The organism is Streptomyces sp. NPDC037290 (assembly GCF_055603245.1).
The window spans coordinates 4634-59861 of sequence record NZ_JBVJVZ010000014.1 but is presented as its reverse complement, the minus strand read 5'-3'; the positions used below and the strand labels follow the sequence as shown (position 1 = coordinate 59861).

Below are 55228 nucleotides of genomic sequence, written 5' to 3'. Positions count from 1 at the left end.
ACCAGGGCGCTGGCCTGGCCGAAGACGACCGCGCGGGCGGCCATCAGGGGGTCGACGCCCTTGGCGCCGGGACGGCGCTCGCGCTGAGCCCTCAGGCGCGCGCGCAGTGAGAGTGCCGTGGAGAGCAGGACCACCGCGATCAGGGCGAGGACGATGGGGGCGGCCAGGGGGACGCTGGGAAGGGTCCCGATCGAGTTCCAGAGGCGGGCGCCCGCCCAGGACAGGACACCGGCCACGACGAACACGCCCGCCAGCACCCTGATGCGCAGCTCTCTCACGGTGTCCCTTCAGCTCCCCCGGACCGGTCCGGACGGCGGTCGTCGCGACCTGGTCATCTTGACCTTGTCGTCTTGACCTTAACGACTACTCGGGCAGTCGGAGTTCCAGGTCCTCGCGAGGCTCGACGCCCGCACGGGTGAGTACCGACAGCAGATCGGCCACCGGGCCGCGGCCGGGCAGCTGGGCCTGCGGGTCCACGTCGTGCCAGGGGGCGAGCACGAAGGCACGCTCGTGGGCGCGCGGGTGCGGCAGGGTGAGATGCGGGTCGTCGGAGGTGACGTCGGCGTAGGCGACGATGTCGACGTCCAGGGTGCGCGGGCCCCAGTGCTCGTCGCGGACGCGTTTGTACGCCTCCTCGATGGCGTGCGCGCGCTCCAGGAGGGAGGACGGGGGCAGGGTGGTCTTGAGGGCCACGACCGCGTTGAAGTACGACGGCTGGCTGCCGGGCTCGACACCCCACGGCTCGGTCTCGTACACCGGGGAGACGGCCTTCACGCGGACCCCGGGGGTGTCCTCGAGCGCGTCGACGGCACCCTGGAGCGTCTCCAGGCGGTTGCCGAGGTTGGAGCCGATGGAGATGACGGCCCACTTCGGGTTCTGCAGGGTGGTGTCGGCGGCGTCGACCTTCTCGACGACGGAGGCGGGCACCGGCTGGACGGTCGGGTCGCTGTGACCCTGGAGGAAAGGTCGGGTCATACTCGGCTCCGGGTGATGGTGACGGTCACGTCGTCGAAGGGGACGGTGATCGGGGCGTCCGGCTTGTGGACGCACACCTCGACCTCCTGGACCCCTTCGTGCTTCAGGCAGGTCTGGGCGATCCGCTCGGCGAGGGTCTCGATGAGGTTCACCGGCTCGCCCTCGACCGCGGCCACGACCTCCTCGGCCACGACGCCGTAGTGCACGGTCTTCGCCAGGTCGTCGTCGGCCGCGGCCGGCCGGGTGTCCAGCCCCAGGACGAGGTCGACGATGAAGGTCTGGCCCTCCTCGCGCTCCTTGGGGAACACGCCGTGGTGCCCGCGGGCCTTGAGGCCGCGCAGCGCGACACGATCCACGCGAATCACTCCTGCAATCGTCGGGAAGGACCGGTCCGTACCACGTGCGGGCGGCACACCGGCCTCAGACGAATCTACCTGCGGGCACCGACAAAGCCGGGCTGCAGGACGCGGGCCCGGGCCGGGATCACGAGGGTTCATCTCAAGTTTCCCCGGGGAAACCCGGCCCTGTCATGGGCTGGTAGCGGCTCCTACCCCGGGGTAGGTGATTCCAACCACTTCTTGCTCCTGTGGAGGCGTCCGCCCGCTCAGGCGAGCGGTCCGTCGTCCGGGGTCACGCCGTTGACGCCCGTCTCGCCGTCCTCGTCCTCGCTCTCGGCCAGGACGGGGGAGGCGTGGTGCGACCAGAGCTTCCAGCCGGAGGGCGTGCGCCGGAACACGTTCGTGGCGACGACGAGCTGGCCGACGAGCGGTCCCAGCTCCGCGCCCTCCTCGGGTGCGGGGCCGCCGCTGAGGATGTTCTCGGTGCAGGTCACGAGGGCGGTGTCGCCGGTGACGGAGACGTGCACGTCGGTGAGGAAGAACTGGATGTAGTCGGTGTTGGCCATGATCAGGGCGTACGACCTGAGGACCTCTCCGCGGCCGGTGAGCACCGGCCATCCGGGGTGCACGCAGGAGATCACGCCGCTGTCCGCCGGGTCGTGGTACTCCTCGTCCACGCCCAGGTCGGCGGGGGTGAGCCAGAGGGAGGACAGCTCCTCGAAGTCACCGCGTTCCATCGCCTCGTAGAAGGCGGTGTTGGCGGCTTCCACCTGCTCGACGTCGGTATGGGGGGCGCTCACCGGTTCCCGTCCGCCCCGCGCTCACCCTCGGCGCCCGGTGCCGTCCCCGCCGCACGGGCCTCCTCCACGGCGCGTGCGACCCGTACCGCGTCCGCGGTGGCGCGTACCTCGTGCACGCGCACCGCCCAAGCGCCGGAGTGCGCCGCGAGTGCGGAGACGGCGGCCGTGGCGGCGTCGCGCTCCCGGGCCGGTGGGGGCGCACCCTGCGGGCCGGCGAGGACACGGCCGAGGAACCGCTTGCGGGAGGCGGCCACGAGCAGGGGGTGGCCGAGGGCGCGCAGACGGTCGAGGTGGGCGAGCAGGGTGAGGTCGTGCTCGGCCTCCTTGGAGAAGCCGAGGCCGGGGTCGACGACGATGCGGTCGGGGGTGATGCCGCCGGCGAGAACGGCCTCCACGCGCGCGTGCAGCTCGTCCACGACTTCGGCGACGACGTCTTCATAGACGCCCTTGACGCTGCCGCCCTGCAGGAAGCCACGCCAGTGCATGACGACGAACGGGGCGCCCGCGTCGGCGACGACCGGGATCATCGCGGGATCGGCGAGGCCGCCGCTGACGTCGTTGACGAGCGCGGCGCCGGCCGCGAGGGACTGTTCGGCGACGGAGGCGCGCATGGTGTCGACGGAGACGACGACGCCCTCGGAGGCGAGGCCGCGGACGACCGGGATGACACGCCTGAGTTCCTCGGCCTCGTCCACGCGCGTGGCGCCCGGGCGGGTGGACTCGCCGCCGACGTCGACCAGGTCCGCTCCTTCGGAGACGAGGTCCAGGCCGTGCTTGACGGCGACGGTCGTGTCGAACCAGCGGCCGCCGTCGGAGAAGGAATCGGGGGTCACGTTGACGACACCCATGACCGCGCACCGGTCCCATGCCGGAAGGCCTGTCACCCGGCCGCGCCCGCTGAGGTTGTTCATACGTTCAGCGTAGGCCCAGCGGGGCGGCGCACACGCGCGGCGGTCCGGGCGGGAGCCCCTGTGCTGGAGGGGGCGGGGCGCCCGCCCGGACCCGTTCTGGCCGCGCCGTACGGTCATGCGGTGCTCAGCGCGTCCTACGGCGCATCACGCCGCGCGGACGTCGCGTTCCGCCACGGCGTGCGCGCAGGGGCGCTCGGCGGCGGTCCTGCGCCGGCGCAGGAAGCGCGGGAGCGGCAGGGCGAGGTTGACGAAGCCCTCCGCCTGCATGGTGGCGAAGCCGATGCGGGGCAGGTCGGCCGTGGCGCGGTAGACGATGAACCGGGGTTCCCAGCGCGGCTGGAACTTGGCGTTGAACTTGTACAGCGACTCGATCTGGAACCAGCGCGAGAGGAACACCAGCAGCCCGCGCCAGGCGCGCAGCACCGGACCGGCGCCGATCTTCTCGCCGCGCGCGAGGGCGGAGCGGAACATCGCGAAGTTCAGCGAGACGCGGGCGATGCCGAGCTTCGGCGCCGACTGGAGGGCGGCGACGATCAGCAGTTCGTTCATGCCGGGGTCCGCGCTGCGGTCGCGGCGCATCAGGTCCAGCGAGACGCCGTCCGTGCCCCAGGGCACGAAGTGCAGGATCGCCTTCAGGTCGCCGTACTCGCCGGGCTCGTCGTCGGCCTTGTGGGCGGTGGCGATCAGGCAGTCGCCGTCGGTGGCGTCGCCGATGCGGCCGAGCGCCATGGAGAAACCGCGCTCGGTGTCGGTGCCCCGCCAGTCCTCCGCCGCCCGGCGGATGCGCTCCAGCTCGGTGTCGCCGAGGTCACGGATGCGCCGTACTCGGGTTTCGTAGCCGGCTCGCTCGATGCGCTTGACCATTTGTCGGACGTTGCGCATCGCGCGTCCGGCGAGTGAGAAATCCGCGACGTCCACCACCGCCTCGTCGCCCAGTTCCAGGGCGTCCAGGCCGGTCTCGCGGGTCCACACCTCGCCGCCCGTCTCCGAGCAGCCCACGACGGCGGGGGTCCAGGAGTGCGCCTTGGCCTCGTCCATGAAGCGCTCGATGGCGCCGGGCCACGCCTCGACGTCGCCGATGGGGTCGCCGCTGGCGAGCATCACGCCGGAGATGACGCGGTAGGTGACCGCGGCCTTGCCGCTGGGGGAGAAGACGACCGCCTTGTCGCGGCGCAGCGCGAAGTGGCCGAGGGAGTCGCGGCCGCCGTGCTTCTCCAGCAGGGCCCGCAGACGGGACTCGTCCTCCTGGGTGAGGCGCGCGGCCGGGTGCTCGGGGCGGAATGCCAGGTAGATGGTGGTGGCGGCGGTGATCCAGCCGAGGGCGCCGAGGGAGAAGGCGACGGTCCAGGACGTGTTGCCCTGGTAGTCGACCGGGCCCTCGAAGCCGAACAGGCCGTAGATGACGTGCGTCAGCCGGTCGGCCAGGCTCGGGTCGCCGACCGTCCGGTGCGGGTGGACGCTGACGATGACGAGTCCGAGGACGAGCGAACCGGCGCTCATGAGCACGAAGTTGGCGAGCGCGCGCCACCTGCTGCGTGGGTCGGGCAGCGCCGCGAACTGCTCGCGGTGGAGCAGCAGCGGCACGAGCAGCGCGACCGCGATGAGCACGCCGACGACCGAGTGCCGGTACGCGAACTGTGCCACCGCCCCGGCCGGCAGCAGCGCGACCGCGGCGCGCCACGCCCGGCGTTTGCGCCGCTTGAGCCCGTGCGCGAGCAGCAGCAGAAGCACGCCGGCGCTCAGCGAGAGCGCGGCGGCGAAGGGGCCGAACGAGCCCGGCAGCACCTCGGCGATGGCGTGCATACGGCTGTGCCGGAAGCGCGGGAAGACGCCCGCGGCAATGTCCAGGACGCCCACGATGGCGGCCGCCCTGCCGACCAGGGCGGGGGCGGCCTCGGGGCGCGGGCCGCGCAGTATGCGCCTCACCCGGCTTGATCGGCTCGGAACCCCGCCCGACATTTCCCCATCTATCCTGACAGACATCGCATCCCGTAGTTCTGCGAGAGACCTTGGACCCGGGCCCGATCGGGCATCCGGCGACATTGCGCCCTCTAGGACGGTGTCTTGGGGAAAGAGGTTCACTCCCCACCGGAAAGTCGGGTCAAAGGCCAAGGAAAGCCCCGGGCAAGCCCTCGCAACGAAGCGTGGGCAGATGCCGGGCGGAAAGCGCAGGCAGGAAACAGCCCATGGGTCTCACGAGCAACAAAGTGCTGGTTCTGGCCGTCCTTCTCGCCGCCGTACTGTTCGTCGGCACCGTGTGGCTGTGGCCGCGGCTGGCGCGGCAGAGCTGGCGGGCCGTCAGCGGAAGGGTGGGACTGCTGCTCGGCACGCAGCTGGCGCTCTTCGCCTCGGTCGGCCTCGCCGCCAACCAGGCCTTCGGATTCTACGCCAGCTGGGCCGACCTGTTCGGCCAGGAGACCGATCAGGGCGTCGTCGTCGACCACGCGGCGGGCGGCGGCAGCGGTGGCCCGGTCCAGGTGCTCACCGCGTCCGACGTGCAGGGCGTGAGCGGCCACGGTCCGCAGGCGACCGGGCAGATCCAGAAGGTCGACATCGTCGGCCGCAGGAGCCACATCGCCACGCCGGCCTACGTGTACCTGCCGCCGGAGTACTTCCAGCCGCAGTACCGCACCCGTACGTTCCCGGCGGCGGTCGTGCTGACCGGCTACCCGGGGACGGCGCAGGCGCTGGTGGACAAGCTGCACTATCCGCGCACGGCCCAGCAGCTGGCCAAGGACGGGAAGATGCAGCCGATGATCCTGGTGATGATGCGGCCGACCGTGGCGCCGCCGCGGGACACCGAGTGTGTGGACATTCCTGGCGGGCCGCAGACAGAAACGTTTTTCGCGCAGGATCTCCCGGAGGCCGTCCTCGCGCACTACCGGGTCGGCAAGCGGCCCGGCAGCTGGGGCGTCGTCGGCGACTCCACGGGCGGCTACTGCGCGCTCAAGCTCGCCATGCACCACCCCGGCGTGTACGCGGCCGCCGCGGGCCTGTCGCCCTACTACAAGGCGCCGATCGACCCCACCACCGGCGACCTCTTCCACGGTGACAAGAACCAGCAGAACCGCGCCGACCTGCGCTGGCTGCTCGAGCACGAGCAGGCGCCGGACACCTCGCTGCTCGTCACCAGCAGCAAGGTCGGCGAGCACAACTACAAGGACACGCTGAAGTTCATCACGCGCGTGCAGGCCACGAACCTGACCCGGATCTCGTCGATCATCCTCGACAGCGGCGGCCACAACTTCAACACCTGGCGGCGCGAGATCCCGGCGACGCTGCAGTGGATGAGCGGGCGGCTCGCCGACCGATGAGCCGCCGTGGGCCTGACGCCTTGTGAAGCCGGTGATGTGGCCGGGTTTTTACGGGGCGGGGGTCCGCGATTCGCCTACGCGCGGTAAGTTTCTGGCCATGCCACGTGGACGCCACCGCCATTCACCACCTCTGCACCGGCTGTTGCCCTCCTCGGCGATCGCCGGTGTCTCCGTCGTCTGCGCGCTGGGTCCCTGGGTGTTCTCCGAGGCCATGGTGTTGCGCGCACTGGCCGCGGCCGCCGCCGCGACGGCGGTCGTCGGCGCGGTCGTGATGCGCCGCTGGGACGCGCAGGCGGGCAAGCGGGTCGCCGAGCTCACCCGCGCGCGTGCCGGTGACGAGTGGCGGTACGAGGAACGGGTCGCCGAACTGGAGACCGACCTGGAGGAGTCGCGCGAGCTGCGCGCCAAGCTGGAGCAGCGGCTGCGCGCCAAGCGCGCGGAGCTGGCCGGCCTGCGCAACGAGCACGCCGCCCTGCTGCGCCGGTACGCCACGGCGGAGACCGAGCGCGCGAGCGCCCTGGAGGGACGCCGGCTCCTGGAGATCGAGGCCGCCGTGCCGTCGTCCGCGCCCGCCCTGCCGCCCGCGCGCCGAGCGGAGCCGGACGCGGTGGAGGAGGCGGACGAGGCCGGCGAGATCGCCGAGACCGACGAGGCCGCTGCGATCACCGGTGGCGCCGGCGAGGACCTGGCCGACGAGCCGCCGGTCTTCCAGGTGTTCTCGCCCGAGGGCGCCCGGCTGTACCGCCAGGCCCTGACGGCGCTCGCCCGGTTCGACGGCGGGGCCCCGGCCGACTCCGTGACGGAAGCGGGGGAAGCGGAAGCCGTTGAAGCGGAAGCCGTTGAAGCGGAAGCCGTTGAAGCGGAAGCCGTTGAAGCGGAAGCCGGGGAAGCGGAAGCCGGGGAAGCGGAAGCTGTCGAAGCGCCGGCGGCCGAGGTTGCTGAGACCGAGGATGCCGGGGGCACGGCTGCGGAGCCGGAGGCTCCCGAGTCCGGTGAGGCACACGCCGTTGCGGATCCGTTCCCGGCGGGCAGCGCCGGTGCCCGCAGGCCCGACGCGGGCGGGGTCGAAGACGCGGTGGAAGGCGCCGTGACGGACGGCGCCGACGCCTCTCGGAGCAAGGCCGGCGCACCGGCCGGCCACGAGGACGAGGTCCAGGAGGACGAGGCGCTGGGGCAGCCCGTGGCGGCCGGCGGGCACGCGCGCGCGGCCGCCCCCACGGCACCGGCAGAACCCGCGGGGGCCTCGGCGCAGCCGCCCGCCGGGCACTTCACGGTGCCGACCGCGGTGGCCGTCGTACCGGCCGCGCCCGCGCGTCGACCGGCGGTCGAGGGCGGTTTCGACTTCTTCGGCACCCAGAAGGGCGCCCCCAAGGCGGCGCTGGACGCCGTGCAGAACGAGGATCTCGCCGACGTCGTCGGCGAGGAGGTCCTCGCCGTGCACAAGGCCGAGGCCGAGGCCGGGTTCAAGCAGGCCGACGCACACGCCCACGGCGTCGGCCAGGTGATCGACCTGACCGCGCACGACGAGACCGAGCAGATCGACGTGCAGGGGCTGCGCACCGCGGCTTCCTGAGGCCTGACCGGCCACGCAGGGCTTCCAGGCCCGGCTTCCCGCCCGGGAAGCCGGGCCTCATGCCATCCAGCGGTCCGGGCGGGCGTCCCGACGGCCCGTACGGGACCTCTCCGCCTGGTCGTGCAGGAGCCGTGCGGCCTCCCGGGCGTCCCGCAGACGGGCGGTCACGGTCTTGTCGGCCCCGGTTTCCACATGGACCTCGGCGAGCCGGCACAGGCGCTGCCAGGGCCCCTGGCGCAGTCGTACGCTCTGCACCTTGGCGTGCGGGACCAGCGAGAGCCGGCGGCGCAGCAGGCCGTGCCGGGTGGCGAACACGGTGTCGGTGACCGCGAGGCCGTGGCCGCGCCACCACACCGGCACGCACCAGCGGGCCCGGTCCGGGGGCCGCGACAGCGCCCGGGGCACCGTCACGCCGTGCAGTACGCGCGCGACGACCGACTCGGCGACCGGGCGCGGGGCGACCGGCACCAGCACCGAGTTGGCGGACCCGGCCACGTGCAGTTCCACCCGCACCCAGCCGAGCCGCCGCCACAGGAGCGGCTCCACGATCCGCACGGTCTGCACCCGGCCGGGCGGGACCGTCTCGTGCGCACGGTCGAGCAGCCCGTGGTCGATGCGCAGCCCGTCCGGTGACTCGCTCACCGTCCAGTCGAACTCGCCGGCGAACCGTCCCGCGCTGCTCGCGCCGGCCGCGCCGAGCAGGGGCAGCGCGGTCGCGAGGACCGTCCACAGATTGTGGGTGGTGAGCCACAGCACGGCCGGTACGACGACCGCGGCGCCCATCGAGCCCCAGGTGGCGCCCGTCAGCACCAGGGAGAGCGCCAGCGCGCGCGGGGGCACACGCAGCAGCTCGTGCGCGGGCGCCTCGCCGACTTCGCGAGCCGTCTCGGGCGCGAACCCGGCCGCGCGAGCGAGCAGTTCCGCACGCAGGGCGCGCGCCTCCTGCTCGCCCAGGAAGGCCAGTTCGTCCTTGTCGTCGGCGCCCACGACGTCTATCCGCAGCTTGGCGACGCCCGCCACGCGCGCGAGGAGGGGACGGGAGACGTCCACCGCCTGGATGCGCTCCAGCCGGATGTGCGCCGTGCGCCGGAACAACAGGCCGGTACGGATGCGCAGTTCGGTGTCTGTGACCGCGAAGTGCGTGAACCACCAGGACAGGAAGCCGTACAGGCCGGCCACCGGCACCAGCACGGCGAGCCCCAGCAGCAGCACGGTGGTGGTCAGCCGTTGCAGTTGCGCCTGTGTCCCGTTCGGGTCGTGCACCGCCCATCCGGCGAGTACGGCGATCGGCGCCCACGCCCGCCGGAAGGGCGTGACCGGGTGCAGCCGGCGCTCGGTCACCGGCGCGGGCGCCGGTATCTCCTCGTCCTGGCCCGGGGTCGTCACAGGCCCGCCGATCTCGCCTCGCCCAGCTCGGTGAGCCGGTCGCGCAGCCGTTCCGCCTCGGCCGGGTCCAGGCCGGGGATGGTGGCGTCGGTCGCGGCGGCCGCCGTGTGCAGCTGCACGGTGGCCAGCCCGAAGCGCCGCTCGATGGGCCCCGAGGTCACCTCCACCAGCTGCATCCGCCCGTACGGCACCACCGTTTCCTCGCGCCACAGGACACCGCGGCTGATCAGCAGGTCGTCCGCGCGCTCGGCGTAGCGCCACGAGCGCCAGTTGCGACCCACCATCCGCCAGCACCATGCGGCGCCGGCCACGGGCACCAGGCCGAAAGCCGCCCATCCGGGCCCCACGAGCAGGCCCAGCAGCAGGCCGGTGGCGACGGCGAGCGCCGCCGTCCACACCATCACGAGCAGCCGGCGCACCCGCATCAGAGCGGGCCGCAGCCCCCGCCACACCAGTTCGTCCCCCGGTATCCCGGTCTCCTTCGGGCTCCCCGTTTCCATGGGGCCAGCGTACGTAGGGGAAACTGGGGCCATGACTCCTACGACGGAGACCACGGTCGGGATCGGCGGCGCCGCGGAAAGCACCGACATGGTGCTCAACATCGGACCCCAGCACCCGTCCACGCACGGCGTGCTGCGGCTCAGGCTCGTGCTGGACGGGGAGCGCATCGTGCGCGCGGAGCCGGTGATCGGCTACATGCACCGCGGCGCCGAGAAGCTCTTCGAGGCGCGTGACTACCGCCAGATCATCGTGCTCGCCAACCGCCACGACTGGCTGTCGGCGTTCTCGAACGAGCTGGGCGTGGTCCTCGCCGTGGAGCGGATGCTGGGCATGGAGGTGCCCGAGCGGGCGGTGTGGATGCGCACGCTGCTCGCCGAGCTGAACCGGGTGCTGAACCACCTGATGTTCCTCGGCTCCTACCCGCTGGAGCTGGGCGGTATCACCCCGGTGTTCTACGCGTTCCGGGAGCGCGAGGTGCTGCAGAACGTCATGGAGGAGATCTCCGGCGGGCGCATGCACTACATGTTCAACCGCGTCGGCGGCCTCAAGGAGGACCTGCCGGCCGGCTGGAGCGCACGCGCGCGTGCCGCGGTCGCCGACGTGCGCTCGCGCATGGACGTCTTCGACGACCTGGTGCTCGGCAACGAGATCTTCCGGGGGCGCACGCGCGGCGTGGGCGCGATGACGCCGGAAACGGTGCACGCCTACGGCGTGAGCGGGCCCATCGCGCGCGCGTCGGGCGTCGACTTCGACCTGCGCCGCGACGAGCCGTACCTGGCGTACGGCGACCTCCAGGACACGCTGAAGGTCGTCACCCGGAGCGAGGGCGACTGCCTCGCCCGCTTCGAGATCCTGCTGGAGCAGACGCACAACGCGCTGGACCTCGCCGACGCCTGCCTGGACCGGCTCGCCGAGCTGCCGCCCGGGCCGATCAACCAGCGGCTGCCGAAGGTGCTGAAGGCACCCGAGGGGCACACGTACGCGTGGACCGAGAACCCGCTCGGCATCAACGGCTACTACCTGGTCAGCAAGGGTGAGAAGACGCCGTACCGGCTGAAGCTGCGCTCGGCGTCGTACAACAACATCCAGGCGCTCACCGAGCTGCTGCCGGGGACTCTGGTGGCGGACATGGTGGCGATCCTGGGTTCGATGTTCTTCGTGGTCGGCGACATCGACAAGTAGGCCGGCGCCGGGAAGCGGGCCGGCTCAGGCGAGCGGGTCCACGATTCCCACCGGCTGGACCAGCCAGCCGAAGTCGCCGAGGCCGCCGGGGGCGGTGAGTTCGGCGGCCTCCCCGGCGCTCGCGAGGGCGCGCACGTAAGCCGTGGGGTCCGTGGAGGCCAGCGCGAGCGGGGGGCGCGCGCCGGTGATGTCCAAGGCGCGCAGCGCGGCGCGTTGCGTGAGCAGGCGCGCGGCCGGCAGTACGCGCGCCGTGACAGAGGGCGCCTGCGCCGCGCCCAACCGCGTACGGGAGGGGGTGCTGGTCGCGTTTTCGGATGCGCGCGCGGTTCCCGTGAGTGTGCGCGCTGCGTCACCAGCCGTGTGCGCCGGCTTCTCAGTCGGGTCCAGGGGCGCGTGCGCGCCGGGAGCCGCCGCGCACGCGTCCAGAGCGACGTGCGCCGTGATGTCGCACGACCCGTCCGGCACGGGCGCCGTCTCGCGCCCTTCTCGGAAGCCGGTGAGCGTCCCGAACGGGGGGCGGGCGTCGACGGTGTGCGCGTAGTCCACGGCCACCGCCAGTCCCCGCACCACCCGGCCCACCACCGACGCCCAGGCCAGGTCCCGGGGCAGCCCGAGCTCCGCGCGCAGCCCCTCCTCGGCCGGCAGCGGCCACCAGCGCGCGAGCCAGGCAGCGTCGGCGCCGTTCACGGGCTCCCCGAGCCGCTCGGTGCCGTCGTCGGCGACGAGCACGAGCCGGGGCACTCCCGCGGGGTCGGTCTCGGCGACGTCAACGGGGACGTTGTCCAGCCACTCGTTGGCGAACAGCAACCCCGTGACGGCGGCCGGGGGCGCGTCCAGCCAGGCGATCCGTTCGTCGAGTCCGGCCGGGCGGTCGGCGCGTTCGACGGCGTACCCACGCACGCGTGCGGCCACGTCGGGCGGCAGGGCGGCGAGCACGCCGGTGATCAGCTCGCCGCGCCCGGCCGCCATGTCGACGAAGTCCAGGGCCGGCGGCCGCCCCAGCGCCTCGTCGACCCGGCACAGCAGCCGGGCCACGGCCTGCGCGAACAGCGGGGACGCGTGCACGGACGTACGGAAGTGGCCGGCCGGGCCCTCGGGGCGCCGGTAGAAGCCGCCGGGGCCGTAGAGCGCCGCCTCGGTCGCCGCACGCCACCCGCGCCGGCCGTGTCCCTCGCCGGGACGCCGTTCCGCTTCCCGTGCCGTCTCATCCGTCACCGCAACAGACTAGGCGCACAGATGATCACTTCCTCCACCTTGCGGAGTACACGCACCCGGCATGGATCGGCCCTCCGGTTGACCCCTGCACGCATCCGGTTTCCCTACTCTGGGTTACGTGCAGCGCCTCTACGACTTCCTCCGCCTCCACCCGACCTGGGTCGACACCTTCTGGGCCGTCGTCCTGTTCGGGCTGTCCGGTGTGAGCGTGGTCAATCTCGACGGATCGCCCGGTCACCACGGGACCCTCCCCGCCGGGATGGCCGTGTCCGCCGTCCTGTGCGCCGTCGTCGCGCTGCGCCGCCGTTTCCCGGAGCCGATGCTGCTGCTCGCCCTCGCGACCGGGCTGGCCCAGCTGGTGCTGGACATCGAGACGACCGTCGCCGACTTCGCGATGCTCGTGATCACCTACACGGTGGCGGCGATCGGCGCGCGCTGGGCCTCCCGGCTCGCGCTCGCCGTCAGTCTCGTCGCGGCGGCCCTCGCGCAGATCCGCTGGCCGGCCGAGCACTCCAGTTTCGCCGGGCAGATCGCGATCGCGGTCTTCCAGACGGTGCCGTTCGCGCTCGCCTGGGTGCTCGGTGACTCGATGCGTACCAGGCGCGCCTACTTCGCCCAGCTGGAGGAGCGCGCGGCCCGCCTGGAGAAGGAGCGCGAGGCGCAGTCGAAGGTCGCGGTGGCCGCCGAGCGCGCCCGTATCGCACGTGAGCTGCACGATGTCGTGGCGCACAACGTGTCGGTGATGGTGGTGCAGGCGGACGGTGCCGCCTATGTCCTCGACGCCGCCCCCGACCAGGCCAGGAAGGCCCTGGAGACGATCTCCTCCACCGGCCGCCAGGCCCTCGCCGAGATGCGCCGCCTGCTGGGCGTGCTGCGCACCGGGGAGCACCAGGAGAGCGGGGAGTACGTCCCGCAGCCGGACGTCGGGCAGATCGACGACCTCATCGACCAGTGCCGCAGTTCGGGGCTCCCGGTCGACTTCAAGGTCGAGGGCACCCCGCGCCCGCTGCCCAGCGGCGTGGAGCTGACCGCGTACCGGATCGTGCAGGAGGCGCTCACCAACACGCGCAAGCACGGCGGTCCCAACGCGGGCGCGAGCGTCCGGCTGGTCTACTTCGACGACGGGCTCGGCCTGCTCGTCGAGGACGACGGCAAGGGCGCCCCGCACGAGCTGTACGAGGAGGGCGGGGCCGACGGCCGGGGGCACGGCCTGATCGGCATGCGCGAGCGGGTCGGCATGGTCGGCGGCACCCTGGACGCGGGGCCGCGCCCGGGCGGAGGATTCCGCATCAGTGCCCTGCTTCCGCTCAAGCCAGCGCACTGACGCAGCCGCACGCCCCCCCGTTGACACCTGTAAGACCCCTTCCTGAAGCAACACCCACCGCCCCGAACGGCCCCCCGCCGCGAACGAAAGAGGCCCGATGACGATCCGTGTGATGCTCGTCGACGACCAGGTGCTGCTGCGCACCGGATTCCGGATGGTGCTGGCCGCCCAGCCGGACATGGAGGTCGTCGCGGAGGCGGGCGACGGCGTCGAGGCCCTGCAGGTGCTGCGGTCCACAGCCGTCGACGTCGTCCTGATGGACGTCCGCATGCCGAAGCTGGACGGCGTGGAGGCCACCCGGCGGATCTGCGCCGAGCCCGACCCGCCCAAGGTGCTGATCCTGACCACGTTCGACCTGGACGAGTACGCCTTCTCCGGGCTGAAGGCGGGCGCCTCCGGCTTCATGCTCAAGGACGTGCCGCCCGGTGATCTGCTCGGTGCGATCCGCGCCGTGCACAGCGGCGACGCGGTCGTGGCACCCTCCACCACCCGCCGGCTGCTGGACCGCTTCGCGCCGATGCTGCCCTCCGCGGGCAAGGAGCCGCAGCACAAGGAGCTGGAGCGGCTCACCGACCGGGAGCGCGAGGTGATGGTGCTGGTCGCCCAGGGCCTGTCCAACGGTGAGATCGCGGCCCGGCTCGTGCTGAGCGAGGCGACGGTGAAGACCCATGTCGGCCGCATCCTGACCAAGCTCGGCCTGCGCGACCGGGTGCAGGTCGTGGTGCTGGCCTACGAGACGGGGCTGGTGCGGGCCGGCGGGCACGGCTGACGGGGCGGTTCGGGACCGGTTTCGGCGCGGGGCGCGACGGGGCGGGTTCGGGTCCGGCTTCGGCGCGGGGCCCGGCTTCGGCTCGGAGCACGGCGGTTCGGGTTCGGCGCAGGGCGCACCGGCCCGATCCAATTTCAGCGCAGGGCACACTGGCCGGGTCCGTTTCAGCGCAGGACGCCCTCGATGAAGTCGCTGCCCAGCCTCGCCACCGCCGCCAGGTCCAGCTGGTGCTGGACGTACCGGCCGCGCCGGCAGTCGGTGATCAGGCCTGCCTTCTTCAGCACCGCGAGGTGCCGGGATATCTCGGGTGCCGACATGCCGTGGGCGTCGGCCAGTTCGCCCGTGGTGTGCGCGGACCGTGCGAGGTGCCGGCACAGCCGGATCCGCACCGGGTGGGCCAGCGCCTCCAGCCGGCGCGTGAGCTGTTCGACGGACGGGGCCTGCGGTCGTGTGCCGCTCGCGGGATAAGTGATCGCGGGCTGCCAGCCGTACCGGTGCAGGACCATCACGTGCGGCCAGCCGAGGCTCGTCGGGACGAGGACCAGGCCGCCGTCGCCGGTGGCCGTGTGGCCCACCAGGAGCTTGTCGACGGTGATGAGCGCGGCTTCCTGGTCCAGCGAGACGGCTCCCGAGAGGGACGACAGGGCCGCACCGAGGCCCTTGCGGCGCAGCAGCTGGGTCTTGTGCCGGGCGTCCGCGGCGAGCTGGGGCTGCACGCGGGCCCAGACGTCGGCGAAGAACGCCTCGTCGCAGTCGAGCATCAGCTCCCGGAACCAGGAGCGGACGGCCGGCGGATCCTCCAGCAGCCGACGCGTGAACCGCTCCTGGACGGCACCGCGTGCGGCGGCCAGCTCCAGGGAACGGCGGCGCAGCACGGGGTCCTCGAGCGGGCTGGGCGCCGGGGAGTCGTAGCGCAGCTGGCAGGTGAACTCCAGGGCGGCCGTGACGAACTGGTCGTCCGTCAGCTTGTCCAGCTGGTCCAGTTCCTCGGCGAGCGTGGCACCGGGCAGCGCGTGGCCGCCGGGGATGCCCGCGAAGGGGGCGAAGACGTCCGAGAACGTCGTACGCCACAGGAACTCCGCCTCGCACAAACGGTCGGCCAGGCAGGGGTCCAGCCGTGTCGAGACGGCCGTCGCCCAGCCCTGGAGGCCGGGGTGGTGCCCGGGCTCGCTGAGGGCGTGCAGGGCCATCCCCAGTTCTGCAAGCGGAGAGGGCACGACGGATACCCGCTCCAGTGGCAGTCCGGTGATGTCGATCGTCACGCTCATGCGTTCCATCGTGCACCCGGCCACTGACAGCGCCGTCGTGGATTGACGGCAGTCGTCAATCCACGGGACACCCGCCCTGGCCAGGGGCAGTGTGGAGGCACCGGGGCAGCCGCGGAGCCCGAACGGTCACCGAGCGGTCGGTGACCCGTCCACGTCCCGAGAACTTCCGAGAAGGCGATCCGCCATGAGCATCACCCAGCAGTACCTCCTCGACAGCCACCGTGCCCGCGTGCTCGGCGAGCCGGAGCCGCCCGCGCCCGGCCGGCACGACGTCGACCTGATGCGCGAACTGCGCGACTACCGGCGCTTCCACGCGGTCGTCGCCGAGCGCCCGGCGCGGGGACGCGTGCGGCACGCCCTGCGCCGATGGCTGCGCCCGCGTGCGCTGTGATCACGTGCGCTGTGATCACGGACACTGAGATCACGTGCGCTGCGATCACGAGCCCTGCAATCACGGGGCACCGCGATCACGGGCGCGGGCGTGGCCATCGCCGCGGTCACCCCGCGGGCAGGCGGTGCACGAAGCCGGCCACGGCCGCCCGTACGTCGTCCGCCGTCCACTCCAGGCCCGGGGAGCGTACGCCGACCTCGCTGAAGGAGACCCCGGGACCGCCGCGGTCCCAGGGGCCGGCGAACAGGAACGTCCCCGTCTCCTCGGCCTGGCGCACCGCCGCCTCCGTCAGGACACCGGGCTCGTACGGCAGCCAGACCTGGAAATCCTGGGTGTGCGGTTCCTCGGGGTGCACGCGCGACCACGGGACCCCGGCCTCGGCCAGACCCTCGCGCAGCGCGGCGGCGACCACGCGCGCGTGCCGCACGTAGTCCGGCAGCCGAGGCAGCTCACGCTCCAGGCCGGCGAGCGCCGACAGCGCGGTCGGGAACTGCTGGAAGACCATGCCGCCGTACCGGTGCCGCCATGCCTTCGCCTCCTCGACCAGCGTCTTCGGGCCGGCCAGCGCGGCACCTCCGAAGCCGTCGAGGGACTTGTAGAACGACACGTACACGCTGTCCGCGAGGCCCGCGATCTCCTCGAGGGACCGGCCGAAGTGGACGGTGCACTCCCACAGGCGCGCGCCGTCGAAGTGCACCACCGCGTCGCGCTCCCGCGCGGCCTCGACGACCTCGGCCAGCTCCTCCCAGGCGGGCAGCACGAAACCGGCGTCCCGGAGGGGAAGTTCCAGCATCAGCGTCCCGAAGGGCTCGTCGAGGTCGCGTATCTCGGCGGCCGTGGGCAGCCGGGGCTCGCTGGTCACCCGTACCGGACGCAACCCGCTGACCTCGCTGAACGCGTGGCGTTCGTGCACCTCGGGGTGGGCCAGGGCGTGCAGGGCGACCGCGGGGTTGCCGGTGCGGCCCGCCCAGCAGCGCAGGGCCACCTGCTGGGCCATCGTGCCGGTCGGGAAGAACGCGGCGGACTCCGTGCCGAGCAGGGCCGCGACCCGCTCCTCCAGGTCCGCCACGATCCCGTCGCCGTACATGTCCGCGTGCTGGTCCAGGTCGTACACCTGCGGCGCCGCTTCCTGGAGGGCCGTCAGCCGCTCCCGGACCGTGCGGGCCGTCAGCCGCTCCCGGACCGTGCGCCGGAAGCCCGGGCGCGAGAGCACACGCTCCGCCTTCGCGAAGGCGACCCGGCGCCGCTCCCGCATCCGCTCCTGCTCGGACCACTCCGTGTGCCGCGCGTGGTCCGGTCCCGCCGTATCGGTCATGTACGGATCATGCAGTGCAGCAGCCCGGGCGAGCAGCCGGATTACCGCCGGCGCGGTGGTGCCGCGACGCCGCGCGGGCGGGCACAGGGGCCTCGGGGCGGACGTGGCGAAACCCACAGCCTGTGGACAAGCGGCCGGTGTCGAACCGGATAGCGTTAACATGACGAGAAATCGTTCGGTACATCGTCCGGTACCCAGAGCGGACTGGAACGGGAAGGCCGCCGTCGCGTGAGTACAGTCCACCAGCCAGACCTCAGGGACCGCCCCGCGCGGCTCACCGTCGGCGTCGTCGGCGCCGGCCGCGTGGGCCCCGCGCTCGCCGCATCCCTCCAGCTCGCCGGGCACCGCCCGGTCGCCGTCTCCGGTGTCTCCGACGCCTCCCGGCGGCGCGCCGAGGCCCTGCTCCCGGACGTGCCGCTGGTGCCGCCCGCCGAGGTCCTCGAGCGCGCCGACCTGGTGCTGCTCACCGTTCCCGACGACGTCCTGCCCGGCCTGGTCACCGGCCTCGCCGAGACCGGCGCGGTACGGCCCGGACAGCTGCTCGTGCACACCTCCGGCCGGTACGGCGCGGGTGTCCTCGACCCGGCCCTGCGCGCGGGCGCGCTGCCCTTGGCCCTGCACCCGGCGATGACCTTCACCGGCACCCCGGTGGACGTCCAGCGCCTGGCCGGCTGCTCCTTCGGCGTCACCGCGCCCGAGGAACTGCGGCTCGCCGCCGAGGCCCTCGTCATCGAGATGGGCGGCGAGCCCGAGTGGATCAGCGAGGAGAACCGCCCGCTCTACCACGCGGCCCTCGCGCTCGGCGCCAACCACCTGGTGACCCTGGTCGCCCAGTCGATGGAACTGCTGCGCACGGCGGGCGTCGGGGCGCCGGACCGGATGCTCGGCCCGCTGCTCGGCGCCGCCCTGGACAACGCACTGCGCTCCGGGGACCTCGCGCTCACCGGGCCCGTCGCCCGCGGAGACGCCGGCACGGTCGCCGCGCACATCACCGAGCTGCGCAGGCACGCCCCGCAGACCGTCGCGGGCTACGTCGCGATGGCCCGCGCGACCGCCGACCGGGCGCTCGCGCACGGCCTGCTGAAGCCCGAACTCGCCGAGGACCTGCTCGGGGTACTCGCCGACGAAGGCCACGCAGGTGGCGGAGCCGGCGGCACGAACGGCACCGACGGCACCGACGGCACGACCGGCACCGAGGGGAACGACCGATGACCACCGCCCTGCTGAGCACTGCCGACGAGCTGCACGCGCGTGTGCGCCGCGGCCGCCGCGCCGTCGTGATGACCATGGGCGCGCTGCACGAGGGCCACGCCACCCTGATCCGCACGGCGCGCGAGATCGCGGGACCGGACGGCGAGGTCGTCGTCACCGTCTTCGTCAACCCGCTGCAGTTCGGCGCCGGCGAGGACCTGGACCGCTACCCGCGCACCCTCGACGCCGACCTGAAGCTCGCCGAACAGGCCGGTGCGGACGTGGTGTTCGCGCCGTCCGTGGAAGAGGTCTACCCCGGCGGCGACCCCCAGGTCCGGATCACCGCGGGGCCCATGGGCGAAAGCCTGGAGGGTGCCTCGCGGCCCGGCCACTTCGACGGCATGCTCACCGTCGTCGCCAAGCTGCTGCACCTCACCCGCCCCGACGTCGCGCTGTTCGGCCAGAAGGACGCCCAGCAGCTCGCCCTGATCCGGCGCATGGTGCGGGACCTGAACTTCGGCGTCGAGATCGTCGGCGTACCGACCGTGCGCGAGGAGGACGGGCTCGCCCTGTCCAGCCGCAACCGCTACCTCTCGCCGGAGGAGCGCCGTACCGCGCTCGCGCTGTCCCGGGCTCTGTTCGCGGGCCGCGACCGGCACGCCGCGCAGGAGGCGTTGCGCGCGCGTGCCCGTGAGGTGCCTTCCACGCACGCGCGTGCCGAGGCGCTGAGCGCGCTCGGGGAGTCCCGCGCGGCCGCCGACGCGCACGCGGTCGCCACGGTGTCCCCGGGCGGCCCCGCGGCCGTCCGCGCGGCCGCACGGCAGGTGCTGGACGAGGCCGCGCGCCTGGCCCCGCCGCTCGCGCTGGACTACCTGGCCCTCGTCGACCCGTCCGACTTCACCGAGATCGGTGACGACTTCACCGGCGAGGCCGTCCTCGCCGTCGCCGCCCGGGTCGGTACGACCCGGCTGATCGACAACCTCCCTCTCACCTTCGGAGCCGCCTCGTGACCAGCACAGGCATCAGCACAGGCATACGACTGCACGCGCCCGCCCCCGGGTGGTCCATCTCGGCGGACGTGGTCGTCGTCGGCTCCGGAGTGGCCGGTCTGACCGCCGCTCTGCGCTGCGAGGCCGCGGGCCTGACGACCGTCGTCGTCACCAAGGCCCGCCTGGACGACGGCTCCACGCGCTGGGCGCAGGGCGGCATCGCCGCGGCGCTCGGCGAGGGCGACACGCCCGAACAACACCTCGGGGACACCCTGGTGGCCGGCGCGGGCCTGTGCGACGAGGAGGCCGTACGGATCCTCGTCACCGAGGGCCCCGACGCGGTACGGCGGCTGATCTCCACCGGCGCCCACTTCGACACCGACGACGAGGGCGACATCCACCTCGGCCGCGAGGGCGGCCACCACCGGCGCCGGATCGCGCACGCGGGTGGCGACGCGACCGGCGCGGAGGTCTCCCGGGCGCTCGTCGAGGCGGTACGCGCGCGTGGGCTGCGCACCATCGAGAACGCGCTCGTGCTGGACCTGCTCACCGACGCCGAGGGCCGTACGGCCGGTGTCACGCTGCACGTGATGGGCGAGGGCCAGCACGACGGCGTGGGCGCCGTGCACGCCCCCGCGGTGGTGCTTGCGACCGGCGGCATGGGGCAGGTGTTCACCGCGACCACCAACCCGTCGGTGTCGACCGGTGACGGCGTCGCGCTGGCGCTGCGCGCGGGCGCCGAGGTCAGCGACCTGGAGTTCGTCCAGTTCCACCCGACCGTGCTGTTCCTCGGCCCGGACGCCGAGGGCCAGCAGCCGCTGGTGTCCGAGGCGGTGCGCGGCGAGGGCGCCCATCTGGTCGACGCCGACGGCGTGCGCTTCATGGTGGGCCAGCACGAGCTGGCCGAGCTGGCGCCCCGGGACATCGTCGCCAAGGGCATCCTGCGACGGATGCTGGAGCAGGGCGCCGAGCACATGTACCTCGACGGCCGGCACTTCGGCACCGAGATGTGGGAACGCCGCTTCCCGACCATCCTGGCCGCCTGCCGCGCCAACGGCATCGACCCGGTCACGGAGCCCATCCCGATCGCCCCGGCCGCCCACTTCGCCTCCGGAGGCGTCCGCACCGACGCGCAGGGGCGTACGACCGTGCCCGGCCTGTACGCGTGCGGCGAGGTCGCCTGCACCGGCGTGCACGGCGCGAACCGGCTCGCCTCCAACTCCCTCCTCGAAGGCCTCGTCTACGCCGAGCGGATCGCCGCCGACATCGCCGCCGCGCGGGCGGAGAACGGCCTCCACGCGCGCGTGCCCCAGCCCGTCCCGGACCCCGGGAAGCCGGAGCACCCGCTGCTCGCCCCCGAGGCCCGGTTCGCCATCCAGCGGATCATGACCGAGGGCGCGGGCGTTCTGCGCTCGGAGGACTCCCTGGCGAAGGCCGCCGAGCAGCTCCAGCAGCTGCACAGCGAAGCCCGTGACGCCCTCCACGAGAACGGCAAGACCGCCGAGCCCGGCGTCGACACCTGGGAGGCCACCAACCTCCTGTGTGTCGCCCGCGTCCTGGTCGCCGCCGCGCGGATGCGCGAGGAGACCCGCGGCTGCCACTGGCGCGAGGACAGCCCCGAGCGCGACGACGCGCACTGGCGGCGCCACATCGTCGTACGGCTCAATCCGGACCGGTCGCTGGCCGTACGCACCACGGAAACCGCAGACTTCCCCCCTACCCGGTAAGACCCAGCGCCCAGGAGCAGTGACGAACGTGAGCACCGACGACCTTCCCCTCGCCCCCACCGGCGGCTGCGGCGACGGCTGCGCCTGTGGCGCCGAGGGCGACGAGGAGTACCTGGAGAGCGGGCTCGACCCCGCGCTCGCCGAGCTGCTGGCCGCCGCCGGGCTCGACCCGATCGAGGTCGAGGACATCGCCAACGTGGCCATCCAGGAGGACCTGGACGGCGGCGTGGACGTGACGACCGTCGCAACCATCCCCGAGGAGGCTGTCGCCACCGGCGACTTCACCGCGCGCGAGGCGGGCGTCGTGGCGGGCCTCAGGGTCGCCGAGGCCGTGCTCTCCGTCGTCTGCACCGACGAGTTCGAGGTCGAGCGGCACGTCGAGGACGGCGACCGGGTCGAGGCCGGGCAGAAGCTGCTGTCGGTCACCACGCGCACGCGTGACCTGCTGACCGCCGAGCGCAGCGCCCTGAACATCCTGTGCCGCCTGTCGGGCATCGCGACCGCCACGCGCGCGTGGGCGGACGCCCTGGAAGGCACCAGGACGCGCGTGCGGGACACCCGCAAGACGACCCCCGGCCTGCGCTCGCTGGAGAAGTTCGCGGTCCGCTGCGGCGGGGGCGTCAACCACCGCATGTCGCTGTCCGACGCGGCCCTGGTGAAGGACAACCACGTGGTGGCCGCCGGTGGCGTCGCGCAGGCCTTCAAGGCCGTACGGGAGGCCTTCCCGGAGGTGCCGATCGAGGTCGAGGTCGACACCCTGCACCAGCTGCGCGAGGTCGTCGAGGCGGGCGCGGACCTGATCCTGCTGGACAACTTCACGCCGGACGAGTGCGCGGAGGCCGTCGGCATCGTGCGCGGGCGCGCGCTGCTGGAGGCCTCCGGCCGGCTGACGCTCGACATCGCGCGCGTGTACGCCGACACGGGCGTGGACTTCCTGGCCGTCGGCGCGCTCACCCACTCCTCGCCGATCCTGGACATCGGCCTGGACCTGCGCGAGGCGGAGTAACGGCCATGCTCCTCACGATCGACGTCGGCAACACGCACACCGTCCTCGGGCTGTTCGACGGTGAGGACATCGTCGAGCACTGGCGCATCTCCACGGACGCGCGCCGCACCGCGGACGAGCTGGCGGTGCTGCTGCAGGGCCTGATGGGCATGCACCCGCTGCTCGGCGAGGAGCTGGGCGACGGCATCGACGGCATCGCGATCTGCGCGACCGTCCCCTCGGTGCTGCACGAGCTGCGCGAGGTCACCCGGCGCTACTACGGCGACGTCCCCGCCGTCCTGGTCGAGCCGGGCGTGAAGACCGGTGTGCCGATCCTCACCGACAACCCCAAGGAGGTCGGCGCCGACCGGATCATCAACGCGGTCGCGGCCGTCGAGCTGTACGGCGGCCCGGCGATCGTCGTCGACTTCGGTACGGCGACCACGTTCGACGCGGTCTCCGCGCGCGGGGAGTACGTCGGCGGTGTCATCGCACCCGGCATCGAGATCTCCGTTGAGGCGCTCGGCGTCAAGGGCGCGCAGCTGCGGAAGATCGAGGTGGCCCGGCCGCGCAGTGTGATCGGCAAGAACACCGTCGAGGCCATGCAGGCCGGCATCGTGTATGGCTTCGCGGGGCAGGTCGACGGGGTCGTCAGCCGGATGGCCCGGGAGCTGGCCGACGACCCGGACGACGTGACGGTGATCGCCACGGGCGGGCTCGCGCCGATGGTGCTGGGGGAGTCCTCGGTGATCGACGAGCACCAGCCGTGGCTGACGCTGATCGGGCTGCGCCTGGTGTACGAGCGGAACGTGTCGCGGCTGTGAGGTGACCGGCGCCCTCTTCGGGAGCGCCGGTCTTCCCGTTCACCCGCGCGTGGCCCCGGTCGGGGGAAACCGGGAGCGACACGCGTCGAAAAAACATCCCGATCCGTCACTTTTGTCCGATTAGCGGTAGCGTCGCCGCATGCCCACGCCATACGGATCCCGCGGCGGCATGGCGTTCGGCGTGGAGGAGCTGCGTGTGCTCCGCCGCGCCCTCGCCCTCGCCCTTCACCCCGGCCGAGCGTCCGCCGAGGACGTCAAGGACTGTTTCCGGCTCGCAGAGTCGCTCGACGAGGCGATGTGCGAGGGGGCGAGACTGCGCGCTTTCCTGGTGGCCGACCTCGGCCGGTACCGGGCCGCGCTCCCGGGCACCGCGGCCGGCTACCTCACCCTCCTGGAGGAGGCGCTGGGGGCCGGGCACCGGCCGACTCCGGACGATCTCGCCGCCCTGCGGGCGCTGCGCGGGAACCCGGCGGCGGCCGCGCTGCTGGACCGCTGCCAGGCGCTGGCCGAGCAGGATGTTCGGGCCCGGTTCGCGCAGGGCGCGCGCAAGGTGCCCGCCCCGGCCGTGCCGCCCTCCCGTACCCGTCTGCTGGCCCTCCAGGGCGGCGGGGCGGAGCCCGGGGCGCGGGAGGCCGAGGAGCCGCAGAGACCCCCGCAGAAGCCCGCTCAGAGCCCCGCGCCGAAGCCGGCCCCGAAGCCCGCGCCGGCGCCCCCGGAGCGGCCCGCCGGGGAGCCCGCCGCGCCGAAGCGGCCCATCCCGACACCGGGGGAGGTCTTCCCGCGCCGCAAGCCGGCACCTCCGGCCGAGAGCCGCCAACTGGCTGCTGGCTGAGCGCCGGACCTCCGGCCCGGACCGGGTCCGAGGCCGGGTCCGAGACCGGCCCGAGACCGGCCCGAGACCGGGTCCGGCGTTCCCGCCCGCACGCGCGTGAGGGAATCGTCGTCGGGCGCGGGCGGGGCGGTTGCAGGCGGGGGAGCTGCTGGGGCGGTTCGCGCACCCCGTACCTTTCGCCCGTTGCCGCGTGGCTACCCTGGAGGCATGGACTACGTCTCCGCGCTCGTGCCTCCGGTCGTGATGGCCGTGTTCTTCATCGGTGTGGTCAGGGTGATCGTGAAGACCCAGGGCGGGGCCGCCAAGGCCAAGGAGGACGCCGCTGTCGACGCCGCGCTCGCGCGCGCGGAGAGCGGCCGAAAGGCATCCGCCGCCGGCGACGCCTGAGTCGACCGGATCCGCTGGGCCGATCAGTGATGCGCCTTCGAGTCGTACGCCCTTTTTGTTCCTATTCGTGGGCTTAGAGCACGTCCGGCACGCCAATGCCGTGATCTCCCACTATTGTTCTGAGCTGTGCCTCGCCCATTGGGAGAACTCGAAGACGCGGTCATGACGCGGGTGTGGAAGTGGAACCGCCCGGTGACCGTTCGAGAAGTCCTGGAAGACCTCCAGCAGGAACGCTCCATCGCGTACACCACCGTGATGACCGTTTTGGACAATCTCCACCAGAAGGGCTGGGTGCGCCGTGAGGCGGAAGGGCGGGCCTATCGATATGAGGCCGTCTCGACCCGCGCCGCGTACGCCGCCGCCCTCATGAACGACGCCTGGTCACAGAGCGACAACCCGGCCGCCGCTCTCGTCGCCTTCTTCGGCATGATGAGCGAGGAACAGCGTCAGGCCCTCAGGGACGCCGTACGCATCGTCCAGGGCCCGGAAAGCCGGGAAGCCCCCGAACCACGGCAAGGGGAAGCGGCGCAAGAGGAAGCCGTGCGACAGGAAGCGCCCGGCGCCCCGCAAGCGGAGAACCCCGGCTCGGCCGAGGACGGCGACGGGCGATAGCGTCCGCTCATGTCAGCAGAGCGTCCTGAAGTCTCCGCAAAAGCCATCACCGTCCGGCGGGCCCGGACCAGCGATGTCCCGACGGTACGCCGCCTCCTCGATGCCTACGCCCGCGACCGCATCCTGCTCGACAAAGCCACCGTCACGCTTTACGAGGACATCCAGGAGTTCTGGGTCGCGGAACGCGACGACAACGCCGAGGTGGTCGGCTGCGGCGCGCTGCACGTCATGTGGGAGGACCTCGCGGAAGTCCGCACTCTCGCGGTGAAGCCCGGCCTCAAGGGCGCCGGCGTCGGCCATCAGTTGCTGGAGAAGTTGCTGCAGACCGCGCGCTGGCTCGGCGTTCGCCGGGTTTTCTGCCTGACCTTCGAAGTGGACTTCTTCGGGAAGCACGGCTTCGTGGAGATCGGGGAGACGCCCGTCGACACCGATGTGTACGCGGAGCTGTTGCGTTCCTATGACGAGGGCGTCGCCGAGTTCCTGGGTCTCGAACGAGTGAAACCGAACACCTTGGGCAACAGCCGGATGCTTCTGCATCTGTGATCGTCAATGCCCCGGGGCTCTATGTCCGAAACGCGCATGTTTCCGGACGAGGGCGGCCCGTCGGTCCTCTCCCCGTCCTCTCCCAGGGGTTTGTGTTTTTCCGGCAAAAGCGGTTTGCTTTCCGACGTACTGCAGTACTGCATATAACAGGGGCGGCGAAACGGCGGATGCCGCACACCCCTGGCCCTCAACGTTATCGATGAAAGGAAATCCGGTGGCACAGAAGGTTCAGGTCCTTCTTGTCGACGACCTCGACGGCGGCGAGGCGGACGAGACCGTGACGTTCGCGCTGGACGGCAAGACGTACGAGATTGATCTCACGACCTCCAATGCGGACAAGCTGCGCGGCCTTCTCGACCCGTATGTGAAGGGTGGCCGCCGTACCGGAGGCCGTGCGTCGGGCGGGCGTGGAAAGGCGCGTGCCGCTTCCGGTGGCAGCCAGGACACCGCGGCGATCCGTGCCTGGGCGAAGGAGAACGGTTACGAGGTCAACGACCGCGGCCGCGTTCCCGCGACCATTCGTGAGGCCTACGAGAAGGCCAACGGCTGATCCCGCCGGCAGACGGTCGGCAGCCCGGCGCGCGGGCGCCGCAGCCGGACCCGGTGACAGTGCGCCGCCACCGTGTCCACCAGCCGTACGAGATCGGGGGCGCTCCCCTCGCGTCCCAGGGCCGGCATCGTCGGCAGCGAGGCCTCGGCCTCGCCTCCAGGTCCGGGGGGCCGCAGCCATACGGCGGCCCCCTGCATGGATCCGGCCCCCTGCATGGATCCAGCTCTCTGCGCGGATCCGGATCCGGATCCGGCCCTGCTCGGAACCGCTCCGCCGAGGACTCCCACGGGCGCACGGGCGACAGCGGCGGCGCCGACGCGTGCGGTGCCTTCCGCGTGGCCGGCCGCCGGCGCCCTGACTCCCGCGGCAACGGCCGCGGGCGGGACCGGTGCCTCCATCGCGTCGCCCGCCCCCAGGACCCGCAGGTCGAGGGCCACGGCGCTCCATTCCAGCCAGTCCAGCAGCCCCGGCAGTTCCTCCGCGCTGCCCGCGGCCACCAGCAGCCGCATCCGGTCGCCCTGTAGGGCCACCGGAGAGCCCGGCGCGAGATGCCGGAGCGCCCCCGCGCCCGCCTCGGCCGGCACGTCCAGGACGTCGAACCGCACCCCCGTGAGCAGCCGCAGCGGCCGTCCGGGCACTGTCGCCCACCCCAGATCGTTCTCGTACCAGTGCCGCGCCCGGGCGTCCGGGCAGGTCGGAAGATCACAAGCGTTCGGTACGCCGGGGTCCGAGGGGCGCCGGGGAAGGGGGACTGTTGAGGCCGTGGGGACCGTGCCAACCATGCTCAGCGCAACCGCCGAAACGACCGACAAGTTACGCTGGGTTTCTTGTCGAGCGCGCAGAGTGTCGAATGAGGGGGCGCGTGGGGGCGCGGGGAGGCGCAAGGTTGTTCGCCCATAGCGGAGGGAACGGGTGCGCGCGGCATGGAGTGTCAGTCCCTGCGGGTAAGACATGCCTAGTGGGAGGGGGCGACGCGCAGGAGAGGCCGTCTCACGTTCGCCATGGGCGTAGTGGCGAGTGGGGTAACTGCCTGGCCTGCGGGAACATCGTCTCGCACCATCGGGTTGGAGCAGATGTCGGCGTTCGGGGTCAGGAGGCCATCGACGGTGTCGGCAGTTGGAATGAGCGGTCCCCGCTTGCGGGACTAAGCTGCGGAAGGACAGGGAGGGGAAGTTCCCCCCACTGCCTGACCGCTCTGAGGAGCGATTAACGATGTTCGAGAGGTTCACCGACCGCGCGCGGCGGGTTGTCGTCCTGGCTCAGGAAGAAGCCCGGATGCTCAACCACAACTACATCGGCACCGAGCACATCCTCCTGGGTCTCATCCATGAGGGCGAAGGTGTCGCCGCTAAGGCCCTGGAGAGCCTCGGCATTTCGCTTGAGGCGGTCCGCCAGCAGGTGGAGGAGATCATCGGCCAGGGCCAGCAGGCCCCGTCCGGTCACATCCCCTTCACCCCCCGTGCCAAGAAGGTCCTGGAGCTGTCGCTCCGCGAGGCCCTTCAGCTGGGCCACAACTACATCGGCACTGAGCACATCCTGCTCGGCCTGATCCGCGAGGGCGAGGGCGTCGCCGCCCAGGTCCTCGTCAAGCTGGGCGCAGACCTCAACCGGGTGCGGCAGCAGGTCATCCAGCTGCTCTCCGGCTACCAGGGCAAGGAGACCGCCGCCGCCGGCGGCCCGGCCGAGGGCACGCCTTCGACCTCCCTCGTCCTGGACCAGTTCGGCCGGAACCTCACCCAGGCCGCTCGTGAGTCCAAGCTCGACCCGGTCATCGGGCGCGAGAAGGAGATCGAGCGGGTCATGCAGGTGCTGTCCCGCCGTACCAAGAACAACCCGGTGCTGATCGGTGAGCCCGGCGTCGGCAAGACCGCCGTCGTCGAGGGCCTCGCCCAGGCCATCGTCAAGGGCGAGGTGCCCGAGACGCTCAAGGACAAGCACCTCTACACGCTGGACCTCGGCGCCCTGGTCGCCGGCTCCCGCTACCGCGGTGACTTCGAGGAGCGCCTGAAGAAGGTGCTCAAGGAGATCCGCACCCGCGGCGACATCATCCTGTTCATCGACGAGCTGCACACGCTGGTCGGTGCGGGTGCCGCCGAGGGCGCCATCGACGCGGCGAGCATCCTGAAGCCGATGCTGGCCCGCGGTGAGCTGCAGACCATCGGTGCGACCACCCTGGACGAGTACCGCAAGCACCTGGAGAAGGACGCGGCCCTGGAGCGCCGTTTCCAGCCCATCCAGGTCGCCGAGCCGTCCCTGCCGCACACGATCGAGATCCTCAAGGGTCTGCGCGACCGCTACGAGGCCCACCACCGCGTCTCCATCACGGACGAGGCCCTGGTCCAGGCCGCCACCCTGGCCGACCGGTACATCTCGGACCGCTTCCTCCCGGACAAGGCGATCGACCTGATCGACGAGGCCGGCTCCCGGATGCGTATCCGCCGGATGACCGCGCCGCCGGACCTGCGCGAGTTCGACGAGAAGATCGCCGCCGTCCGCCGGGACAAGGAGTCCGCGATCGACTCGCAGGACTTCGAGAAGGCCGCCTCCCTGCGCGACAAGGAGAAGCAGCTCCTCGCCGCCAAGGCCAAGCGGGAGAAGGAGTGGAAGGCCGGCGACATGGACGTCGTCGCCGAGGTCGACGGCGAGCTGATCGCCGAGGTCCTCGCCACGGCCACCGGCATCCCGGTCTTCAAGCTGACCGAGGAGGAGTCCAGCCGCCTGCTCCGCATGGAGGAGGAGCTGCACAAGCGGGTCATCGGCCAGAACGACGCCGTCAAGGCGCTGTCGAAGGCGATCCGCCGTACGCGTGCCGGTCTGAAGGACCCGAAGCGTCCGGGTGGTTCGTTCATCTTCGCCGGCCCGTCCGGTGTCGGTAAGACCGAACTCTCCAAGGCGCTCGCCGAGTTCCTCTTCGGTGACGAGGACGCGCTGATCTCCCTCGACATGTCGGAGTTCAGCGAGAAGCACACGGTGTCGCGCCTCTTCGGTTCGCCCCCCGGATACGTGGGCTACGAAGAGGGTGGCCAGCTGACCGAGAAGGTCCGCCGCAAGCCGTTCTCCGTCGTCCTGTTCGACGAGGTCGAGAAGGCCCACCCGGACATCTTCAACTCGCTGCTGCAGATCCTGGAGGACGGTCGCCTGACCGACTCCCAGGGCCGGGTCGTGGACTTCAAGAACACGGTCATCATCATGACGACCAACCTCGGCACCCGGGACATCTCCAAGGGCTTCAACCTCGGCTTCGCCGCCGCGGGTGACACGAAGACCAACTACGAGCGCATGAAGAACAAGGTGTCGGACGAGCTGAAGCAGCACTTCCGCCCCGAGTTCCTCAACCGCGTCGACGACGTGGTCGTCTTCCCGCAGCTGACGCAGGCCGACATCCTGCGGATCGTCGACCTGATGATCAGCAAGGTGGACGAGCGCCTGAAGGACCGGGACATGGGCATCGAGCTCTCCCAGTCCGCCAAGGAGCTGCTGTCCAAGAAGGGTTACGACCCGGTGCTGGGCGCGCGTCCGCTGCGTCGCACGATCCAGCGCGAGGTCGAGGACACGCTGTCGGAGAAGATCCTCTTCGGTGAGCTGCGCCCCGGTCACATCGTGGTCGTGGACACCGAGGGCGAGGGCGAAACCGCCACCTTCACCTTCCGGGGTGAGGAGAAGTCGGCACTGCCGGACGTCCCGCCGATCGAGCAGGCGGCCGGCGGCGCGGGGCCGAACCTGAGCAAGGACGCGTAAGCCTCCGGCGGTTTGACGGAGTTGAAGGGGCCGGTGCCTTGGGCACCGGCCCCTTCGCCGTGCCCGGCCGCCTTTCAGAAGGCGCAGGGGCGAGAGGGCGGTACGACGACGTCGGCGTTGGAGAACGGGGCCGCGTAGGCAGACTCGTCCAGCGCCAACAGGTCCTGGCCGCCCTCCTGCGTGACTTGGAGAAGTCCGACGCCGGACAGGCCCCAGCCCCGCGACTGGGCCCGCCGTCAGCTCAACTGGCCGTTGTAGTCCGGCAGTTTGAAGGTCTTCTCGGCGTGGCCGCCGGAAAGGTCGGTGGCGCTGTTGCCGATGTTCGCGATGATCGTGTAGCCGTGGTTCTCGATGTCGACGCGCTGGGCGGTCTTGTAGGCGGCGACGTCCTTGAAGAGGTCGAACAGGCCGCGGACGTAGAGGCCGGAGACGTCGTAGCCGTCGTGTTCGAGGTTGTACTCGGTGGGCAGGTAGATGATGCCCGGGCGGGCCGTGACGAAGAACAGGGAGACGCCGTGCTCCTGGGCGTACTTCGCGACGTTCAGCACGGGCTTGTTGGCCGGCTGCGGGTAGCTGAAGCCGAAGTCGGTCTCCAGTGTGGTGTTGTCGATGTCGAAGACGATCGCCTGCTTCTCACCCGGCGTGGCGTCGGCGATGCGCTCCTTCACGTACGGCAGGGCCTGGTCCATCACCGCCTGGCAGTCCTTCTGCCAGGTGGCGTAGTCGACCTTGGTGGCCGAGGCGGTGGAGTCGGCCGTGGTCGCGGCCTGGGCCGGGGCTGCCATTGCGGCCAGTGCGGCCACGGAGACGGCGGTTGCGGATATGCGGCGTGCCCAGGGGCGTCTGGTCATCGGTGGGGGTCCTCTCACGTCCTGCACGTGCCTGAAATGTCAGGGGCATGATCTGAGGTGAGGGTGGCGCGAAAGGAACCGTAAGGTTACTGGACGGTAGGCGCCTAGAGGTGTGCGCCACATTTCTGTGATCGTCGGTTTGGGTGGCCGGTGATAAGCGGCACAGGCGAAATGTCCCTTACTAGCCCTGATAGTGGGATCCGCCGCCGGGATGAAAAGGACTTTCACGGGACTTTCATCGCGGAAGGGCGCGGTGGCTCCACCGTCGGCTACTAGCAGGCGCCGTAGATGGGGCGTTTGGGGACGGATGGGGTGCTCGGCTACCAAGGGATGGCCACTCCGCCGGGCATCCGTTCGCGGGGTGGCGCTTGTGTCCCCGACTCCACGAGGTTTCGATGTTCCAGCGCGTCACGTCCCGTTCTTCCCGTACGTCCTCGCTCCGCACCCGCGTGGCCGTCCTGGCCGCCGGCATCGGCGCCACGGCCGTGCTGGGGACCGGGGTCGCGAGCGCCGCCGCTCCGTCGGCCACCTCCTGGGTCGACCCGGTGAAGTCGTACACGCTGTCTGCGAGCTTCATGCAGGCCGGCAGCCACTGGGTCGCCAAGCACAGCGGGCAGGACTTCGCCGTGCCGACCGGCACCGAGGTCGTCGCCGCGCACGGCGGCACCGTCGTCAAGGCCGGCCCGAACGGCGCCGGTGACGGTCCCGCCTACGGCAACGCCGTCGTGATCAAGCACGGCAACGGCACCTACTCGCAGTACGCGCACCTGTCCCGGATCGACGTCAGGGCCGGCCAGGTCGTCAGGACCGGCCAGCACATCGCCCTCTCGGGCTCCACCGGCAACTCCACCGGCCCGCATCTGCACTTCGAGATCCGCAAGACCCCGGACTACGGCTCCGCCGTCGACCCGGTCGCGTTCCTCCGCGCCCAGGGGCTCACCGTCTGAGCTAGTCCTTTCCGCGGGCGTGTTCGTGCGCCTGGGTGACCAGGTCCAGGGCGACCTCGAGAACGGCCTCGCGCTTCTTCTCGGGGTCGCCTTCCAGGTCCTGCATGACGAACATCCCCGCGTGCAGCGTGAACATCGCGCTGACGGAGCGCACCTGGTCCACGAGCTCGGCCTCGGGGTCGATCAGGATGTCCCTGAGGCCCCGCATCCGGTCCTTGAAGGTCTCCCCGATGCGCAGTTCCCGCACGGTCGCCTGGTTCTCCTGCATGAAGCGGAACAGCGGCTCCGCGCCGGCCAGGGCCTCGCTGTAGCGCCGTACGATGTCCTGCCTGGTCTCCAGGGTGGGCGGCTGGCTGCGGCCCCACTCGATCAGGTCCTCGATCGGTTTCGTCAGGTCCTCGAAGAGGCTGACGATGATCTCTTCCTTGGTCTTGAAGTGGTAGTACAGGGCCGCCTTCGTGACGTCGAGACGCTCGGCGATCTCGCGCAGAGAGGTCTTCTCGTAGCCCTGCTCCGCGAAGAGTTCGAGCGCCACGTCCTGGATGCGCTGGCGGGTGTTGCCGCGGCGCTGCTGCTTGGTGCCGTCCATGGTGACGCCCATCCTCGTACTCCTCGCGCTTCCGCGGAAACTTACTTGACGCCCGGCTAGTTACGGGTCTACTTTCCCAGTGTAGTGAACTAGCCGGGCGGCAAGTAAGTAGCCGTCGTAGGGGGAGTGGGAAGAGATGGCGGACACAGTGGAAAGCGTCACGGAGGGCAAACGGCCCCGCAGTGTGCGGGTGGTCCTGCTCGCGCTCATGATCGCGATGATGCTCGCGATGCTCGACAACATGATCGTGGGTACGGCGATGCCGACGATCGTGGGCGACCTGGGCGGCCTGGAGCACCTGTCCTGGGTGGTCACCGGTTACACCCTGGCCACCGCGGCCTCGACCCCGATCTGGGGCAAGGTCGGCGACATGTACGGGCGCAAGGGCGCCTTCCTCAGCTCGATCGTGATCTTCCTGGTCGGCTCGGCGCTCAGCGGCATGGCCCAGAACATGGGCGAGCTGATCGGCTTCCGCGCCGTGCAGGGCCTCGGTGCCGGCGGACTGATGGTCGGCGTCATGGCGATCATCGGTGACCTGATCCCGCCGCGCGAGCGCGGCAAGTACACCGGCATGATGGCCGGCGTCATGGCGCTGGCGATGATCGGCGGTCCGCTGGTCGGCGGCACCATCACCGACAACTGGGGCTGGCGCTGGTCCTTCTACATCAACCTCCCGCTGGGTGCCGTCGCCCTGGCACTGGTCACCGCGGTGCTGCACCTGCCGAAGAAGCGGGCCAAGGCGCGCATCGACTACGGGGGTGTCGCGCTGCTGACCGTCGGCATCACCTCGATCGTGCTGGTCACCACCTGGGGCGGCACCGAGTACGCCTGGACCTCCGCGCGGATCATGGAGCTGACCGGCATCGGCATCGCCACGCTGAGCGGATTCGTGTTCTGGCAGACCAGGGCCGCCGAGCCGGTGGTGCCGCTGCACATGTTCATGAGCCGCAACTTCACGCTGATGTCCGTCATCGGCTTCATCACCGGCTTCGTGATGTTCGGCGCCACGCTCTACCTGCCGCTGTACCAGCAGTCGGTGCAGGGCGCCTCCGCGACCAACTCCGGTCTGCTGCTCCTGCCGATGCTCGGCGCGATGCTGGTGACCTCGATGGTCGCGGGCCGGGTGACCACCAACAGCGGCCGCTACAAGATCTTCCCGATCGCCGGCGGCGTGCTGATGATCGCGGGCCTGTACCTGCTGTCGCTCATGGACACCGGTACGACACGGCTGACCTCCGGCATCTACATGGCCGTCCTGGGCCTGGGCATGGGCTGCCTGATGCAGGTCACCATGCTGGTGGCGCAGAACAGCGTGGAGATGAAGGACATGGGCGTGGCCTCGTCGTCCTCGACGCTGTTCCGTACGCTCGGCTCCTCCTTCGGCGTGGCCATCATGGGCGCGCTGTTCAACAACCGGGTCCAGCACGTCATGGCCGAGCGGGCGGGTACGGCGGGCAAGCGCATGACCGAGAAGTCCGCCGCGCTGGACGCGAAGCACCTCAACATGCTGCCGCCCCCGATCCGGGACGCGTACCAGCACGCGGTGTCCGCCGGTACGCACTCGGCGTTCCTGCTGGGCGCGGCGGTCGCGGTGCTCGTGCTGATCGCGGCGCTGTTCGTGAAGGAGGTCCCGCTGCGGAGCGGGAAGCCCTCGGCGGACAGCGGCGACGAGGTGGCTCCGGTGCAGGTCGTCGAAGCCGTCTGAGCCTCCACTGAACGGAAGACCCCGGGTTGGTGTCCGCCCCCGGGGTCTTCTTCCTTTTGCGCCGGAACCGGCGTTGTCAGTACCCCGTGTCACCATCGGCCCCATGGACAAAATCCGCCGTCTGCGTCTGGCCAAGGACGCCATGGACCGGGACTGGGCCGACCCCGGGCTCGACCTGGACGCGGTGGCCGCGTGCGCCGGGTACTCGCGGTATCACTTCCTGCGCGCCTTCAGGGACGTCTACGGCGAGACCCCCGGCCAGTATCTGACCCACCGGCGGATCGAGCGGGCGGAGGAGATGCTGCGCAGCGCCAACCTCACGGTGACCGAGATCTGTACCCTCGTCGGCTTCAGCAGCCTCGGCACGTTCTCCGCCCGCTTCAAGGCCCGTACGGGACTCACGCCGAGCGAGTACCGCACGAGGCACGTGGGCCGCGGCGCCTCCCTGATACCCGGCTGCTACGCCATGCTCTGGGCCGGCGGATTCAGCACCGCAAGATCGGAGAAGCGCTCCGGGCCCGGCCCTGCCTACGGTGACGAAGGGGAATCCCTCCCACCGCACAGCACCGCCGGCACCGCCGACAGGAGAGCAGAACCATGATCAAGGGGCTTGCCATCACCACCGTCTGGGTCCTCGACCAGGACCGGGCCAAGGAGTTCTACACCCAGAAGCTGGGCCTCGAGGTCCGTACGGACATGACGATGGGGGAGGGCGGCATGCGCTGGCTCACCGTCGGCGCCCCCGATCAGCCCGACGTGGAGCTGACGCTCATGGTGCCCGGGCCGCCCGCGATGGACCCCGAGTCCGCGGAGATGATGCGGAAGCTCATCGCGAAGGGGGCGCTCGGCGCGGGCGTGCTGGCGACCGACGACATCCACGGCGACTACAAGAAGCTCAAGGACCGCGGGGTGCAGTTCCTCCAGGAACCGCAGGAGCGGCCGTACGGCACCGAGGCGCTCTTCCGGGACGACTCCGGGAACTGGTTTTCCTTCACCCAGCGGCGCGAGGGCGGGCTGGACATGGAGCAGGACTGGGCTCGCTGAGCGCCGCAGCGCGGTTCACCCCTTACGGGGTGCTGCTCCCCGACGCGGGCAGCACCGGGTAGCTGCCCGTGCTGGTCGGGGCGTGCTCCGGCAGCCAGAGCACGGCCACCGCGCCCTCCGCCGGGATGTCGGGCGCTCCGGCGGGGCGTACGTTGCGGAAGGTCAGCCGGGCGCCCAGCACCCGGGCCTGGCCCGCGGCGATGGTCAGGCCGAGCCCGTGGCCCGTACCGGCGCGGTCCTTGCTGCCGGTGCGGAAGCGGCTCGGGCCCTCGGCGAGCAGTTCCTCGGGGAAGCCGGGACCGTGGTCGCGGACCCGGATGACCCGGCCCTCGACGGTCACCTCGATCGGCGGCCGGCCGTGCCGGGCGGCGTTGGCGAGCAGGTTGAACAGCACCCGCTCCAGCCGCCGTGGATCGGTGGTGACCTCCGACTCGTGCACCACCCGTACGACGATGTCCGGGTCCTTGACCGCCACGCGCCGGGCGACGAACTCACCGAGCATGATGTCCTGCAGCTCGGCCCGCTCCGAGGCGCCGTCGAGGCGGGCCACCTCCAGCACGTCCTCGACGAGTGTGCGCATCGCCTTCGCCCGGTCCAGGACCAGTTCCGTGGGACGGCCGGGGGGCAGCAGTTCGGCGGCCGTGAGCAGGCCCGTCACCGGGGTGCGCAGTTCGTGCGCGATGTCGGCGGTGACCCGCCGCTCCGCCTCGAGCCGCTGCTGCAGGGCGTCCGCCATGGCGTCCACGGCGCGCGCGAGATCGTCGGTCTCGTCCCGGACGACCCCGCCGATGGCGTCCCGCACCCGGACGTCGGTCTCGCCCCTGGCCACCTGGTTCGCGGCGGCCGCCGCCTTGCGCAGCCGCCCGGACAGCTGCCCGCCGATCAGCACACCGAGCGCGCTGCCGCCGAACACGACCGCGACGGACCCGATGACCAGCGCCTGGTCGAGGTCCTTCATGATGTCGGTGGACCGGTCCGGCATGTGGCTGTGCAGGGACAGCACATGCCCGTCCTTGGTCGGCACGGCCGCCCAGATGTCCGGCGCTCCGTCCCGGTCGATGACATCGCTGGCCTTGCGGCCGTCCATGACCTTCTCGCGCAGCGCATCCGGCAGCTCGGGGTCGTCGAGCTTGATGTTCGGGAAGTTCGGCCGCCGGTTCTGCTCGTAGTTGCGCTGCGCGAACTGGACGCGCTGATTGGCGAGGTCGCGTGCGTTGTCGAGCATCGAGACCCGGGCCGCGTTGTGCACGACCAGGCTCAGCGTGATCGCCACCAGCCCGGCCACCAGCGCGATGGCCGCGCTGAGCTTCCATCTCAGTCCGGTGTGCAGGCCCGACCGCTCCATGAGCCGGACCGGGTACCGAAGAAACCCCCGCATCGCCGCCCCGCTCAGGCCTTCAGCTTGTAGCCGAAGCCGCGGACGGTCTCGATCCGGTCCTGGCCGATCTTCTGCCGCAGCCGCTGCACATGCACGTCGACGACGCGGGTGTCCCCGCCCCAGCCGTAGTCCCAGACGCGCTCCAGCAGCTTGTCGCGGGAGAGCACGGTGCCCGGCGCGGAGGAGAACTCCAGCAGCAGCCGCATCTCGGTGGGGGTGAGCGCGACGGGCTGCCCGGCCCGGCGCACCTCCATGCCCTCGGTGTCGATCTCCAGGTCCCCGAAGGTGAGCACCCCGCCGGTCAACGCGTCCGTGCTGGACTCGGCCTGGCCGCTGCCGCTCGCGTGCCCGAAGCGGCGCAGCACCGCCCGGATCCGCGCCACCAGCACGGCGCCGTCGAACGGCTTGGTCACATAGTCGTCGGCGCCCGCCTCCAGGCCGAGGACGACGTCGATGGAGTCGGCGCGCGCCGACAGCATGATCACCGGCACGGTCGACTCGTCGCGGATACGACGGCAGAGGCTGACCCCGTCCAGACCGGGGACCATGACGTCGAGCAGGGCGATGTCGGGGCGGTTCGCCCGGAACGCCTCCAGGCCCGACAGCCCGTCGGGCATGGCGGTGACCGCGAAGCCGTCCCGCTCCAGGGCGAGCTGGGTGGCCTCGCGGATGACGTCGTCGTCCTCGACGAAAAGGACGTGGGTCTGGTCTGCCATCCCGGTGCTCTCAGTCCTCGTGGTGTGCGTGTGGGGGGTTCAGTTGTCCTGCGCGGTCGCCGCGTCGCCGCCGGTTCTGCTGTAGAAGGTCTCGTGCTTGGTCCGCTCGGCGAACCGGCCCGCCCTCCAGTGGTACGTGATCACGATCTCCCGGGACGGGTTGGACGTCGTGTCGTCCGTGTCGTACACCTGCTGGGTCACGGTCAGGTCGGTGCCGTCGATCTCCGAGAAGACCGGCGACTCCTCCGCCTTGAACACATTCTTGTACGTCCCGCCGACGTCCCGGTACACGTATGTGCCGATGCCCACCGAGTCACTGCAGGCCCACACGTTCACCAGGACGTCGTTGACGGACCCGCGGGTCAGGTCGCCGTAGGTGGCCTCGACCGGGTAGTCGTCGCCGCTGCACGGTTTCAGCTCCCGCTTCACCGCCGGGGAGACCGTCGGGTCCTTCTTGAGCAGGGAGACCACGTCCACCAGCCGGTAGCGGCTGGTCGGGCTCGGGCTGGGGCTGGCAGGGGCGACGGCTCCCGCGGCCGCCGACGCGTGTGCCGGGCCCTCGTCCCGGGTGCCGGTGCCCCCCGTGCCGCACGCGGCGACGAAAAGGGCGAGGGCGGCGAGCGCGGCCCCCGCCGCGATCACCGCCTGCGTGCTTCCTCGGGTCCCCCCGGACCCGGCCTCGGTCAGGCCGCGCAACGCTCCCGCTCCTCACGCTCCAGCGCGCGTGCGTCCAGATCGCGAGCCTCCAGCTCCTCGCGGAGCCGGGCGAGCGCCCGGTGCAGCGTGCTCTTGACCGTACCGGCCGACATGCCGAGGGCCGCGGCCGTCTCCTCTGTGGACATCTGCTCCCAGTGTCGCAGCACCACGACACTGCGCTGCTTCGGTGCGAGAACTTTCATGACGTCCATCAGCAGGGCCCGGTCGGCGTGCTGCTCGGTGGCGTCGTCCACGGAGGCGTCCGGCAGCTGCTCGGTCGGGACCTCCTCCAGCTTGCGCGCCCGCCACCACTCCGTACGGGTGTTGATCATGACCCGGCGCAGGTAGGCGTCGGCGAGCCGCTTGTCCGCGATGCCCTCCCAGCGGCCGTACGTGCGCACCAGCGCCGTCTGCAGCAGGTCCTGGGCGTCGACGGGGTCCGGCACCAGTCGGCGAGCACTGCGCAGCAGCGCGTCCTGCCGGGTGCGGACGTACTCCTCGAATTCGAGCACCTCGCCCTGCGCCATGATCAACCGCCTCCGTTCCCCGTTCACTCCGGCTTGTTGCCTGAAGTCCTGCGTTCCCGTGCCCGTTGGTCTGCCGGGCACGGACAAGAAGTTACGGAGTGGTTGTCACGGCGCTGTCCGAACCAGCCTGCGGCTAGCAATCGGCTATCCGTCGGTTGTGTAACGGCCGTAGAAACGGGGTAAGCAGGTAGGTCGTTATGTCCCTTTATGAAGGCTTTTGTCGAGTGAATGGGACCGTAACAGGGCCCTCGGGGCTGTGACTTGGCTGTGCGTCAGCTCAGCGGCAGCCGGTACAGGCCGCCGTGCATCGGCTCCACCAGACCGTCCGTGACGAGCCCGTCGAGCGCGCGGGCGCGCTGTACCGGCTCGTGCCACACCCGGTCCAGCACCGCCTGCGGCACCGGCGCGTGTGCCTCCCGCAACACCGCCAGCAGCTTGCCGCGCACCTGCCGGTCCGTACCGGCGTACGTCTGCCCGCGGCGCGGCGGGCCCGCGTGCTCGGGCTTGCCGGCCAGCCGCCAGGCGCACTGCGTCGCGATCGGGCACCGCCCGCACCCCTCGTTCTTCGCCGTGCACACCAGCGCGCCCAGCTCCATGGAGGCGGCGGCCCACCGCGCGGCGGTCCTGTCGTCCTCGGGCAGCAGCTCACGGGCGAGCCTGCGCTCGGCGGCCGTGGTCGCGTTCGGCGGGTACTGCACCCCCGCCACCGCGCGCGCGAAGACCCGGCGCACATTCGTGTCCAGCACCGCGTGCCGCTGCCCGTACGCGAACGAGGCCACCGCGGCGGCCGTGTACTCGCCGATGCCGGGCAGCGCCAGCAGCTGCGCGTGGTCCGTCGGTACGTCCCCGCCGTGCCGCTCCGTTATGGCGACCGCGGCGCCGTGCAGGCGCAGGGCCCGGCGCGGATAGCCGAGCCGGCCCCAGGCGCGCACCGCCTCACCGGGCGCCTCCTTCGCCAGGTCGGCGGGGCGCGGCCAGCGGGCCAGCCACTCCTCGTAGACGGGCAGCACCCGGTTGACCGGGGTCTGCTGGAGCATGAACTCGCTGACCATCACCCCCCACGGGCCCGCCTCCGGGCGGCGCCAGGGGAGGTCGCGGGCATGGGCGTCGAACCAGGCGATCACGGGGGCGTGCAGCTTCTCAGTCATGGCCTTCCGATCCTGCCACGCCTCGGCACACCTGGCGGGTGACGGCACGGTCACGCAACGTCGTCATGGACGAAGGGCCGCGCGTGCGACGGCAGTTGCCGGAATGATGATCGGGAAAAGTTGACGCCCGTGCGGCGGGTGGCGCAAGCAAGCACGGGGAACTCTCGTACAGTTTGCGCCGTGGGATCTCTGCGCAATCCGGTCGGGCCGCTTCCCTCCTCCATCTACTGGCGAAGGAGGGTCGTACTGCTGTCGGTGTGCGCGGTGTTGGCGCTGCTGATCGCGTGGATCGTCACCTCCGGCGGCGGGGGCGGCAGGACGAACGCCGGCGGGTCCAACGGCAAGAATCCCGCCCACACGATCACGCCGGGCCCGTCCTCGTCCGGGCCCGCGATCAGCCAACACCCCGGTGGGCGCGGTGACTCGGGCGGCGACTCCGGCGGGAGCGGTTCCGGGTCCGGCGGCGGCAGCGGTCCGGGCGACGGCTCCACCGGCTCCCCCGGGTCCGACGACGGCTCTGCCGGCGGCCCGGGTGCGGGCTCCGGCGGCGGCGTCGGGGCGGGCGACGTGCTCCCGGCCTCCTCCTCCCTGCCGGACTGCACCTCCGGCGCGGTGACGCTGGGCCTGCGGAGCCTGCACAACTCCTACTCGCCGGACCAGACGCCGGCCTTCGAACTCACCGCGAAGAACGGCTCGTCCGCCGACTGCAAGGTCGATCTCGGGCCGAAGAACGCGGTGTTGAGCATCACGCCCGCGGACGGCAGCGACACCTTCTGGTCGTCGGCCGACTGCCCCAAGGGCGCGGCGAGCCTGGTGTTCCGGGTGCCGGCGGGCAAGAGCATCACGTACACCGTGAAGTGGGACCGCAAGCCGAGCGCGCCCCGGTGTGCGAAGTCCTCCGGGGGTCCGGCCGGTGCCGGGACGTATCTGCTGGAGGCGAGGACGCCGGGGTTCGGGAAGGTACGGGCGTCCTTCGTGCTGTCGGCTGACTGAGACGGCCACCTGAGGGCGTTCCGGACGGCCGGTGAATTGGACACCCCCGGCCACGACGTGGCCGGGGGTGCCCCCTTCCGGAGCGCGTTGCGAACCGTGGTTCAGCTCCAGCGCTGGACCGGGTAGCCCTCGTCCTTTGCGGTCTTGATCGTGCCGTCGATCAACTCCTCGAGAACGCGCCCGGTGCCCTTGTCCTTCAGCGTCCAGCCGTCGGAGTGGTGGATCTCGTACCAGTTCTGGTTCGGGTTGCCGTTGCAGGCGCCGACGTACACCTCACCGCGGCTGTTGCTGTCGAGGCACTTCCCGGTCATGTGGTGCTTCAGGAGGTAGCTGCCGTCGGACTGCTTGTACTCGTCCCACTTCAGGGACGTGCTCTGGGAGGGGTCGGCGGACGTCGTACGGACCCGGAAGTTGATGTACGCCAGGTACTTGCCGCTGTAGTCGTTCCTCCAGGTGACGGGGTTGCCGGCGGCGAACGCCTGCCCCGTGCCCGCAAGGGTCAGCGCCGGGGCGAGAACTGCCGCGGCGACGAACGTGCCCATGAGGCGCTTCTTCATATGAGTTCCCCCTACACAGTTCGAATTCAAAATCGAACGTTTTGGTCGAGGGGACGTTACCCCGGCGTGATCACCGCGGGCAAGGCTATTTGGATCAACTGGGAGGAATGGCGCGCGAGTTGGGACGCCCGGCCCGAACTCAGACGTACCGCTCCAGGATGGAGGACTCGGCCAGCCGCGACAGACCTTCCCGCACGCTCCTGGCCCGGGCCTCGCCCACACCGTCCACGGTCTGCAGGTCGTCCACGCTGGCGGCGAGAAGCTTCTGCAGCCCCCCGAAATGCTCCACGAGGCGGTCGATGATCGCGCCCGGGAGACGCGGAACCTTCGCCAGGAGCCGGAAGCCCCGCGGGGACACGGCCGAGTCGAGCGTCTCGGGCGACCCGGTGTAGCCCAGCGCACGCGCCACCGTGCCCATCTCGAGCAGCTCCGCGTGGCTCAGCGCGTCCAGCTCGGACAGCGCCTCCTCGACCGTGCGTGAGCGCTTCGCCGTCGGCTCGGGGACGTAGTCCCGGACGACCAGCTCACGGTCGGGCTCGACGCCGGCGATCAACTCCTCCAGCTGGAGCGCCAGAAGACGGCCATCGGTGCCCAGTTCGACCACGTATTCGGCGATTTCGGTGGCGATGCGCCGGACCATCTCCAGGCGCTGCGCGACGGCGGACACGTCCCGCACCGTCACCAGGTCCTCGATCTCCAGCGCCGACAGCGTGCCCGCCACCTCGTCCAGGCGGAGCTTGTACCGCTCCAGCGTGGCCAGCGCCTGGTTCGCGCGGGACAGGATCGCCGCCGAGTCCTCCAGGACGCGCCGCTGACCGTCGACGTACAGGGCGATCAGACGCATCGACTGGGAGACGGAGACCACGGGGAAGCCGACCTGCTTGCTCACCCGGTCCGCCGTGCGGTGCCGGGTGCCCGTCTCCTCCGTGGGGATGGTGGGGTCCGGAACCAGCTGCACGCCCGCCCGCAGGATCTTCGACAGGTCCGAGGACAGCACGATGCCCCCGTCCAGCTTGCACAGCTCCCGCAGCCGGGTCGCCGTGAACTCCACGTCCAGGACGAACCCGCCCGTGCACATCGCCTCGACCGTCTTGTCGGAGCCGAGGACGATCAGCCCGCCGGTGTTGCCGCGCAGCACGCGCTCGAGGCCGTCGCGCAGGGCCGTACCGGGAGCCACGGCGCTCAGCGAGGCGCGCATCAGGCCATCGGAACCGGCACTCCCACCGGACTTTCCGGGAGCTGCTGCCCGGTCGTTGGCTGCCACTGCACTCCTCCGGTCGCAGATTCTGACGCGCTCCCGCACCCGCACTCTGTTCGCACGGACGGGCGAGACCTGGGCAAAGTCTACCGGCGCTCCTCCGCCTCCCGTGGGGCCTCTCGGCGACGGGAGCGCGGCAGCACCCGCAGGGCGTCCCCCATGTCCGCGACTTCCAGGACCTTCATGCCGGGCGGCACCTTGCCCGGATCGGACGGTACGAGCGCGTGCGTGAAGCCCAGCCGGTGCGCCTCGGAGAGCCTGCGCTGCACACCCGTGACCCGTCTCACCTCGCCTGCGAGGCCCACCTCGCCGATGGCCACCAGGTTCTTCGGCAGCGGGGTGTCGCTGGCGGCGGAGGCCAGCGCGAGCGCGATCGCGAGGTCGGCGGCCGGCTCCGACAGCTTCACACCGCCCACCGTCGCGGAGTAGATGTCCCGCTTGCCGAGCGCACTGATCCGGCCGCGCTGCTCCAGGACGGCCAGCATCATCGACACGCGTGAGGTCTCCAGGCCGGACGTCGTGCGGCGCGGGGAGGGGATCTGCGAGTCGACCGTCAGCGCCTGCACCTCGGCCACCAGCGGGCGGCGGCCCTCCAGCGTGACGGTCAGGCACGTGCCGGGGACCGGCTCGGCCCGGCGGGTCAGGAACAGGCCGCTGGGGTCGGCGAGGCCGGTGATGCCCTCGTCGTGCAGCTCGAAGCAGCCGACCTCGTCCGTGGCGCCGTAGCGGTTCTTCACCCCGCGCACCAGACGCAGGCGCGCGTGCCGGTCGCCCTCGAAGTGCAGGACGACATCCACCAGGTGCTCCAGCAGGCGCGGACCGGCGATCGCGCCGTCCTTGGTGACGTGGCCCACGAGGAGGGTGGACATCCCGCGCTCCTTGGAGGCGCGGATGAGTGCGCCCGCCACCTCCCGCACCTGGGCCATGCCGCCGGGCGCGCCCTCGATCTCCGGGGAGGCGACCGTCTGCACCGAGTCCAGGATCAGCAGGGACGGCTTCACCTCGTCCAAGTGGCCGAGGACGGCGGACAGATCGGTCTCGGCGGCCAGATACAGCTCCTCGTGGAGGGCGCCGATGCGGTCCGCGCGCAGCCGCACCTGGCTCGCCGACTCCTCGCCGGTGACATACAGGGTGCGGTGCTCCGCGCTCGCGGACTTGGCGGCCACGTCCAGCAGCAGCGTGGACTTGCCGACGCCGGGCTCGCCCGCGAGCAGCACCACCGCGCCGGGCACCAGGCCGCCGCCGAGCACCCGGTCCAGCTCGGGCACGCCGGTCGTGCGGGCGGTGGCCTGCCGGCCGTCGACCTGGCCGATGGGCAGCGCGGACGTCGTGACCCGGCCCGGTGTCGTCGTACGGACCGCGGGCGCGCCGTACTCCTCGACCGTGCCCCACGCCTGGCACTCGGGGCAGCGGCCGAGCCACTTGGCCGTCTGCCAGCCGCACTCGGTGCAGCGGTAGGACGGGCGGTCCTTGGTGGTCTTGGTACGGGCAGCCATGCGGAAACCGTAGCCCGGGCCACCGACAACGGGTCCCCCGGCTGCATGTGGGTGAACCGGTATCGGCCACCACCCGCCGGGTTCGAGCCATGGAACAAAGGGTTCCTGTCCCCTTATGAGGGATCGTTTCACCCGTGCGGGTTAAAAGTGCTCAAGCTTCGGGAACGGGCACTCCACGGCCGCCTACGGTCGCACGGGTGACGAGCAGCAGTCCGGAGACCAGCATCCGCAGCACCGGCGCGCACCGCGTGCAGCGCGAGGCGCGTGATCGCGCCGCCGCCCGCACCCTCGCCCAGCGGCCACCGGCGCGCTACGAACCGTACCTGGACGGACTGTTCACCTACTGTCTGTCGGTGCTGTGCGACCACGACGCGGCCACCGCCGCCCTCGGTGACGTCCTCGCCCTCGCCGAGCGGCGCGGCCACCGCGTCCCGCAGACCGCGGCCGACCGCAGGGCCTGGCTCTACGCGCTGGCCCGCTGGGCGTGCCTGCGCAAGCTGTCCGAGGCCAAGCAGAAACGTCAGGGCACCCACGCGGCGGGCCGGACGGCGGCTGAGGAGACGGTCCCGGACCCGCCCGTCGCCCCGGAGGTCCAGGAGCAGCGGCGCCGCGAACTGGCGCTGCTGGCCTGGCCGGAGGCGGCCGGCACCACGCCGGAGCAGCGCGAGGCCCTGGAACTGGCCGTCCGCCACCACCTGGCCGCGCACGAGGTCGCCGCCGTCCTCGGCATCGAGGCGGCCGCCGCGCGCGAGCTGCTCGCCACGGCCGCCTGCGAGGTCGAGCGCACCCGTGCGGCCCTCGCCGTGGTGGAGACCGGCGGCTGTCCGAGCGTGGCGCACCTCACCGGGGACAGCGGCCTGGTCCTGAGCACGGCCCTGCGCCGTGAGCTGGTCCGCCACGTCGACGACTGCCCGCGCTGCCGCCGCACCGCCGAGCGCGCCGTCCCCGGCCGCTGGCCCGGAGCCACGGTCACCCCTGCCGAGCTGCCCGTCCTGGAAGCCCCGCGCGCGGCCCTCCACGTGGCTCTCGCCCACCCCTCACGCGCGCGTGGCGTCGCCGTGCCCCGCTTCGACCGGCGCGGTTTCCCGATGGACCCCAAGGACCGCGCGGCCCGCCGCGACCGGCTACGCGCGCGTGCGGTGACGACGACGGTCGTCGCCACGGTGGTGGCCGCCCCCGTCCTGGCCCTGTGGGCCGCCTACCGGGGCGCCCCGACGGCGGAGGGGGAGAGCCCCTCCGCCACCGCGCGCGAGGCGCAGGGCCCCGACGCCCTCGGCAGCGACACGGCCGGCGGATACGAGAACGCGGGCAACGCCAGCGCGAAGCCCGGTACCCGGCTCGGCGAGGACGGCAACGCGGACGTCTCCGTGGAGGTCGTCAGCGTCAACGCAGCGGGCGGCGCGAGCTCCGGACAGCTCGGCGTCAGCGCCTCCGGGGACGGCGACACCACGCTGATCACCCTCACCGCCTCCGGCTCCGGCCCCCTCCGCTGGTCCGCGTCCACCTCGGCGGCCTGGCTCTACCTCAGCCGGTCCTCGGGAACCCTCCGGCCCGGCGAGACGTTGACGATCAAGGTGTACGTCGACCATCTGCGCGAGCCCTCCGGGCACTGGCACGCACAGGTGGCGGTCTCCCCGGCGGGCACCGTGGTCTCCATCGACGGCTACGGCACGGCCCCCACCCGCCGCCCCACACCCCCACCGTCGCCCTCCGGCCCCACCCCGCCCCCCACCGCCCCGCCGACCAGCCAGTCGCCACCGCCCACGACCCCGGCTCCCACCCCGACCCCGACCGACCCGCCGTCACCCTCCGACACCCCGACCCCGACCCCGTCCCCACCGAACAGCGAGACGCCGAGCCCGTCCGGGGGCTAGGGGGTGCGCGGGGCCGGGCGGGCCGGCGGCCGGGTCACGACCGGAGGGTGCTTCCGGCGGGCGGAGTCGGATGGTGGGAAAGGACCGGATGGGTGGGCAAGGAGTGGTCCCGTGGGGTTACGGCGCCGGGTCGGCCGGGTGCGGGGCGACCAGCGGCAGCTGCGACGCCAGTCGCTGTTCGCAGAGCTCGACCAGACGGTCGTAGCCGGCCTTGCCCATCAGTTCCGTCAGCTCGGCCCGGTAGGAGACGTACACCGGCTCACCCGCGCCGTGTGCGGAGGTCGCCGACGTGCACCACCAGTGCAGGTCGTGCCCGCCCGGACCCCAGCCCCGGCGGTCGTACTCGCCGATGGACACCTGCAGGACCCGCGTGTCGTCGGGCCGGTCGATCCAGTCGTAGGTCCGCCGGATCGGCAGCTGCCAGCACACGTCCGGCTTGGTCTCCAGCGGCTCCCGCCCCTCGCGCAGCGCGAGGATGTGCAGCGAGCAGCCCGCGCCGCCCGCGAACCCCGGGCGGTTCTGGAAGATGCAGGAGCCCTGGAAGGGGCGGGTCTGTCGGGAGCCCTCCTCGTCCTGAGAGACCCAGCCGTTCCGCGTGCCCTCGTCGTGGTGCTGCCAGATCTCCGGGGTGAGCCGGGCCACATGCTCGGCGACCCGCTTCTCGTCGTCCTCGTCCGAGAAGTGCGCGCCCAGCGAGCAGCACCCGTCGGCCGCGCGGCCCGCCTGGATGCCCTGGCAGCCACTGCCGAAGATGCAGTTCCAGCGAGAGGTCAGCCATGTCAGATCACAGCGGAAGACCTGCTCGTCGTCCGCAGGATCAGGGAACTCCACCCAGGCGCGCGCGAAGTCGAGCCCCTTCTCGTCGCTCGTCTGCGGGGCCTTCTGGGACTTCTTGGACGACTTCTTGGTCACGGACGCCTCCGCCTGCGAAGAATCCTTCAATCCCTTGGAGGATTTGTGGTCCTTCGCCTTTTTCGTCTTGGGCACCCGTCCAGAGTAAGTGGCCCGGGGCCGCACCGGGGACCGTGGACGGACGATCTGGCAGTAGCGTTCCGTATATGAGACTCGGTGTCCTGGACGTGGGTTCGAACACGGTGCATCTGCTGGTGGTGGACGCTCACCCCGGCGCGCGCCCGCTGCCCGCGCATTCGCACAAGACCGAACTTCGGCTCGCCCAACTCCTCGACGGCAGCGGCGCCATCGGCGACGACGGTATCGAGAAGCTGATCGCTGTTGTACGGGACGCGCTCCAGGCCGCCGAGGACAAGGGCGTGGAGGACCTGCTGCCGTTCGCGACCTCCGCCGTCCGCGAGGCCACCAACGCCGACGACGTCCTCGCGCGCGTGGCCGACGAGACCGGCGTACGGCTCCAGGTCCTCACCGGTGCCGAGGAGGCCCGCCTGACCTTCCTCGCCGTCCGCCGCTGGTTCGGCTGGTCCGCCGGAAAGCTGCTGGTCCTGGACATCGGCGGCGGCTCCCTGGAGATCGCCTACGGCATAGACGAGGAGCCGGACGCCGCCGTCTCCCTGCCGCTCGGCGCCGGCCGGCTCACCGCGGGCTGGCTGCCCGGCGACCCGCCCGACCCCGAGGACGTACGGGCCCTGCGCCGCCACGTCCGCACGGAGATCGCCCGCACGGTCGGCGAATTCAGCCGCTTCGGCGCCCCCGACCACGTCGTCGCCACGTCCAAGACCTTCAAACAGCTCGCCCGGATCGCCGGCGCCGCCCGCAGCGCCGAGGGCCTCTACGTCCAGCGCGAACTCAAGCGCGAGTCCCTGGAGGCCTGGGTTCCGCGCCTGGCCGGCATGACCGAGGACCAGCGCGCCGAACTCCCCGGCGTCTCCGACGGCCGCGCCGGCCAGCTCCTGGCCGGCGCCCTGGTGGCCGAGGGCGCGATGGACCTGTTCGGCGTCGAGAACCTGGAAATCTGCCCCTGGGCCCTGCGCGAGGGCGTGATCCTGCGGCGCCTTGATCACATGGGTTCGGACTGACCGCCCAAGGGACACGGGGCACGGCGCGAGAAACCACGACCGCGCCGCACCGCCCGAATGGCAAAGCTCACAACGGCGAACAGGCACCCAACACCCTCACTGCACAACCCCGTAAGGTGACACCCGTGGCTGAACCAAGGGACGTCTCCGTTGCCCTGTCGACGGCCTCCGTGTACCCGGAGTCCACAGCGACGGCCTTCGAGATCGCCGCGCGCCTCGGGTACGACGGCGTCGAGGTCATGGTGTGGACCGACCCCGTCAGCCAGGACATCGAGGCGCTGCGCCGCCTGTCGGACTACCACGGCATCCCGATCCTGGCCGTCCACGCCCCCTGTCTGCTGATCACCCAGCGGGTCTGGTCGACGGACCCCTGGGTCAAGCTGCAGCGGGCCCGGGCGGCCGCCGAGAAGCTGGGTGCCTCCACCGTCGTCGTACACCCGCCCTTCCGCTGGCAGCGGCAGTACGCGCGCGACTTCGTCGACGGAATCTGGCGGATGGCGGACGAGACGGACGTGCGGTTCGCCGTCGAGAACATGTACCCGTGGCGCTACCGCGACCGCGAGATGCTCGCCTACGCCCCCGACTGGGACGTCACCCAGCACGACTACCGGCACTTCACGATCGACCTCAGCCACACGGCGACGGCCCGCGCGGACGCCCTGGACATGATCGACCGCATGGGCGACCGGCTCGGGCACGTGCACCTCGCCGACGGCCGGGGTTCGGCCAAGGACGAGCACCTGGTGCCCGGCCGCGGCACCCAGCCCTGCGCCGAGCTGCTGGAACAGCTGACCCTGTCCGGCTTCGGCGGCCACGTCGTCATCGAGGTCAACACCCGGCGGGCGATGTCCGGCGCCGAGCGCGAGGCCGACCTCGCCGAGGCCCTGGCCTTCACCCGCAAGCACCTGGCGTCGGCGGCAAGGATGCCGGGGCGATGAGCGAGCCCGAGCCCGTCCCCGCCCCCTCCTCCGCACAGGAACCGGCGACGCGCAGAAGGGGCAGGCCGCCGCGCGCCGAGTCCGCCGACACCCGTGACCGCATCCTGGCCGCGGCCCGCGAGGAGTTCTCCGAGCGCGGGTACGAGAAGACGTCCGTACGCGGTATCGCCAAGGCCGCCGGCGTCGACTCCGCGCTGGTCCACCACTACTTCGGCACCAAGGAACAGGTCTTCGAGGCGGCGATCGCCGTGGCCTTCGCGCCCGCGCTGAACGCCCCCGAGGCGCTGGCCGCCGGCCCCCTGGACGGGGTGGGGGAGCGCCTGACCCGCTTCGTCTTCGGCGTCTGGGACAACCCCACCACCCGTACACCGCTCCTCGCGATCCTCCGCTCCGCCGTGAACAACGAGACCGCCGCCGCCGTCTTCCGCCGGCTCGTCGCCTCGCAGCTGCTGCGCCGTATCGCCGCCCAGCTGGACCTGCCCGACGCCGAACTGCGCGCGGAGCTGGCCGCCGCACAGCTGGTGGGCACGGCGATGCTGCGCTACGTCGTCAAACTGGAGCCGCTGGCCTCCGCCGACCTGGAGCAGATCATCGCCCGGGTGGCCCCGGTGGTGCAGCACCACCTCACTGCCAGGTGAAACACCTGTCCCGCATTCCGGACAACCGTGTCCATCCCTTGGAGCACCGGCGTACGCTCGTAGGCAGTCAGAACTCTCTGGCAGTAGGTCTTCGAAGGAGCGAGCGACGATGCCCGAGCTGAGGTCCCGCACAGTCACCCACGGCCGCAACATGGCGGGCGCCCGCGCCCTTATGCGCGCCTCCGGTGTACCCGGTGCGGACATCGGCCGGAAGCCGATCATCGCGGTCGCGAACTCCTTCACCGAGTTCGTGCCCGGCCACACCCATCTGCAGCCGGTCGGCCGGATCGTCAGCGAGGCGATCAGGGAGGCGGGCGGCATCCCGCGCGAATTCAACACGATCGCGGTGGACGACGGCATCGCGATGGGCCACGGCGGCATGCTCTACAGCCTCCCCTCCCGCGACCTGATCGCGGACTCGGTGGAGTACATGGTGGAGGCCCACTGCGCCGACGCCCTGGTCTGCATCTCCAACTGCGACAAGATCACGCCGGGCATGCTGCTGGCCGCCCTGCGCCTGAACATCCCGACGGTCTTCGTCTCCGGCGGTCCCATGGAGTCCGGCCGCGCCACCCTCGTGGACGGCACGGTTCGCACCCTCGACCTGGTCGACGCGATCTCCGACGCCGTCAACGACAAGATCTCCGACGAGGACATCCTCCGGATCGAGGAGAACGCCTGCCCGACCTGCGGCAGCTGTTCCGGCATGTTCACCGCCAACTCCATGAACTGCCTGACCGAGGCCATCGGCCTGTCCCTGCCCGGCAACGGCTCGGTCCTCGCCACCCACACCGCGCGCAGGCAGCTCTACGTCGACGCGGCCCGCACGGTCATGGACCTCACCCGCCGCTACTACGAGCAGGACGACGAGTCGGCCCTGCCGCGGGGCATCGCCACCTTCCAGGCCTTCGAGAACGCCATGGCCCTGGACATCGCGATGGGCGGCTCCACGAACACGATCCTGCACCTGCTGGCCGCCGCCCAGGAGGCGGGCGTCCCCTTCGGCCTGGAGCAGATCGACGCCGTCTCGCGCCGCGTGCCGTGCCTGGCGAAGGTGGCGCCCAACGTGGCGAAGAACCGCACGTACTACATGGAGGACGTGCACCGCGCCGGCGGCATCCCGGCCCTCCTCGGCGAACTGCACCGCGCGGGTCTCCTCAACGAGGACGTCCACGCCGTCCACAGCCCGTCCCTCGCCGACTGGCTGAAGACCTGGGACGTCCGCGGCGGCAGCCCCTCCCCGGAGGCGGTGGAACTGTGGCACGCGGCACCGGGGTGCGTGAGGTCGGCCGAGGCCTTCTCCCAGTCCGAGCGCTGGGAGGCCCTGGACGAGGACGCGGAGGGCGGCTGCATCCGCAGCGTCGAGCACGCCTACTCGAAGGACGGCGGCCTGGCCGTCCTGAGGGGCAACCTCGCCGTCGACGGCTGCGTGGTCAAGACGGCCGGCGTCGACGAGTCGATCTGGACCTTCGAGGGCCCGGCCGTCGTCTGCGAGTCCCAGGAGGAGGCCGTCCAGCGGATCCTCACCCAGGAGGTCAAGGACGGCGACGTCGTCGTCATCCGCTACGAGGGCCCCAAGGGCGGCCCCGGCATGCAGGAGATGCTCTACCCGACCTCGTACCTGAAGGGCCGCGGCCTCGGCAAGACCTGCGCCCTGATCACCGACGGCCGCTTCTCCGGCGGCACCTCCGGCCTCTCCATCGGCCACGCGTCGCCGGAGGCGGCCTCCGGCGGCACCATCGCCCTGGTCCAGGACGGCGACCGCATCCGCATCGACATCCCGAACCGCACGATCGAACTGCTGGTGGACCAGACGGAACTGGCCCGCCGCGAGCAGGCCCTGAACGGCGTCTACGCCCCCAGGAACCGCGACCGCAAGGTCTCCGCCGCCCTCCGCGCCTACGCGGCGATGGCGACCAGCGCGGACAAGGGCGCGGTGCGCGATGTGACCAAGCTGGGCTGACGCCCACATCCAGCAGGGGCCGCTCCTCGGTGGGGGCGGCCCCTCGGCGTGTTCACCAGCGGCCGGAACCCCGCCGCACGTCACCAGCCGGCCGGATCCCGCGCGGCCACGCCGAAGACGGTGCCGTCGGGGGCGCCGGAGTAGACGTGGCCGTCGACGAGCAGGGGGGCCGGGAGGTCGGCGGTGACCACGCCCGCCTCGGCGCCGAGTCGCGCCGGAGTCTGCCCGACGAGGCGTCCGCCATGTGCGTCCACGGCCAGCAGGCGCCCGTCGGCCGCGGTGAGGTAGACGTGCTCGTCGTCGGCGACCGGGGCAGAACCACGACTGACGGACGTCTCCAGGTGCCACAGCCGCTTGCCCGCGTCCAGGTCGACGGCTTCCAGCGAGCCACCCGCGGCCAGCAGGTACACCGTGTTGCCGTGCACGGTGGCCTGTGGGGACAGGCGCGGAACCGGCAGGTCCACCCGACGCGACGTCCGGGAGGCCGGGGTATAGCGCACGACGGCGTTCGTGGCCGCAGAGCCCGAATCGACCGACAGGAAGAACAGGGATCCATCCTGGCCGCCGACGAGGTTCAGCGTCCCGTCCAGCGACGCCTCCCAGCGCACAGCGCCGGTCTGTGGATCCATCGCGGTCACGCGCGTGTGTGCCCCGTCCTGGGACAAGGCCGTCGCGTACGCCAGCGGATCCCCGGTGAACGAGGCGAAGTACGGGGTGCTGCGGCCGGGCAGGCGCCGGTGCCACTCGGTGCGGCCCGACCTGCCGTCCACACCCGTGACCGTACCGTCGGCGGCCGTGAGGAGGGCCGTGCCGGAGGCGTAGCGGACCGTCGTTCCGCGCGGCAGCCGCCGCTTCCAGGCCTGGTCGCCGGAGTGTGGGTCGAGCGCGGTCAGCAGGGAGCCGTCGCCGGTGCAGAACTGGACCAGGGAGTCGGCGAGAACCGGCGGGCCGCACGCGGGCTTGGCGGCGGCGGAGCGGCGCCACAGGAGCCTTCCGTCGGCGGGGGACAGGGCGAAGGCGGCGCCGGTCCGTGCGCAGAACAGCTTTCCCGCCCCGTACGCGCACTGCGGCATCCCCGTGGCCCCGGGCGCCGGTTCGGCCTGCCAGGAACTGAAGGAAGCCGCCCTGGTGTGCGGGCTCGTACCGGCCGGCGTACCGCCACCGACCAGCTGGACCGAGGCCAACGCGGCGGCCACGACGAGCCCGAGCGCCCCGGCGCCCACCGCCACCTTCCTCGTGACCCGCCTCCTGACCACCGGCTCGGGCCGCTCCCCGGCGGGGGACCGCGGAACCGGCGCCTCGTCGCCCGAACGCTGCGCCGGTATGAACGCCTGCGTGTCGTACGAGGCCGCCACCGACCGCAGTTCGCGCATCAGCTCGTCGGGCGTCGGCCGGTCCTCCGGCTCCTTGGCCAGACAGCGCAGCACCAGATCGGCGATCTCCTCCGGCACCCCGGTCAGATCGGGCTCGTCGTGCACGACCTGGTAGGCCACGACGTACGGGCTGTCGGAGTCGAACGGTCCGCGCCCGGTGGCCGCGTGCACCATCACCGACCCGAGCGCGAAGATGTCGGCGGCGGGCCCGACCTCCCGCGGCCGCCGGAACTGCTCCGGCGCCATGAAGGGGGGCGTACCGATCAACTTCCCGGTCTCGGTGCGCAGTTCACTGTCCTTCGGCCGGGAGATACCGAAGTCGATGACCTTGGGCCCGTCCTCGGCCAGCAGCACGTTGCTCGGCTTCATGTCCCGGTGTACGACCCCCACCCGATGGATGTCGCGCAGCGCCTCGGCGAGCCCGGCCATGAGCCGCCGCAACTGCGCAGCCGGCATCGGCCCGTTCCGCTTGACGTACTCGGAAAGAGTGGGGCCGGGAATGAACAGCGTGGCCATCCACGGCCGTTCGGCCTCCGGGTCGGCGTCCACGACGGATGCGGTGAAGGCACCGCTCACCCTCCGGGCCGCGGCCACCTCCTGCCGGAAACGGCCCCTGAACTCGGGATCCCTGGCGAAGTCGGCGTGTACGACCTTCACCGCGAGCTTCATCCCGGAGGTGCTGCGCGCCAGGTGGACAACGCCCATGCCACCCGACCCCAGAGTGGATTCCAGGCGGTAGTGACCGGCGTACTCGGGAAGTTCCGCTTCCGCGCCGGCACCTGTGTTCCTCCGTGGCGCCATGGAACCACCCCCGTGCTGTTCGTCCGCGCGCGCGACGCACGGAGCCTAGTCGATGACTCGTGCGAGACAGAGGCGGCTTGCTAGCCTGCGCGCGCGAGTCGTGCACACATGTGCTGCGACTCGATCAGGGGGACGACGGACACCCATGACGAGCATGGGTCCAACGGGGAGGTTTCACATGGCTGTTGAGCGCGCCGAAGAGGTCGGAGCCGGAGACGAAGCGGTGACGGCGGAGGCGACCATACCCACCTACGCGGTCGCCCCGGGCCTTCGCCTGAACGTCCGCAGCGGCCCGGGCACCGGCTACGGGATCGTCCGCGTCCTGCCCGAGGGCTCGCGTGTCCCGGTCTTCTGCCAGGCCCCGGGTACCAAGGTCTCCGGCCCGTACGGCACGACGAACATCTGGGACAACATCGACAACGGCCAGTACGTCTCCGACGCCTACGTCCAGACCGGCAGCGACGGCTACATCGCCTCGCGCTGCGGCTGACGCGGCTGACCCCACCCGGAGCCCGCCCCCCGCCCGGCGCCATAATCGTTCCGTGAGCGACGAAACCGGCACCCCGGACACCCCGGCGGGCTCCCCGGGCGGCGCGGCCGTAAGCGGCGGCCCGCGCCCCGAGCCCCTCCGCTTCTTCGGCACCACCTGGGTGAACCACGACAACGGCTACCCGGCCCGCCGCGCCGCCGCTGCCGTCGGCTCCCTCGCCGCGGCCGTCGTCTCCTGCCTGGTCCTCCGCTTCGCCTACGAGGGCATCCGGATCGCCGACACCGGCGCCTTCGTGACCGTGCTGATCATCGCCATGTTCGCGATCTGCAGCGCGCTCGCCTTCCGCAACACCTGGGAGGGCTTCGGCAAGCGGCACGACCCGCAGCGCCAGGCCTCCCTGCGCGGCCTGCTCGCCATCGGCTTCGTGGGCTCCCTCCTCGCCTACTTCTTCCGCTCCCTCACCGAGGCCCCCGGCGAGAAACTGCACCGCGAGGAGTACGAGAAGGCCCGCGAGGAGTACGAGCGCCGCACCGTGCGCCGCACCGGCAACCCGTCGAAGAAGAAGCGCCGCCGATGACACCGGCTCCCGGCCGCCAGTAGCCCGCACCCGGCGCCCCGCACCCCGCGCCCGGCAAGCCGCGTTCCGAAAACCCGCTGTCGTTCCCGTCCCGCACTCCCCACGATGGCCCTATGGCCTCCACACCACTGCCCTCGCCCACGGACCGCGCCCACTCCTTCAACTCCGCCGCCGCCCAGTACGCGGCGAACCGCCCCTCCTACCCGCCCGCCCTCTTCGACGCCGTCGAGGAGATGGCCGGCCGGTCCCTCTCGGGGGCCAAAGTCGTGGACGTGGGCGCCGGAACCGGTATCGCGACCGCCCTCCTGCATGACCGCGGAGCCGATGTCCTCGCCGTGGAACCCGGCGAGGGCATGGCCGCCGAGTTCCGCCGTGGGCTGCCGCACCTCCCGCTCGTCCGCGGCGACGGCGACGCCCTCCCGGTCACCGACGCGTACGCCGACTTCGTCACCTACGCCCAGGCCTGGCACTGGACCGACACCGCCCGCTCGGTGCCGGAAGCGCTGCGGGTGCTGCGGCCGGGCGGTTCGCTGGCACTGTGGTGGAACGGCGACGCCCTGGACGTCGAGTGGATCGCCGAGGCAGCCGGCCGTGTGGGCGGCTTCTTCGGCGTGGACATCGTGGCCCAGCGGCGGGACGGCGGCCGCACGGAACTGGCCGACCCGAGCGGCCGTCTCCGCTTCAGCCGACGGGAGGTCCGCTGGAGCCGCCGGGTCCCGGTCGACACCCATCTCGCCAACATCGGCAGCCACTCGGCGTTCCTCCTCACGCCCGCCGAGCGCAGGACCGCCTTCCTCGAAGAGGAGCGCGCCCACCTGCTGAAGGTCTTCCCGGACGGCGTCGTCGAGGAGATCTACGACGTGCTCCTCCTCGTCGCCACCAAGCCCTGAAGCGGGGCTGCCGCACCGACAGGACAGCGGGGGGGGGGGGGGGGGGGGGGGGGTCCGTACCACTTCTTTTCTTTCTTTCCCCCCCCCCCCCCCCCCCCCCACCCCCCCCCTTCCCCCCCCCCCCCCCTCTTTTTTTTCCCCCCCCCCC

54 protein-coding genes (1 of these 54 only partly in view) are annotated in these 55228 nt (G+C 71.8%); 30 read left to right on the top strand and 24 right to left on the bottom strand.

Translation table 11 applies throughout. The features are described from left to right. From ACZ7HQ_RS33970 to ACZ7HQ_RS33945, 6 genes are all read right to left on the bottom strand, one after another. Positions 1-278: the 5' portion of a DUF3180 domain-containing protein gene (locus ACZ7HQ_RS33970; RefSeq protein ID WP_470998471.1), read on the bottom strand. The gene continues 211 nt to the left of window position 1, outside the view; only the first 278 of its 489 coding nucleotides appear in the window; it begins with the start codon at positions 276-278; the stop codon falls past the left edge of the window. An 85-nt stretch (positions 279-363) separates the two neighbouring features. Beyond that, positions 364-975, bottom strand: a complete 612-nt coding sequence (gene folK, locus ACZ7HQ_RS33965) for a 2-amino-4-hydroxy-6-hydroxymethyldihydropteridine diphosphokinase (protein WP_470998468.1) — start codon at positions 973-975, stop codon at positions 364-366. Then, positions 972-1331: a dihydroneopterin aldolase gene (gene folB, locus ACZ7HQ_RS33960; RefSeq protein ID WP_470998465.1), complete on the bottom strand. Its 360-nt coding sequence runs from the start codon at positions 1329-1331 to the stop codon at positions 972-974. Before folB ends, folK begins: the two co-directional genes overlap by 4 nt. Before the next feature lie 248 nt (positions 1332-1579). Next, positions 1580-2113, bottom strand: coding sequence for a nuclear transport factor 2 family protein (locus tag ACZ7HQ_RS33955; RefSeq protein ID WP_470998462.1), 534 nt, complete (start codon positions 2111-2113; stop codon positions 1580-1582). Further along, positions 2110-3024, bottom strand: coding sequence for a dihydropteroate synthase (gene folP, locus ACZ7HQ_RS33950; RefSeq protein WP_470998459.1), 915 nt, complete (start codon positions 3022-3024; stop codon positions 2110-2112). The genes ACZ7HQ_RS33955 and folP overlap by 4 nt, the downstream gene beginning before the upstream one ends. Before the next feature lie 144 nt (positions 3025-3168). Beyond that, complete coding sequence (locus ACZ7HQ_RS33945) at positions 3169-4983, bottom strand: phosphatidylglycerol lysyltransferase domain-containing protein (protein ID WP_470998456.1); 1815 nt, start codon at positions 4981-4983, stop codon at positions 3169-3171. A gap of 227 nt (positions 4984-5210) precedes the next feature. Here ACZ7HQ_RS33945 and ACZ7HQ_RS33940 point away from each other — a divergent pair, with 227 nt between their 5' ends. Together ACZ7HQ_RS33940 and ACZ7HQ_RS33935 are read left to right on the top strand one after the other, a co-directional pair. Further along, on the top strand, positions 5211-6338 hold the full coding sequence (locus ACZ7HQ_RS33940) for an alpha/beta hydrolase (protein WP_470998454.1): 1128 nt from the start codon (positions 5211-5213) through the stop codon (positions 6336-6338). Between the two features lie 97 nt (positions 6339-6435). Further along, positions 6436-7911, top strand: a complete 1476-nt coding sequence (locus ACZ7HQ_RS33935; protein WP_470998451.1) for a hypothetical protein — start codon at positions 6436-6438, stop codon at positions 7909-7911. A 57-nt stretch (positions 7912-7968) separates the two neighbouring features. Here ACZ7HQ_RS33935 and ACZ7HQ_RS33930 read toward each other — a convergent pair whose 3' ends face one another. Together ACZ7HQ_RS33930 and ACZ7HQ_RS33925 are read right to left on the bottom strand one after the other, a co-directional pair. Further along, on the bottom strand, positions 7969-9297 hold the full coding sequence (locus tag ACZ7HQ_RS33930; RefSeq protein WP_470998447.1) for a PH domain-containing protein: 1329 nt from the start codon (positions 9295-9297) through the stop codon (positions 7969-7971). Further along, a complete protein-coding gene (locus tag ACZ7HQ_RS33925) occupies positions 9294-9797 on the bottom strand; it encodes a PH domain-containing protein (protein WP_470998444.1) in 504 nt (167 codons plus the stop codon). The genes ACZ7HQ_RS33930 and ACZ7HQ_RS33925 overlap by 4 nt, the downstream gene beginning before the upstream one ends. A gap of 31 nt (positions 9798-9828) precedes the next feature. Between ACZ7HQ_RS33925 and ACZ7HQ_RS33920 the strand changes: the two genes are divergently transcribed. Further along, on the top strand, positions 9829-10980 hold the full coding sequence (locus tag ACZ7HQ_RS33920; protein WP_470998441.1) for an NADH-quinone oxidoreductase subunit D: 1152 nt from the start codon (positions 9829-9831) through the stop codon (positions 10978-10980). A 24-nt stretch (positions 10981-11004) separates the two neighbouring features. Here ACZ7HQ_RS33920 and ACZ7HQ_RS33915 read toward each other — a convergent pair whose 3' ends face one another. Continuing rightward, entirely contained in the window at positions 11005-12195 is a 1191-nt protein-coding gene (locus ACZ7HQ_RS33915) for an SAM-dependent methyltransferase (RefSeq protein ID WP_470998438.1), read from the bottom strand. 118 nt (positions 12196-12313) lie between these two features. On the opposite strand from ACZ7HQ_RS33915, the gene ACZ7HQ_RS33910 reads away from it, so the two are divergent. After that, positions 12314-13519: a sensor histidine kinase gene (locus tag ACZ7HQ_RS33910; RefSeq protein ID WP_470998435.1), complete on the top strand. Its 1206-nt coding sequence runs from the start codon at positions 12314-12316 to the stop codon at positions 13517-13519. A gap of 97 nt (positions 13520-13616) precedes the next feature. Then, positions 13617-14288, top strand: coding sequence for a response regulator transcription factor (locus tag ACZ7HQ_RS33905; protein ID WP_470998432.1), 672 nt, complete (start codon positions 13617-13619; stop codon positions 14286-14288). A gap of 164 nt (positions 14289-14452) precedes the next feature. Here ACZ7HQ_RS33905 and ACZ7HQ_RS33900 read toward each other — a convergent pair whose 3' ends face one another. After that, the gene (locus ACZ7HQ_RS33900) at positions 14453-15556 is read right to left on the bottom strand and encodes a DUF5937 family protein (RefSeq protein ID WP_470998430.1); all 1104 of its coding nucleotides are present in this window, start codon (positions 15554-15556) and stop codon (positions 14453-14455) included. A 184-nt stretch (positions 15557-15740) separates the two neighbouring features. On the opposite strand from ACZ7HQ_RS33900, the gene ACZ7HQ_RS33895 reads away from it, so the two are divergent. After that, positions 15741-15947, top strand: a complete 207-nt coding sequence (locus tag ACZ7HQ_RS33895) for a hypothetical protein (protein WP_470998427.1) — start codon at positions 15741-15743, stop codon at positions 15945-15947. 106 nt (positions 15948-16053) lie between these two features. Here the strand turns inward: ACZ7HQ_RS33895 and ACZ7HQ_RS33890 are convergent, their stop codons facing one another. Further along, the gene (locus ACZ7HQ_RS33890; RefSeq protein WP_470998424.1) at positions 16054-17262 is read right to left on the bottom strand and encodes a threonine aldolase family protein; all 1209 of its coding nucleotides are present in this window, start codon (positions 17260-17262) and stop codon (positions 16054-16056) included. Positions 17263-17490: 228 nt separating this feature from the next. Between ACZ7HQ_RS33890 and ACZ7HQ_RS33885 the strand changes: the two genes are divergently transcribed. The 10 genes from ACZ7HQ_RS33885 (at position 17491) to ACZ7HQ_RS33840 (ending at position 25902) form a co-directional block, all read left to right on the top strand. Continuing rightward, positions 17491-18474 (top strand): Rossmann-like and DUF2520 domain-containing protein, encoded by a 984-nt coding sequence (locus tag ACZ7HQ_RS33885; RefSeq protein WP_470998421.1) that lies wholly within the window; start codon positions 17491-17493, stop codon positions 18472-18474. Continuing rightward, on the top strand, positions 18471-19463 hold the full coding sequence (gene panC, locus ACZ7HQ_RS33880) for a pantoate--beta-alanine ligase (RefSeq protein WP_470998418.1): 993 nt from the start codon (positions 18471-18473) through the stop codon (positions 19461-19463). Before ACZ7HQ_RS33885 ends, panC begins: the two co-directional genes overlap by 4 nt. After that, the gene (locus tag ACZ7HQ_RS33875) at positions 19460-21169 is read left to right on the top strand and encodes an L-aspartate oxidase (RefSeq protein ID WP_470998415.1); all 1710 of its coding nucleotides are present in this window, start codon (positions 19460-19462) and stop codon (positions 21167-21169) included. Before panC ends, ACZ7HQ_RS33875 begins: the two co-directional genes overlap by 4 nt. Before the next feature lie 28 nt (positions 21170-21197). Continuing rightward, positions 21198-22175 carry a carboxylating nicotinate-nucleotide diphosphorylase gene (gene nadC, locus ACZ7HQ_RS33870; RefSeq protein WP_470998412.1) on the top strand — a complete coding sequence of 326 codons (978 nt, stop codon included), beginning with the start codon at positions 21198-21200 and terminating at the stop codon, positions 22173-22175. A gap of 5 nt (positions 22176-22180) precedes the next feature. Next, the gene (locus ACZ7HQ_RS33865; RefSeq protein WP_030651508.1) at positions 22181-22978 is read left to right on the top strand and encodes a type III pantothenate kinase; all 798 of its coding nucleotides are present in this window, start codon (positions 22181-22183) and stop codon (positions 22976-22978) included. Positions 22979-23147: 169 nt separating this feature from the next. Further along, the gene (locus tag ACZ7HQ_RS33860; protein ID WP_470998695.1) at positions 23148-23810 is read left to right on the top strand and encodes a hypothetical protein; all 663 of its coding nucleotides are present in this window, start codon (positions 23148-23150) and stop codon (positions 23808-23810) included. 207 nt (positions 23811-24017) lie between these two features. Then, positions 24018-24197, top strand: coding sequence for a hypothetical protein (locus ACZ7HQ_RS33855; RefSeq protein WP_470998408.1), 180 nt, complete (start codon positions 24018-24020; stop codon positions 24195-24197). Positions 24198-24359: 162 nt separating this feature from the next. Further along, positions 24360-24809, top strand: coding sequence for a BlaI/MecI/CopY family transcriptional regulator (locus ACZ7HQ_RS33850; protein ID WP_470998405.1), 450 nt, complete (start codon positions 24360-24362; stop codon positions 24807-24809). Positions 24810-24818: 9 nt separating this feature from the next. Further along, positions 24819-25352, top strand: coding sequence for an amino-acid N-acetyltransferase (locus ACZ7HQ_RS33845; protein ID WP_470998402.1), 534 nt, complete (start codon positions 24819-24821; stop codon positions 25350-25352). Positions 25353-25566: 214 nt separating this feature from the next. Continuing rightward, positions 25567-25902: a histone-like nucleoid-structuring protein Lsr2 gene (locus ACZ7HQ_RS33840; RefSeq protein WP_470998399.1), complete on the top strand. Its 336-nt coding sequence runs from the start codon at positions 25567-25569 to the stop codon at positions 25900-25902. On the opposite strand, the gene ACZ7HQ_RS33835 is transcribed toward ACZ7HQ_RS33840, so the two are convergent. Further along, on the bottom strand, positions 25881-26684 hold the full coding sequence (locus ACZ7HQ_RS33835; RefSeq protein ID WP_470998396.1) for an SCO3374 family protein: 804 nt from the start codon (positions 26682-26684) through the stop codon (positions 25881-25883). The genes ACZ7HQ_RS33840 and ACZ7HQ_RS33835 overlap by 22 nt on opposite strands. Positions 26685-27114: 430 nt before the next feature. On the opposite strand from ACZ7HQ_RS33835, the gene ACZ7HQ_RS33830 reads away from it, so the two are divergent. Continuing rightward, on the top strand, positions 27115-29640 hold the full coding sequence (locus tag ACZ7HQ_RS33830) for an ATP-dependent Clp protease ATP-binding subunit (RefSeq protein ID WP_470998393.1): 2526 nt from the start codon (positions 27115-27117) through the stop codon (positions 29638-29640). 236 nt (positions 29641-29876) lie between these two features. On the opposite strand, the gene ACZ7HQ_RS33825 is transcribed toward ACZ7HQ_RS33830, so the two are convergent. Next, positions 29877-30491 carry an HAD family acid phosphatase gene (locus tag ACZ7HQ_RS33825; RefSeq protein WP_470998390.1) on the bottom strand — a complete coding sequence of 205 codons (615 nt, stop codon included), beginning with the start codon at positions 30489-30491 and terminating at the stop codon, positions 29877-29879. A 395-nt stretch (positions 30492-30886) separates the two neighbouring features. Between ACZ7HQ_RS33825 and ACZ7HQ_RS33820 the strand changes: the two genes are divergently transcribed. Next, positions 30887-31438 (top strand): M23 family metallopeptidase, encoded by a 552-nt coding sequence (locus ACZ7HQ_RS33820; RefSeq protein ID WP_470998387.1) that lies wholly within the window; start codon positions 30887-30889, stop codon positions 31436-31438. Position 31439: 1 nt separating this feature from the next. Here the strand turns inward: ACZ7HQ_RS33820 and ACZ7HQ_RS33815 are convergent, their stop codons facing one another. After that, a complete protein-coding gene (locus ACZ7HQ_RS33815) occupies positions 31440-32039 on the bottom strand; it encodes a TetR/AcrR family transcriptional regulator (RefSeq protein WP_470998384.1) in 600 nt (199 codons plus the stop codon). 124 nt (positions 32040-32163) lie between these two features. Between ACZ7HQ_RS33815 and ACZ7HQ_RS33810 the strand changes: the two genes are divergently transcribed. The 3 genes from ACZ7HQ_RS33810 to ACZ7HQ_RS33800 all read left to right on the top strand — a co-directional run bounded on the left by ACZ7HQ_RS33810 (position 32164) and on the right by ACZ7HQ_RS33800 (position 34776). After that, complete coding sequence (locus ACZ7HQ_RS33810; RefSeq protein WP_470998381.1) at positions 32164-33732, top strand: MDR family MFS transporter; 1569 nt, start codon at positions 32164-32166, stop codon at positions 33730-33732. Positions 33733-33835: 103 nt separating this feature from the next. After that, positions 33836-34333 (top strand): helix-turn-helix transcriptional regulator, encoded by a 498-nt coding sequence (locus ACZ7HQ_RS33805; protein ID WP_470998378.1) that lies wholly within the window; start codon positions 33836-33838, stop codon positions 34331-34333. Beyond that, entirely contained in the window at positions 34330-34776 is a 447-nt protein-coding gene (locus ACZ7HQ_RS33800) for a VOC family protein (protein ID WP_470998375.1), read from the top strand. The genes ACZ7HQ_RS33805 and ACZ7HQ_RS33800 overlap by 4 nt, the downstream gene beginning before the upstream one ends. Positions 34777-34798: 22 nt before the next feature. Here the strand turns inward: ACZ7HQ_RS33800 and cseC are convergent, their stop codons facing one another. From cseC to ACZ7HQ_RS33775, 5 genes are all read right to left on the bottom strand, one after another. After that, the gene (gene cseC, locus ACZ7HQ_RS33795) at positions 34799-36154 is read right to left on the bottom strand and encodes a two-component system sensor histidine kinase CseC (RefSeq protein ID WP_470998372.1); all 1356 of its coding nucleotides are present in this window, start codon (positions 36152-36154) and stop codon (positions 34799-34801) included. Between the two features lie 11 nt (positions 36155-36165). Further along, positions 36166-36870: a two-component system response regulator CseB gene (gene cseB / locus ACZ7HQ_RS33790; RefSeq protein ID WP_470998369.1), complete on the bottom strand. Its 705-nt coding sequence runs from the start codon at positions 36868-36870 to the stop codon at positions 36166-36168. Positions 36871-36909: 39 nt separating this feature from the next. Next, positions 36910-37566, bottom strand: a complete 657-nt coding sequence (locus tag ACZ7HQ_RS33785; protein WP_470998366.1) for a hypothetical protein — start codon at positions 37564-37566, stop codon at positions 36910-36912. Then, a complete protein-coding gene (locus tag ACZ7HQ_RS33780) occupies positions 37554-38093 on the bottom strand; it encodes a SigE family RNA polymerase sigma factor (protein WP_031165128.1) in 540 nt (179 codons plus the stop codon). Before ACZ7HQ_RS33780 ends, ACZ7HQ_RS33785 begins: the two co-directional genes overlap by 13 nt. Before the next feature lie 272 nt (positions 38094-38365). Then, a complete protein-coding gene (locus tag ACZ7HQ_RS33775; protein ID WP_470998361.1) occupies positions 38366-39241 on the bottom strand; it encodes an HhH-GPD family protein in 876 nt (291 codons plus the stop codon). A 180-nt stretch (positions 39242-39421) separates the two neighbouring features. Here ACZ7HQ_RS33775 and ACZ7HQ_RS33770 point away from each other — a divergent pair, with 180 nt between their 5' ends. Continuing rightward, positions 39422-40234, top strand: coding sequence for a hypothetical protein (locus tag ACZ7HQ_RS33770; RefSeq protein WP_470998358.1), 813 nt, complete (start codon positions 39422-39424; stop codon positions 40232-40234). A 101-nt stretch (positions 40235-40335) separates the two neighbouring features. Here ACZ7HQ_RS33770 and ACZ7HQ_RS33765 read toward each other — a convergent pair whose 3' ends face one another. The 3 genes from ACZ7HQ_RS33765 to radA form a co-directional block, all read right to left on the bottom strand. After that, on the bottom strand, positions 40336-40791 hold the full coding sequence (locus ACZ7HQ_RS33765; RefSeq protein ID WP_470998355.1) for an RICIN domain-containing protein: 456 nt from the start codon (positions 40789-40791) through the stop codon (positions 40336-40338). A gap of 139 nt (positions 40792-40930) precedes the next feature. After that, on the bottom strand, positions 40931-42055 hold the full coding sequence (disA, locus tag ACZ7HQ_RS33760) for a DNA integrity scanning diadenylate cyclase DisA (RefSeq protein ID WP_467548231.1): 1125 nt from the start codon (positions 42053-42055) through the stop codon (positions 40931-40933). A gap of 80 nt (positions 42056-42135) precedes the next feature. Continuing rightward, positions 42136-43545, bottom strand: a complete 1410-nt coding sequence (gene radA / locus ACZ7HQ_RS33755; protein WP_470998350.1) for a DNA repair protein RadA — start codon at positions 43543-43545, stop codon at positions 42136-42138. Positions 43546-43742: 197 nt separating this feature from the next. Here radA and ACZ7HQ_RS33750 point away from each other — a divergent pair, with 197 nt between their 5' ends. After that, positions 43743-45419 (top strand): BACON domain-containing protein, encoded by a 1677-nt coding sequence (locus ACZ7HQ_RS33750; protein ID WP_470998346.1) that lies wholly within the window; start codon positions 43743-43745, stop codon positions 45417-45419. Between the two features lie 117 nt (positions 45420-45536). On the opposite strand, the gene ACZ7HQ_RS33745 is transcribed toward ACZ7HQ_RS33750, so the two are convergent. Continuing rightward, positions 45537-46331, bottom strand: a complete 795-nt coding sequence (locus ACZ7HQ_RS33745; RefSeq protein ID WP_470998343.1) for a DUF3109 family protein — start codon at positions 46329-46331, stop codon at positions 45537-45539. Between the two features lie 146 nt (positions 46332-46477). Here ACZ7HQ_RS33745 and ACZ7HQ_RS33740 point away from each other — a divergent pair, with 146 nt between their 5' ends. The 4 genes from ACZ7HQ_RS33740 (at position 46478) to ilvD (ending at position 50949) form a co-directional block, all read left to right on the top strand. Beyond that, positions 46478-47410 (top strand): Ppx/GppA family phosphatase, encoded by a 933-nt coding sequence (locus ACZ7HQ_RS33740; protein WP_470998340.1) that lies wholly within the window; start codon positions 46478-46480, stop codon positions 47408-47410. Positions 47411-47535: 125 nt separating this feature from the next. Then, positions 47536-48348, top strand: coding sequence for a sugar phosphate isomerase/epimerase family protein (locus ACZ7HQ_RS33735; RefSeq protein ID WP_470998335.1), 813 nt, complete (start codon positions 47536-47538; stop codon positions 48346-48348). Continuing rightward, positions 48345-48986 (top strand): TetR/AcrR family transcriptional regulator, encoded by a 642-nt coding sequence (locus ACZ7HQ_RS33730; RefSeq protein ID WP_470998332.1) that lies wholly within the window; start codon positions 48345-48347, stop codon positions 48984-48986. The genes ACZ7HQ_RS33735 and ACZ7HQ_RS33730 overlap by 4 nt, the downstream gene beginning before the upstream one ends. Before the next feature lie 109 nt (positions 48987-49095). Further along, positions 49096-50949 (top strand): dihydroxy-acid dehydratase, encoded by a 1854-nt coding sequence (ilvD, locus tag ACZ7HQ_RS33725; RefSeq protein WP_470998329.1) that lies wholly within the window; start codon positions 49096-49098, stop codon positions 50947-50949. 80 nt (positions 50950-51029) lie between these two features. Here ilvD and ACZ7HQ_RS33720 read toward each other — a convergent pair whose 3' ends face one another. After that, positions 51030-53123 (bottom strand): serine/threonine-protein kinase, encoded by a 2094-nt coding sequence (locus ACZ7HQ_RS33720; RefSeq protein WP_470998326.1) that lies wholly within the window; start codon positions 53121-53123, stop codon positions 51030-51032. 178 nt (positions 53124-53301) lie between these two features. Here ACZ7HQ_RS33720 and ACZ7HQ_RS33715 point away from each other — a divergent pair, with 178 nt between their 5' ends. The 3 genes from ACZ7HQ_RS33715 to ACZ7HQ_RS33705 all read left to right on the top strand — a co-directional run bounded on the left by ACZ7HQ_RS33715 (position 53302) and on the right by ACZ7HQ_RS33705 (position 55080). Beyond that, complete coding sequence (locus tag ACZ7HQ_RS33715; RefSeq protein ID WP_470998323.1) at positions 53302-53613, top strand: SH3 domain-containing protein; 312 nt, start codon at positions 53302-53304, stop codon at positions 53611-53613. 52 nt (positions 53614-53665) lie between these two features. After that, positions 53666-54190, top strand: coding sequence for an EamA/RhaT family transporter (locus ACZ7HQ_RS33710; protein ID WP_470998320.1), 525 nt, complete (start codon positions 53666-53668; stop codon positions 54188-54190). A 113-nt stretch (positions 54191-54303) separates the two neighbouring features. Continuing rightward, on the top strand, positions 54304-55080 hold the full coding sequence (locus tag ACZ7HQ_RS33705) for a class I SAM-dependent methyltransferase (protein ID WP_470998317.1): 777 nt from the start codon (positions 54304-54306) through the stop codon (positions 55078-55080). Positions 55081-55228 lie beyond the last annotated feature (148 nt).

What these genes read in the sequence shown, in the direction of transcription:
- ACZ7HQ_RS33940 (WP_470998454.1), top strand. Translation starts at nt 5,211, where the DNA reads ATGGGTCTCACGAGCAACAAAGTGCTGGTTCTGGCCGTCCTTCTCGCC.
- ACZ7HQ_RS33845 (WP_470998402.1), top strand. Translation starts at nt 24,819, where the DNA reads ATGTCAGCAGAGCGTCCTGAAGTCTCCGCAAAAGCCATCACCGTCCGG.
- ACZ7HQ_RS33825 (WP_470998390.1), bottom strand. Translation starts at nt 30,491, where the DNA reads ATGACCAGACGCCCCTGGGCACGCCGCATATCCGCAACCGCCGTCTCC.
- radA (WP_470998350.1), bottom strand. Translation starts at nt 43,545, where the DNA reads ATGGCTGCCCGTACCAAGACCACCAAGGACCGCCCGTCCTACCGCTGC.
- ACZ7HQ_RS33860 (WP_470998695.1), top strand. Translation starts at nt 23,148, where the DNA reads ATGGCGTTCGGCGTGGAGGAGCTGCGTGTGCTCCGCCGCGCCCTCGCC.
- ACZ7HQ_RS33935 (WP_470998451.1), top strand. Translation starts at nt 6,436, where the DNA reads ATGCCACGTGGACGCCACCGCCATTCACCACCTCTGCACCGGCTGTTG.
- ACZ7HQ_RS33740 (WP_470998340.1), top strand. Translation starts at nt 46,478, where the DNA reads ATGAGACTCGGTGTCCTGGACGTGGGTTCGAACACGGTGCATCTGCTG.
- ACZ7HQ_RS33775 (WP_470998361.1), bottom strand. Translation starts at nt 39,241, where the DNA reads ATGACTGAGAAGCTGCACGCCCCCGTGATCGCCTGGTTCGACGCCCAT.
- ACZ7HQ_RS33705 (WP_470998317.1), top strand. Translation starts at nt 54,304, where the DNA reads ATGGCCTCCACACCACTGCCCTCGCCCACGGACCGCGCCCACTCCTTC.
- ACZ7HQ_RS33715 (WP_470998323.1), top strand. Translation starts at nt 53,302, where the DNA reads ATGGCTGTTGAGCGCGCCGAAGAGGTCGGAGCCGGAGACGAAGCGGTG.
- ACZ7HQ_RS33900 (WP_470998430.1), bottom strand. Translation starts at nt 15,556, where the DNA reads ATGAGCGTGACGATCGACATCACCGGACTGCCACTGGAGCGGGTATCC.
- ACZ7HQ_RS33810 (WP_470998381.1), top strand. Translation starts at nt 32,164, where the DNA reads ATGGCGGACACAGTGGAAAGCGTCACGGAGGGCAAACGGCCCCGCAGT.
- ACZ7HQ_RS33855 (WP_470998408.1), top strand. Translation starts at nt 24,018, where the DNA reads ATGGACTACGTCTCCGCGCTCGTGCCTCCGGTCGTGATGGCCGTGTTC.
- ACZ7HQ_RS33830 (WP_470998393.1), top strand. Translation starts at nt 27,115, where the DNA reads ATGTTCGAGAGGTTCACCGACCGCGCGCGGCGGGTTGTCGTCCTGGCT.
- ACZ7HQ_RS33780 (WP_031165128.1), bottom strand. Translation starts at nt 38,093, where the DNA reads ATGGCGCAGGGCGAGGTGCTCGAATTCGAGGAGTACGTCCGCACCCGG.
- ACZ7HQ_RS33720 (WP_470998326.1), bottom strand. Translation starts at nt 53,123, where the DNA reads ATGGCGCCACGGAGGAACACAGGTGCCGGCGCGGAAGCGGAACTTCCC.
- ACZ7HQ_RS33805 (WP_470998378.1), top strand. Translation starts at nt 33,836, where the DNA reads ATGGACAAAATCCGCCGTCTGCGTCTGGCCAAGGACGCCATGGACCGG.
- folK (WP_470998468.1), bottom strand. Translation starts at nt 975, where the DNA reads ATGACCCGACCTTTCCTCCAGGGTCACAGCGACCCGACCGTCCAGCCG.
- ACZ7HQ_RS33820 (WP_470998387.1), top strand. Translation starts at nt 30,887, where the DNA reads ATGTTCCAGCGCGTCACGTCCCGTTCTTCCCGTACGTCCTCGCTCCGC.
- ACZ7HQ_RS33850 (WP_470998405.1), top strand. Translation starts at nt 24,360, where the DNA reads ATGACGCGGGTGTGGAAGTGGAACCGCCCGGTGACCGTTCGAGAAGTC.
- cseC (WP_470998372.1), bottom strand. Translation starts at nt 36,154, where the DNA reads ATGCGGGGGTTTCTTCGGTACCCGGTCCGGCTCATGGAGCGGTCGGGC.
- ACZ7HQ_RS33815 (WP_470998384.1), bottom strand. Translation starts at nt 32,039, where the DNA reads ATGGGCGTCACCATGGACGGCACCAAGCAGCAGCGCCGCGGCAACACC.
- ACZ7HQ_RS33890 (WP_470998424.1), bottom strand. Translation starts at nt 17,262, where the DNA reads ATGACCGATACGGCGGGACCGGACCACGCGCGGCACACGGAGTGGTCC.
- cseB (WP_470998369.1), bottom strand. Translation starts at nt 36,870, where the DNA reads ATGGCAGACCAGACCCACGTCCTTTTCGTCGAGGACGACGACGTCATC.
- ACZ7HQ_RS33895 (WP_470998427.1), top strand. Translation starts at nt 15,741, where the DNA reads ATGAGCATCACCCAGCAGTACCTCCTCGACAGCCACCGTGCCCGCGTG.
- ACZ7HQ_RS33920 (WP_470998441.1), top strand. Translation starts at nt 9,829, where the DNA reads ATGACTCCTACGACGGAGACCACGGTCGGGATCGGCGGCGCCGCGGAA.
- ACZ7HQ_RS33730 (WP_470998332.1), top strand. Translation starts at nt 48,345, where the DNA reads ATGAGCGAGCCCGAGCCCGTCCCCGCCCCCTCCTCCGCACAGGAACCG.
- panC (WP_470998418.1), top strand. Translation starts at nt 18,471, where the DNA reads ATGACCACCGCCCTGCTGAGCACTGCCGACGAGCTGCACGCGCGTGTG.
- ACZ7HQ_RS33925 (WP_470998444.1), bottom strand. Translation starts at nt 9,797, where the DNA reads ATGGAAACGGGGAGCCCGAAGGAGACCGGGATACCGGGGGACGAACTG.
- ACZ7HQ_RS33765 (WP_470998355.1), bottom strand. Translation starts at nt 40,791, where the DNA reads ATGAAGAAGCGCCTCATGGGCACGTTCGTCGCCGCGGCAGTTCTCGCC.
- folP (WP_470998459.1), bottom strand. Translation starts at nt 3,024, where the DNA reads ATGAACAACCTCAGCGGGCGCGGCCGGGTGACAGGCCTTCCGGCATGG.
- ACZ7HQ_RS33945 (WP_470998456.1), bottom strand. Translation starts at nt 4,983, where the DNA reads ATGTCGGGCGGGGTTCCGAGCCGATCAAGCCGGGTGAGGCGCATACTG.
- ACZ7HQ_RS33800 (WP_470998375.1), top strand. Translation starts at nt 34,330, where the DNA reads ATGATCAAGGGGCTTGCCATCACCACCGTCTGGGTCCTCGACCAGGAC.
- ACZ7HQ_RS33865 (WP_030651508.1), top strand. Translation starts at nt 22,181, where the DNA reads ATGCTCCTCACGATCGACGTCGGCAACACGCACACCGTCCTCGGGCTG.
- ilvD (WP_470998329.1), top strand. Translation starts at nt 49,096, where the DNA reads ATGCCCGAGCTGAGGTCCCGCACAGTCACCCACGGCCGCAACATGGCG.
- ACZ7HQ_RS33835 (WP_470998396.1), bottom strand. Translation starts at nt 26,684, where the DNA reads ATGGTTGGCACGGTCCCCACGGCCTCAACAGTCCCCCTTCCCCGGCGC.
- ACZ7HQ_RS33905 (WP_470998432.1), top strand. Translation starts at nt 13,617, where the DNA reads ATGACGATCCGTGTGATGCTCGTCGACGACCAGGTGCTGCTGCGCACC.